Source organism: Actinomadura vinacea (assembly GCF_039532545.1).
Lineage (GTDB): Bacteria > Actinomycetota > Actinomycetes > Streptosporangiales > Streptosporangiaceae > Spirillospora > Spirillospora vinacea.
The window spans coordinates 56515-113312 of record NZ_BAAARW010000023.1 but is presented as its reverse complement, the minus strand read 5'-3'; the positions used below and the strand labels follow the sequence as shown (position 1 = coordinate 113312).

Here is a 56798-nt window from a genome sequence, read left to right as displayed (position 1 = left end):
GCCCGCCGGCCACCGCCGCGGCCGCGCCGCCGCTGGAGCCGCCGGCGGACCGGCCGAGGTCCCAGGGCGTGCGGGCGGGGGGCGCCACGGCGTTTTCGGTGTAACAGGGCAGACCGAATTCGGGGGTCGAGGTCTTACCGAGAAGGACAGAGCCCGCTTCCCTCAGCAGTAGGACGACATTGTCGTCGGCGAAGCCGGACAGGCCGGTGAAGACCTCCGATCCGAGGGTCATCCGGACGCCGCTCACCATGTTGAGATCCTTGATCGGCACCGGCACGCCGAGCAGCGGCGGCAGATCGGCGGGATCGCCGGCCTCCAGCAGCCGTTTCTCCGCCCGCGCCGCGTCCTCCAGGGCACGTTCGGCGGTCACCGTCACATAGGCGCCGAGCCGGGGGTTCAGTCGCTCGATCCGGTCCAGGTAGTGCTCGGTCACCTCGACAGGGGACAGCTCACGGGAGCGTATCGCGGCGGCCAGCCGCATGGCGCTCAGATCGTGGGTATGGGTCTCACCGGTATGGGTCACATCGCGGAACGCTAGACGGCCGATGCCACGCCATCAAAGATGAGAGGAATGAGCACCGCCGTACCCGGGCACGGCAACATCCAACCGCGATGAACCGGCGACAAAAGTATTAACCCGACACGGCTAGTCCCCGAACGCGGAAATGATTACTCTGCGCACGGAGGATCATGTTTGCGGAGCGAAAGGAACACGGAGCGTCACTCATGGCGATCATGGAGCGGGGCAACTCACAGGAGGCGCGCGGGCAGCCTCAGCAGACCCCTGACGACGACGCCGGCGGCGGCCCGCCCGGCCGCGACGTGCTCAAAGACCCCCGGATCAAGCGCTGGCTGGTGCGCGGCGCGGTAGCGGTCGTGCTGTGCCTGGTGCTCGGCCTCGTCTTCACCCTGCGGATCGGGATCACCGTGGCGGTACTGGCCGTCATCGCCGACGTCGTCCGGCTCTCCCGCAAGGACTCCACGGTCCCCGCGTGGCAGAAGTCCTCGGCGGCCGAGCGGCGCACCGAGAAGCAACTGCGCTCGCTGGAGAAGGGCGGCTACCGCGTGCTGCACGCGCGCGCCGTCCCGCGCGACGACGAGGGCGTCAGCGACGGCCGAATCGACCACCTGGTCATCGGCCCGAGCGGCGTGTACGCCATCGACTCGGAGAAATGGGACAAGCGCCTGCCGGTGCGCACCCTCTCCCATCGCAAGCTCTTCCACGGCCCCTTCAACAAGAAGGAGCGGCTGGACGAGGCGCGCTGGGAGGCCGACCAGGCCAGCAAGATCATCGCAGGCCGGGTCGGGTTCGAGGTGCCGGTGCAGGCGTCGGTGGCCATCTACGGGCCGTCCATCCCGTGGAAGGTCATGCGGGTCCGCGACGTGGACGTCTACGCGGGCAACCGGGCGCGGGGCTACCTGCGCCGCCGTCCCAAGATCCTGACCGAGACCGACGTCCAGCGCATCTACCAGGCCGCGCAGAAAGCCCTCCCGCCCAAGTACCCCGACGCGGAATAGGGCCCCGGCTCAACGACGAGCCCCCAGCGACCGGCCCCCGAAGCCGGTGCAGTGAGGGGCACCTCGTCTCCCGGCGAGGTGCCGCTCCACTTCCCACATGAACGCCGGGACGGCGCACGTCCCGGCGTTTCGCGTTGATAGCATCGATCGATGAGCGCCGGCAGCGCCGCGATCCGCCGCTGAGCCCCGCTGAGCACGCCACAGGTTGGAGAAGTCCCAGATGCCCGCCCTCAGGTCACGTACGGTCACCCACGGCAGGAACATGGTGGGCGCGCGCGCCCTCATGCGGGCCAGCGGCGTAGCGGGGGAGGACTTCGGCAAGCCGATCGTGGCGGTCGCCAACAGCTTCACCCAGTTCGTGCCCGGCCACGTCCACCTGCGCGAGGTCGGCGACATGGTCGCGGCCGCCGTGCGCGAGGCCGGCGGCGTCCCCCGCGAGTTCAACACCATCGCCGTGGACGACGGCATCGCCATGGGCCACGGCGGCATGCTCTACTCGCTGCCGTCCCGCGAGCTGATCGCCGACGCCGTCGAGTACATGGTCAACGCGCACTGCGCGGACGCGCTGGTCTGCGTCTCCAATTGCGACAAGATCACTCCGGGGATGCTGATCGCCGCGATGCGGCTGAACATCCCGACCGTGTTCGTCTCCGGCGGCCCGATGGAGGCCGGCAAGCCGATCGAGGGCGTGCGGGACGGCAACAAGCTCGACCTGATCGACCCGATGATCGCCTCCGCGGACGCCTCGGTGTCCGACGAGACCCTGGCCGAGATGGAGGAGGCGGCCTGCCCGACCTGCGGGTCCTGCTCGGGCATGTTCACCGCCAACTCGATGAACTGCCTCACCGAGGCGATCGGCCTGGCCCTGCCGGGCAACGGCACCGTGCTGGCCACCCACGTCGCCCGCAAGAAGCTGTACGCCGACGCCGGCCGCACCGTCGTGGAGATCGCCAAGCGCTACTACGACCAGGACGACGAGTCCGTACTGCCGCTGAACATCGCCACCCGCGACGCGTTCGAGAACGCCATGGCCCTCGACATCGCGATGGGCGGCTCCACCAACACGATCCTGCACCTGCTGGCCGCCGCGCACGAGGGCGGCGTCGACTTCGGGCTCAAGGAGATCGACGAGCTGTCCCGCCGGGTGCCGTGCATCTGCAAACTGGCCCCGGCCACCGGCAAGTACCACGTCGAGGACTGCCACCGCGCCGGCGGCATCCCCGCGCTGCTGGCCGAACTCGACCGGGCCGAGTTGCTCAACCGCTCGGCCCACACGATCCACTCGGCGTCGCTGCCGGAGTTCCTGTCGGCCTGGGACGTGCGCTCCCCGGACGTGCTGCCCGAGGCGGTGGAGATGTACCACGCCGCGCCCGGCGGCGTCCGCACCACCCAGGCGTCCGGCCAGAACGCCCGCTGGGAGGCCCTCGACCTCGACCGCGAGGCCGGCTGCATCCGCGACGCCGAGCACGCCTACACCACCGACGGCGGCCTGGCCGTGCTGTACGGCAACATCGCCCCCGACGGCGCGATCGTGAAGACCGCCGGCGTCGAAGAGGAGCTGTGGACCTTCACCGGCCCGGCCGTGGTCTTCGAGAGCCAGGAAGACGCCGTCGAGGGCATCCTCGGCGACAAGGTCCGCGAGGGCGACGTCGTCGTGATCCGCTACGAGGGCCCCAAGGGCGGCCCCGGCATGCAGGAGATGCTCTACCCGACCAGCTTCCTCAAGGGCCGCGGCCTGGGCAAGGCCTGCGCGCTCATCACCGACGGCCGGTTCTCCGGCGGCACCAGCGGCCTGTCCATCGGCCACGCCTCCCCCGAGGCCGCCTCCGGCGGCGCCATCGCGCTGGTCGAGAACGGCGACCGGGTCGTCATCGACATCCCGCGCCGCACACTGGACCTGGACGTCACGCAGGAGGAACTGGCCGCCCGCCGCGAGAAGCTCCTGGCCGACCTGGGCGACTACCGTCCCCGCGACCGCCACCGCCCCGTCACCGCCGCCCTCCAGGCCTACGCCGCCATGACCACCTCAGCCTCCACAGGCGCCGCCCGCGACGTAACTCAGATTTAATTTGCTCGCGCGAGCTGCGCTCCTCGCCTGGCGGCTCGTCGCTTGTCGCGCAAGCGGCGAGCGCTGCATCGCTCCGCGATCAGCCGGATCTCGCCTTCGGCTTTGATCCGGCTGGCCTTCGGACGCGCTCGCAACGCCTAGGGTCCGTTCCGGCTGAGCAGGCGGGCTGAGGTCGTCGCGGAAGCATCGGCAACCGGCCTCAGCCCCGGAACGGGCTCGATAAGCTGAGGTGACGCCGCTTTATCCAAGGGGAACGCATGAGCCTCGGTGGCTCCGAGCAGCCGCTCATTCCGCAGCCGCCGGCTACCGTGACAGCGCTGCGCCAAGCGATCATGCAGGTCGCCCCGGCGGCGCTGCCCGCTTTTACCCGGGAACTGGACCAGGCTGCGGATGAAGCTCGCTTGGGGTCCGACCTCGGCCCTCTCCGGCGCTTTTCCGGGCAATGGGCGATCTACGTCCATATCCAGCGGCAACCGCACCTGGCGGCCCGGTTCCGTGAGCTCGAAGATCGCGCGCAGCACGGGGATGCAGACCAAGCTCGCGCGGCGGCAACGGAGCTGGGGCGCATCCTCGACGAAGCGCAGGCCGCCCTCTCCGAAGGCACGTCCTCTTGATCGCTCGATTACTCCCCGGATCACGCACATGTTGCAGGAGGCATCCCGGCCGCCGTGACCAAGGAGGTCGAGCGGCTCGCAGACCAGCTCGTCGAGCTCGCCGTGAGCTAGGCGAAGGACCCCGGTCGGTAGGCCTAAGGAGGATGAACGCCGCCAGCGGCTGGTTCTACTTCCTGGTGTCGCCGCACGACCAGCTGATCATCGTTGTGCGGATCATTCCGCCTTTCGGCGACCTGTGAGTCAGGAGCAGCAACCGCCGCCGCAGCAGCCTCCGCCGCCACCGGCGCTTGGCGGGGGTGTTGCGGCGCCGCGGCCGGTCACGGCGACCGTGGACAGCAGCTTGACGGTGTCGTCGTGGCCGTCGGGGCAGGCGGCGGGCGCGGACGCCTCGCTCATCGGACGCGACACCTCGAAGGTCGACCCGCAGGCACGACAGCGATAGTCATAACGTGGCACGCCTCCCAGGATATAGACCTGGCTGCCCGGTCAGCTACGACCTCAGCCCGCCTGCTCAGCCGGAACGGACCCTAGGCGTTGCGAGCGCGTCCGAAGGCCAGCCGGATCAAAGCCGAAGGCGAGATCCGGCTGATCGCGGAGCGATGCAGCGCTCGCCGCGAGCGCGACAAGCGACGAGCCGCCAGGCGAGGAGCGCAGCTCGCGCTTGCCAACTAAGCAGCTTCGGTTACGTAGGGGGCCCATTGGGGGTCGCCGTCGTGGATCACGCCGATGAGTCTCCAGTGCGCGCCGCGCGGGACGCCGGGCGTGATCTTGAGGGTCCAGCCGATCTCCTCGAGCAGGCGGTCGGCCTTGCGGTGGTTGCACGTGGTGCAGGACGCGACGCAGTTCTCCCAGACGTGCTTGCCGCCGCGGCTGCGCGGCTGCACGTGGTCGATCGTCTCTGCGCGGCGGTCGCAGTAGGCGCAGCGGAAGTTGTCGCGGCGCATCAGCGCGGCGCGGGTCAGCGGGACCCGGGTGCGGAATGGAATCCGGACGTACCGGCGGAGCCGGATCACGGAGGGGACTTCGATGGACATGGCGGCCGAGTGGAGCACCGCGCCGGAGACGTCGGTGTGGACGACCTCGGCTTTCTCCCGGAGGACCAGGCACACGGCCCGGCGCAGCGGGAGCGTCGTCAGTGGTTCGTATGTGGCGTTGAGGAGGAGGACCTGTCTCATCAGACGGCCCCCACAGTGTTCTGCTTCGCCTCGGTGGACGCGCTTGAACGCGCCTCGCACCGAGGCCTGAGTATTATCTCCGGCACCTGCGAACCCGCCATGAGGACCTCCCCAGGGGCGAACCGACCCGAAATCAGTGTGGCGCCTAGAGAAGGCCGTCCGCTACCCCAATAATCCCCCCAAGCGTCCCGGATCGAACGCAAAGGGCTGCTGACACCACGGAGCGTAAGTGATTCGTCTCCTGGTGTGACGGGGTGCCCGTGTCAGGGAGTGATCGCCGCGGACGTTTTCGGACGGGGTTCGGGCGCGGTTCCGGTCTCGATGACCTTGGGGCGCGGTTCGGGGCCCTCCTCCCGCTCGGGCGTGGCGCTCCCCGGTGCGGGCGCGGCGGCCGGCCGCCAGGTCACCCGGCCCTCGATCTCCACCAGGCCGGAGACGTTCGACGGCAGGTCGGCGGTCAGCATGCCCTGCTTCCGCTGTCCGGGGCCCAGCCGCTCGTAGGCGCACCTGATCCCGGTGGCGGGCGCCTTGCACGGGGCGCTGATCGAGGTCACCTTGAGCTTGGGCTTGAGGCGGTGGACGAGCGTGACGCCCTCCACGGGGAGGTCGCCGGTGTTGCGGATCGTCCAGCGCCAGACGACCCTGTCGCCGGACGGGGAGAGGACCGGGGCGGAGTAGGCGAAGACGACCCTCCCCTCTGCCTGCGCGAGGGACGGCGGGGCGGTGGCGGCCGTGCCCGCGGCGGCCGTCGCGGCGAGGACGGCGATGCGCACGCTGCTCTTCATGATCAACCCCCGTTGAACGATGTGGACGATCTCCCTTCTACCGGAGATGACCTGCGGGTACGCCGTGCGACACGTGTCCTGGCGCGGCCTTTGCCCGGCCGTACCGCATAAAGTGCAGGTCATGAGCCGACCGCCGTACCCGCCCGCAGAGCGCGCGGAGATCGTCGAGACCCTGCACGGCCACCGGGTCGCCGACCCGTATCGGTGGCTGGAGGAACGGGGCGCGGGGACCGGGGCGTGGCTGGCCGCCCAGGACCGGCTGTTCCACCAGGTGGTGGACGATCTGCCCGGCCGCGACCGGCTCCGCGGGCGGCTGCGCGAGCTGCTCGGCGCCGGCAGCGTCGGTTCCCCGGTGTGGCGGGGCGAGCGGCGCTTCTTCACCCGGCGCACCGCCGAGCAGGAGCATCCTGTGCTCTACACGGTGGATCCGGACGGCACCGAGCGCGCTCTCGTCGACCCCGTGGCGATCGACCCCGGCGGCACCACCACGCTGGACGGCTGGCAGCCCGACAAGGAGGGGCGGCGGCTGGCGTACAAGATCTCGACCGGTGGCGACGAGGAATCGCTGCTGTACGTCATGGACGTCGCGACCGGCGCGCGGATCGAGGGCCCGATCGACCGCGGCCGGTACGGCTCGGTGGCCTGGCTGCCCGGCGGCGAGGCCTACTACTACGTGCGGCGGCTGCCGCCCGAGGCCGTCCCCGAGGGCGAGGACCAGTACCACCGGCGGGTGTACCTGCACCGGGTCGGCGCCGATCCCGACGACGACATCCTGATCTTCGGTGACGGGATGGAGAAGACCAACTACTACGGCGCCGGGGTGAGCCGGGACGGGCGCTGGCTCACGATCTCGGCGTCCCAGGGCACCGCGCCGCGCAACGATCTGTGGATCGCCGACCTGACCGCGCCCGGCGGCGCCGAGCGGCCCCGGCTGCGCGCCGTCCAGGAGGGCGTGGACGCCGGGACGGGCCTGTACGTGGGCCGCGACGGCCGCGCCTATGTCTTCACCGACCGCGACGCGCCGCGCTCGCGGCTGTGTGTCACCGACCCGGCCGACCCCGCGTTCGAGAACTGGCGCGAGCTGATCCCGGAGGACCCGGAGGCGGTGCTGACCGACTTCGCGATCCTGGACGGTCCCGAGCTCGGCGACCGCCCGGTGCTGCTGGCCGGCTGGACCCGGCACGCGATCGGCGAGATCACCGTGCACGACCTGGCGACCGGCGAGCGGACGGGGACGGTGCCGGTGCCCGGGCTCGGCTCGCTCGGCGGCATCGTCGAGCGGCCGGAGGGCGGGCACGAGGCATGGTTCGGGTACACCGACAACGTCACGCCCAGCGGGGTGCTGCGCTACGACGCCCGTACCGGCGAGGTCGGCGTCTGGGCGAGGCCGCCCGGCACGGTCGAGGTGCCCGAGATCGAGTCGCGGCAGGTGACCTACGAGTCCTACGACGGCACCGAGGTGCGGATGCTGGTGCTGTCGCGTCCGGGCGGCACCGGGCCGCGGCCGGCGATCCTGTACGGCTACGGCGGCTTCAACATCTCGCTCACCCCGGCGTACTCGGCGAGCATCCTGGCGTGGGTCGAGGCGGGCGGCGTGTACGCCGTCGCGAACCTGCGCGGCGGCTCGGAGGAGGGCGAGGAGTGGCATCGCGCGGGCATGCGCGACCGCAAGCAGAACGTCTTCGACGACTTCCACGCGGCCGCCGAGAAGCTGATCGCGGACGGGCGGACCGCTCCGGACCGGCTGGCGATCTCCGGCGGGTCCAACGGCGGGCTGCTGATGGGCGCGGCGCTGACCCAGCGTCCCGACCTCTATCGCGCGGTGGTCTGCTCCGCGCCGCTGCTGGACATGGTCCGGTACGAGCGGTTCGGGCTCGGCCGCACCTGGAACGACGAGTACGGCACCGCCGACGACCCGGAGGAGCTGGGCTGGCTGCTGTCCTACTCGCCGTACCACCATGTGGAGAAGGGGGTCTCGTATCCGGCCACGCTGTTCACGATCTTCGACAGCGACACCCGGGTGGATCCGCTGCACGCCCGCAAGATGTGCGCCGCCCTCCAGCACGCGACCGCCGGGGACGGCCCGGTGCTGCTGCGCAACGAGTCGGAGGTCGGGCATGACGCCCGCTCGGTGAGCCGTTCGGTGGGGCTGATGACCGACACGCTGTCGTTCCTGGCGGCGCAGACCGGTCTGGACCTCTGAGCGGTACGTCACAGCCTTGGTAAAATCCGGGCAAATCCAATTGACGGATGGTCGAATAGAGGGATGACAGGTTCGAGGGTGCACGCGAATGGCACGGTCCAGGAACGGATCCTGGACCTGCTCGACCCGGCCGCCGCGCCGACGCCGGCGGAGGGCTACCTCGACCTGATCGGGCCCGAGGACGAGCCGGAGCCGTCCTTCGCCCAGCGGGTCATGGAGTCCACCTTCCTGCCGCACGTCTACGAGCGGTTCTGGCGTCCCGCCGTGTTCAGCCTGGCCAAGGGCTGGCCGATCGGTCCCGACGCCGCCCAGGAGCACGCCCTCGCCCGCACCTGGCTGGGCCTCGGCGCGCGCAAGCCGGACGCGACCGTGCTGGACGTGGCCTGCGGTCCGGGCAACGTGACCCGCGGCCTGGCGGCGGGCGTCGGCGCGGACGGGCTGGTGGTCGGCCTCGATCTCGCCGCCGGCATGCTCGCCCGCGCCGCCGCCGACACCACCGATCCGCACGTCGGCTACGTGCGCGGGAACGCGGTGGACCTGCCGTTCCGGGACGGGTCGTTCGACGCCGTCTGCTGCTTCGGAGCCCTTTACCTCTTCGAGGACCCGTGGGGCGCCCTCGACGGGATGGTGCGCGTGCTGAAGCCCGGCGGGCGCATGGTGATCCTCACCAGCCGGCGGCCGCCGCTCCCGCTGTCGCGGCTCGGCGCCCGGGCGCTCACCGAGATCACCGGGTTCCGCCTGTTCGGCGACGGCGAGGTCACCGGCTTCCTCCGGCGGCGACGGCTCGGGGAGATCAAACAGCGCCGCTACCCCGGCCTGCAGCTCGTGGGCGTCCGCAAGCCGGGACCGGGCTGACCCAGGGGATGGCTCCGAGGTCGCGGTGGCCCCGCACCGGGCCGCGCCGCCGGCGCGCGGCCACCGCGACTCGGGTTCCGCCGTTCCCTCAGCGCAGCGGTTTCTCCAGGTAGATGTTGACGATGCCGCCGATCACCTCGCGCCTGGTCTCCGTCCACCCGAAGCCCAGGTAGAGCGCGAGGGCCGGCCCCTGCAACTCGGTGGTGTCGGCCCGCAGCAGCCGGTAGCCGAACTCGGCGGCCCTTCGCTCCAGCGCCGCGACGATCGCGGAGCCGTAGCCGCACCGCTGCGCGAAGGGACGGACGCGCAGCCGCACCATCTCGGCCACGGCCGGTTCGGGACCGCCCAGGACGTAGCCGCCGAGGGCCCGGTCATGGCCGGCGGGGACCAGATCGGCCCTGCGCAGCCCGCCCATGGCGACGATCCGGCCGTCCCGCTCGCCGACGAGGCACTCCCCGTCGTTGCGGAGATAGATGTCCTCCATCCGGAAGAAGTCGTGGTCGTAGTAGACGCCGTCGCCGGGGCGCAGCCCGACCTGGGCCAGGCCCTCGCGGTGCAGTTCCAGGACGGTGTCGTGGTCGGCGGCGTGGTAGCGCCGCAGCCGAAGGTCGTCGAATCTCCAGACCGGGGGCTCCGCCTGGAGCCGGACGAGGGTCCGGGCCCGGGCGGCGCCGTCCGCGGCGGGCACCGCGGGAGGACGCTCGGCGTCCCCCGCGGCGCCGCCCCGGTCGGAGGCGCCGTCGAACGCCTCCATACCGGTCAGACCTGTTCGGACGGGGGCACGGCGGCCGGCAGGTCGGTGGTCGGGCTCTTCACCCGCGGCCCGGCCAGCGCCTCGTAGAAGTCGTCCAGGCCCTTGATCTGGCCGTGCTTGGCGTTGACCGCGGCGCCGATCTGCCGGGCGCGGTGCACCAGGATGTCGGAACGGTGCTCCGGCGGCAGGTCGAGGATGGCGTCCTTGCCCGCCTGCAGCGCGGCGTCGGGATTGCCCGCGTGCAACTGGCAGGTGGCGCGGTCGAGGCGCACCAGCGTGCGGTCGACCCGGTCGGTCGGCGAGTAGAGGGTGAGGGCCCGGCTCAGCACCTCGTCGCCGTGCCGATGGTCTCCGAGGTTGGTGAAGGTGTCGCCCTCGTAGAAGGCCATCTGCCGGTCGGTGAAACCGAACGCCAGGTCGCCGGTCTGCTCGGCGGAGAGCTGGTCGAACACGGCGCGGCCGCGGACCAGGGCCCGCCGCGCGCTGGGGCCGGCGTCGCCGCGCCCCCGGACCGCCAGCAGCCCGAGCGCGCGCGCCTCCACGGCGGGCGCCATGGCGGCCGCCACCCCGGGGCTGCGGCCGGCGAGGTCCTGCGCCTTGCGGGCCAGGTGCAGTGCCTCGCGCGGATCGCCGTAGTACATCGGCACCAGGGACTCGCGCACCGTCACCCATGCGCGCAGCTGCCGGTCCCCGGTCTCGTCGGCCGCGGTGCGGGCGGTGCGGAAGAACGACCGGGCGAGCCGGTGATCACCCAGATTGATCATGATCAGCCCGGACAGCCCGGACAGCTGGGCGGCGATCCGGCACAGCCGTTCCTGCAGCTCGACCGGCTGCCGCTTGTCGGCCATCCGCCGGACCTCGCTGAAGTCCAGCAGCACATCGCACAGCATCCGGAGCGACGGCGTCGCCTGGTACTGCCGGCCGTATCCGAGGGTGGTCTCCTCCCACTGGTCCAGCATGGTCGGTGACACGGTGGCGCTGACCAGCGTGTCGTCCATCTTGCGTCGTAGATTGTCCACAGCGCCGAGGAACTGGCCGTCAAGCGCCACGCCCGCTCCGGCCAGCAGCTGCAGAAGGGTTCTGCGAAGCACGATGTCCTCCTCTCCCACATCGATGGAGACGGGGCCTCCGGCGCGGTCAGGGCCCCGAGGTTGGTTGACGGAAATCCACTGAGGGTCATCCGGGTTGGGGACGACCATGCCCACCAGGGGCTGATCGGCCATCGGGGCGGCGAAACGCTCGTACGCGCGTTCCGGTGCGCCCCCGTTGGCGCGCTGCGGCGGCGCGGCGGTGGCGCCGGGCACGGTGGCGTGCCCACGTCCGCAAATGCAGGGACTCTGGTAGCCGAGTTCGTCGGGTTCGACCCGATACACGGCGCAGAGATAGTGAAGGTACTCAGGCCCCGGCCGCTTGTAGCCGCTCTCGTACGCCGACAGCAGCGTCTCCCCGAGCTTGGGCAGGGGCTTGCCGTCGACCTCGTAGAGCGCCTTGACCTGGGCGACGATGTCGGACAGGGCGACACCATGGGACAGCCGGTGGGCCTTGATCCGGCTGGTCCCGAAAAGCGGCCCGCATTGATCGTGAATTTCTTCCGCGATCTCCGCGGCACAGCGACCTCGAGCCAGGCCATACGCACGTATTCGGCGCGCTATGTCCGTTTCTTTCCGAGGGGTGTCCGACATCGGTTCCGGCCTCCTCACCGCAGAGCCCGGAAACGGTCGAAAATCACCGTCTCAGGTCACGGCGACCGGTTTTCTAGATGGCAACGACAGATAATGTGGTGCGCACAGAGCGTAACTCTCGCAACGGGGCCGGCCAAGCCATTCCAGGGAATCGCGGGCGGTTCGGGGGAAGCCTCCCGATCCTCGGGTAGAGATTCTTCCTCCGCACAGGGGCAAATCTCCCCCGGCGGAGGTGCTGGCCCAACCGGCTCCTGACGGCCCTCTTGACCGTTCGCGTGAGAGTTGCAATTCTCGCCGCGAGTAACAGAACGGACCCGGAGAGTTCGATCATCACAGGGTCCGGCGGAACGGCCGCTGCGGCCGCGACGGACCCGGTGACACGAACGACGGAGGGGGTGCGCGAGTGGTCATCGACAGGCGCACGGGCTACCTGGAGGAACTGGAGCACGAACTCGACACGCGGGGACTGGTCGCCCGGGTGGTGCGCACCCGTTCGGGCCCGGTCTTCCTGCGGGTGGTCAACCCCGACGCGGCGAGCCTGGCGGAGGACGTCACCTGCGCCCCCGCCCCCGAGTCGCACGATCACTACTACTGGTGGTCGTGGGGAGAGCGCATGCACCGGGTGGACGACCCGCGCGGCGCGGCCGTGAAGCTCGCCCGCGTCCTGCAGCCCCACCACGCCCAGGCGTGCGTCCCGCTCCCCGCCGAGACCCGCCCCCTGAAAGCCCGGCCGCCGGAACCGGCGGCCGTGGAGCGGCCCGTAGGCCTCTCCTGAGAAGCCGGGCGTGTCCCGTGAGGTCGCGGCCGGAACGGCGCGGCAGCCGCCGGCCTCACGGGACACGTTCGCCCGGTGCGAACCGGCCCATCCCCCACCCCGGCAGGCTCGACCCGTCCGGCCGGGCGGGCATCGGCGCGGCAGGCCTCGAGCCGCCGCACCGGCCCTGCCCTCGGCCCGGACCAGGCCCCGGTGGCGGGACGTCCGGGCCGCATCAGGCACCTGCTCGTGCCCCGGTCGGCCACATGGCCGGTCCGCCGCCACGGCCGTCCCTGCCGGGCGGGCGGAACCTCGGGGCCCGGGGCACGAGCAGGCGGATCACCCGGGTTCCGTCGTCCCTACGCCGTCTGACGGTGTCATCAGGGAGAGGAGGCCGTTCAACAAGGTCATGACTTGGTGACCGCCGGCGGCGATGGACGCGCGAAACGGGCCCGGCCCCTCCCTTCGTCCAGGCCGACGGTCCCAGGTCTCCCCAGGTCCGGCCCCTCCCCCGGCCCGACCCGCCACTCGCCGGGCACTGTACGATCCGCTCGTCACGGTCCCCTACCATCGGGCTCGTACAGATACAGGTCAAAGGCGAGTCAATGCGACACCCAAAGCCGGCCTGGGAGGGTCCGCACCATGTCACTCACCCTTGTGCCCCTGCTCGCCTCGGCCGTGCCCTGGGCCACGGAAGGCACGCCCGAGACGGCATGCCGCACCCGCACCCCCAGCGTCGCCTGCCGGGTGGTGTGGAACGTCTCGCACAACGATGACTTCACGCGCTTCTTCCGCAACTGGCTGGACCGGCCGCTGACCGTCCTCATCGGGATCATCGTGACACTGGTGGTCGCGCTGATCGTGCGGGCGCTGGCGCATCGCATGATCACCAGGATCACGCTGCGGATGTCCGAGGGCACCATGTCGGAGAAGGTCCGCGAGCGCAGCCGGACGATCTTCGACGGCAGCCCCGCGCTGCTCAACCAGCGGCGCGCCCAGCGGGCCAGGACGATGGGCTCGGTCCTGCGCAGCATCGCCTCCATCGTGGTCATGGGCACGGCGCTGTTCAGCGTCCTCGGCCAGATGGGGGTGAACCTCGCCCCCGTGCTGGCCAGCGCCACCGTCATCGGCATGGCGGTCGGGTTCGGCGCGCAGAACATCGTCAAGGACTTCCTCGCCGGGCTGTTCATGCTGCTGGAGGACCAGTACGGGGTCGGCGACGTGATCGACGTCGGCAGCGCCAAGGGCACGGTCGAGGCGGTCACGCTGCGGGTCACCCGGATGCGGGACGTCAACGGCGTGGTCTGGTACGTGCCCAACGGCGAGATCAAGAAGGTCGGGAACGAGTCCCAGAACTGGGGCCAGGCCGTGCTGGACATCCCGGTGGACATCGGCGAGGACGTCGAGAAGGTCAAGCAGCTCCTCAAGGACACGGCCGACGAGCTGGCGGTGGCGCCCAAGTGGGACGAGCTGATCCTGGAGGAGCCGTCGGTGTGGGGCGTCCAGGCGCTGGCCGGCGACGCGGTGGTCGTCCGGCTCGTGCTCAAGACCGCCCCGGGCCAGCAGGCCGACGTGTCCCGCGAGCTGCGCGAACGGGTCAAGAAGTCGTTCGACGAGGCGGGCGTCGTGGTGGCCACCCCCGCCGCCGCCCCCTGATCGTCGGCGGAACGGTCACGCTCTCACATAGGGTGTACAACGCTATGGCTGAACAGGTGACCTTCTACGAAGCGGTCGGCGGCGAGGAGACCTTCCGGCGCCTGGTGCACCGCTTCTACCAGGGAGTCGCGGACGATTCCGTGCTCCGCCCCCTCTACCCCGAGGAGGATCTCGGGCCCGCGGAGGAGCGTCTGCTGCTCTTCCTCATCCAATACTGGGGCGGCCCCAACACCTACAGCCGGCAACGCGGGCACCCCCGTTTGCGGATGCGGCACGCCCCCTTCGTGATCGGCCAGGCCGAGCATGACGCGTGGCTGCGGCACATGCGGGACGCCGTCGACGAGCTGGCACTCCCCGAGCAGCTGGAGAAGATGCTCTGGGACTACCTCGTGATGGCCGCCCGGAGCATGGTCAACGCCCCCTCCCTGTAAACGGCTCCGCCGCTCTAGAGCGGCGGGCGCTGCAGCTGGAGCGGGTCGATCGCGTCCGCCGGCGTCCGGGAGAGCACCTTCGCGCGCGGGCTGACGTCGGCCCAGCGGAGCAGGTCGTTGATCGCCTTCTGCCGTTGCGCTGCGGGCAGCTTGTCGATGAGCCTGCCGCTGTGGTTCATGCCGGGCGCCTCGTACACGGCCGAGTCCCTGCTGCCCCGTCCCAGGCGGAACCGCTCCGAGCCCCACGGGTCGTTCTCGCCGTACAGGAACATCAGGCGGCCGCCGTGGTCGCGGACCCAGCGGTCGATGTCGCGCATCGCCTTCCCGCCGTCGAACCGCATCGGGATCTCGCGCGGCACGTACGTCCGCGGCTGGTAGCTGCTCTCGTAGCGCAGCAGCGGGCGCAGGTGGGTGAACTGGGGCGCACCCCAGCCGAGCTGCGTGCCCGCCTGGTAGTAGTACGGGATGTACGGCTCAAGGCCCTGGTCGGTGTAGAAGGAGAGGCCCGCGATCGCGTCCAGGCTCTTGTAGAGCGCGTCGTCGGAGGCGTCCAGCGGAGGCAGGGCCGCGCAGTCGGACTGCAGCTTGTACTGCCAGAAGCCCCACTCGTAGTCCATCACCGAGTTCTCGAACGCGCGGTCGGGGTCGCGCAGGAGCGAGAACGTCCAGCCGTTCGCGGCGGCGTCGGCCTTGAACCTCTCCAGCATCGCCGGACGGCGCTTGAGGAACTCGCGTGCCAGCCCCTTGATGTGCGCGCGGCACTCGGCATCGGTGCCGACGGTGGCGAAGAACCTGTCGTACCGGCTGTCCTCATCGTTCTCGACGTCGTTGGGCGCCACGTACACGACGCTGCCGTCCACGTCGCCCGGGTAGAACCGCTTGTGGTAGACGGCCGTCATCCCGCCCTTGCTGCCGCCGGTGGAGATCCACCGGCCCTGGTAGATCTTCTTCAGCGCGCCGATCAGCCGGTGCTCGTCGGTGGCCGCCTGCCAGATCGTGTCCTTCGTCCAGTCCGCCGGCTCCGGCCTGGACGGGGTGAAGTAGCGGTACTCCACCGAGATCTGGTTGCCGTCCACCAGCGCCGTCGGCTCCGACCGGAACATCGCCTCCGGCGAGTCGTAGCCGCTGGTGTAGAGCACCATCGGCCGGTCCGACGCCTTGTGCTGCAACATCACTCGCTGCTCGAACCACTGCCCCTTGGGACGCTTGTGGTCCACCGGCTGCCGGTAGCTCAGCCAGAACCACCGTTGGCCGGGCAGGGTCGAGGGCTTCTCCTCGACCTTCATGCCGGGAATCGCCTTCAGCCGCACGGCGATGTCCTCCGCCGCCTGGACGGCCTGCCCCGTCGTCCCGGTCATCCCGGCCGCCAGCAGCAGGGCGAGCACCCCTTGTGAGACGCGCCGCATCTTCTCCCTTTCGCGTGGGATCGCCACAATTCGCCAGGTGACACTAAAGGGAGAAGTGCGGCCAAAACGGATTGCTGTTGCGCTTGTTACCCGTCCGTGACCAGAGGGTTGTCCCCACTCCCCGCATCGGCATAGCGTCGAAGTCAGACGCGGTATCTCATCGGGGGAGAGACACCATGTTCATCCAGACCATCCAAGGCAACATCACCGGCGACACCAGCGAGCTGAAGGAGGCCCTGGACCACTGGAAGCGCGACCTCGGCCCAGGCGCGCAGGGCTGGCTCGGCAGCACCGCGGGGGTGACCGACCAGGGCACGTTCATCTGCCTCGCCCGCTTCGAATCGCCCGAGGCGGCCCGGCTCAACAGCGAACGTCACGAGCAGCACCGGTGGTGGATGGAGACCTCGAAGCTGTTCGCCGGCGAGGTCCGGTTCCACGACTGCCGCGAGACCGACGTCTTCCTGGACGGCGGCTCCGACGACGCCGGTTTCGTCCAGATCATGCAGGGCCGCATCAGCGACCTGCCGGGCCTGCGCCGCTACCTGGCGAGCCTGGACGAGTCCGCGATGCGCGAGTTCCGTCCCGATCTGATCGGCAGCGTCGTGGCGATCCAGGACGACGGCGGCTTCACCGAGGCCGCCTACTTCACCTCGGAGGCCGCGGCCCGGGAGGGCGAGCGCAAGGAACCGTCACCCGAGATGCGGGACGAGATGCAGAAGATGATGGCCTACTACGAGGGCGAGTGGACCTACCTCGACCTGAGAGACCCCTGGCTCTACTCACCCTGAGCCGCAGCCCACGGGTCCGGGCACGCGAGTGAACGCCTCGGTCGCGCAGGCCGCCGAGTAGCCCGCGAAACGGCTACGCAGCGGCCTGCGCGCGGGGCGGGACGCGGGCAGCGCTCAAGACGGCGCCAGGTAGCGCCCGATGAACTCGCGTTCCTCCCGGGTGAAGCGACGCAGCCGGTTCGCCTCGACGTCGAACGCGACCAGCATCGACACCGCCTCCGCGTACACGTGGTCGTCGTCACGCACCTCGTAGGCGAGCTTGAATGACGCTGCCCGCGCCTCGGTGACCCACGTCTCCACCCGGAGCGGGTAGACCGTCGGCAGCAGCGGATGCCTGTAGTCGATCTCATGCCGGGCGATCACCATCCCGCGAACCGGCTTCTCCCCCTTGCGGACGGGGTCGCCGTGGAACATCTCCAGCCGCGCGTCCTCCAGGTACCCGAGGAACTTGACGTTGTTGACGTGCCCCTGCGAGTCGATGTCACCGAAGCGGAGGTTGAACTCGTAGACATGCCGGTATTCGGACGGATCGTTGTCGGTCATGTCCTTGCCTGGGCTCGCGAACAGATCGCGCCGATGTTACCCGCCCCGTCCCCACCCCAGGTCACGCCCACCCCGAGGTGAAACCCTTCTCACACCACGCCCAGCACACCTCCGCCCACACCCCGCAGTGTGGTTCCCGCCGACCCGGAGGCAGGGCGGGGCTCACTCTGAGTGAGAGGCGTGGCATGCAGGCCGTCGGCGCTCGCCGCTTCTCGTGGGACGGCCCGGCGGTTTCACCGTGGGTAATGGACGGCCGGGTGAATGATCGGAAATTCTCAGATTCGAGAGTGCGGCGGGCCGAGGAAGCAAGATGGGCGAATTCCGCTCGATGACCGAACCTTGGTTGGGACATCGCATGGATAATTGGGACAAATCGCTCAGCACTCGTGATGGCTGAGGTTCGCGGTACCGGTGGGAATCCGAGCCACCGGAAAACGCGGGACGCCGCGCCCCGAATCGGGGGCGCGGCGTCGTGAGAACGGCAGATCAGTCGCGCTTGAGCTTGCGGTGCGTGACGCGGTGCGGACGGGTGGCGTCGGCGCCCAGGCGCTCGATCTTGTTCTTCTCGTAGTCGGCGAAGTTGCCCTCGAACCAGAACCAGTTCGAGCCCTCCTCCCACGCCAGGATGTGGGTGGCGATGCGGTCCAGGAACCACCGGTCGTGGGAGGTGATGACCGCGCAGCCCGGGAACTCCAGGAGCGCGTTCTCCAGCGAGCTCAGCGTCTCGGTGTCGAGGTCGTTGGTGGGCTCGTCCAGCAGCAGCACGTTGCCCCCCTGCTTGAGGGTCAGCGCCAGGTTCAGCCGGTTGCGCTCGCCGCCGGACAGCACGCCCGACGCCTTCTGCTGGTCGGGGCCCTTGAAGCCGAAGGCCGCGACGTACGCGCGCGACGGCATCTCGACCTGGCCGACCTTGATGTGATCGAGGCCATCCGAGACGACCTGCCACACCGACTTGGACGGGTCGATCCCGCCGCGGCCCTGGTCGACATAGGAGATCTGCACGGTCTCGCCGACCTTCAACGCCCCCTCGTCGGGCTGCTCCTCGCCGACGACCATCCGGAACAGCGTGGTCTTGCCGACGCCGTTGGGGCCGATCACGCCGACGATGCCGTTGGGCGGCAGGTTGAACGACAGGTTCTCCATGAGGAGCCGGTCATCGAAGCCCTTGGTGAGGTCCTCGGCGACGATCACCGTGTTGCCCAGGCGCGGACCCGGCGGGATCTGGATCTCCTCGAAGTCCAGCTTGCGGGTCTTGGCCGCCTCGGCCGCCATCTCCTCGTACCGCTGCAGACGGGCCTTGCTCTTGGTCTGGCGGGCCTTGGGGTTGGACCGGACCCACTCCAACTCTTCGGTGAGGCGCCGCTTGCGCTTGGCGTCCTTGTTGCCCTCGACCTTGAGCCGCTCGGCCTTCTTCTCCAGGTAGGCCGAGTAGTTGCCCTCGTAGCCGAAGAGGCGGCCCCGGTCGACCTCGCAGATCCAGCCGGCCACGTTGTCGAGGAAGTACCGGTCGTGGGTGACGGCCAGGACCGTCCCCTCGTACTTCTCCAGGTACTGCTCCAGCCACTGCACGCTCTCGGCGTCAAGGTGGTTGGTGGGCTCGTCCAGCAGCAGCAGGTCGGGGTGCTCCAGCAGCAGCTTGCACAACGCGACGCGGCGGCGCTCGCCACCCGACAGCGTGGTCACCGGAGCGTCGCCGGGCGGGCAGCGCAACGCGTCCATGGCCTGTTCGAGCTGGCTGTCGAGGTCCCAGGCGTTGCGATGGTCAAGCTGCTCCTGCAGCTTGCCCATCTCCTCCATCAACTCCTCGGAGTAGTCGGTCTCCATCTTCAGGGCGATCTCGTTGAACCGGTCGACCAGCCCCTTGGTCTCGGCGACGCCCTCCTCAACATTGCCGAGGACCGTCTTCTCCTCGTTGAGCGGCGGCTCCTGCTGCAGCATGCCCACCGAGTAACCGGGCATGAGGCGGGCCTCGCCGTTGGAGGGCTGCTCCAGGCCGGCCATCATCCTCAGCAGCGTCGACTTGCCCATCCCGTTGGGGCCCAGGACGCCGATCTTGGCGCCGGGCAGGAAGCTCTGGGTGACATCGTCGAGGATGACCTTGTCACCGTGTGCCTTGCGCGCGCGCTGAAACGTGAAGATGTACTCCGCCATGGGCTCAAGCCTAGGGGGTGTCGGACACCATTCGTTGCAGCCTCCGCGCCCTCACGAGATCGGCTCGTGGCCAGCGAAGATCATCGCCTGAGCACCATCCTCCAACGATCAAGCCCCGGACGCCCTCGGCGCCCCAACCCCAGACGAACAAGCCCGGCCACGTCCGAACCACCTGCCCCACAGAACACAAAAACCGACCCGAGACCGACAGTCATCACCCCCGGACAGCGCCCCGAATGATCAAGCCCCAACGCCCTCGAACCCTCAACAGCGATCAAGCTCCGGAGGCCTTCGGGCCCTCGACCGCGGGTAGGCAGACGCGGTCGCGTCCGGACTGCTTGGCTCGGTAGAGCGCGAGATCGGCCGCGGCCAGCAGTTCGATCAGGTCCTGTCCGTGCATTCGGAAGAGTGCGACCCCAACGGAGATCGTCACCCCGACGGTGCCCTCCTCCGCGGGCACCGCGAGCCGGCGCACGCGGCCCCGCAGTCGCTCGGCGACCCGGCACGCCTCCACCGTGTCGGCGCCGGGGAGCAGCACCACGAACTCCTCGCCGCCGAACCGGCCCACGACGTCGTAGTCGCGGAGCTGGCCGCACAGCGTGTTGGCCACGCCCACCAGCACCTGATCGCCGACCAGGTGACCGTGGGTGTCGTTCACCCGCTTGAAGTGGTCGATGTCGATCAGCAGCAGCGCGAGCGGGTCGTGGGTGCGCTGGGTGCGGGCCAGTTCGGTGTCGGCCTCGCGCTGCCACGCGGCGGCGTTGAGGAGACCGGTCTTGGCGTCGGTACGGGCCGCCGCCTGCAACTGCTGATGCATGAGGCTGCGTTGCAGCAGCACGACCGGCGGCAGTGCCAGCAGCAGCAACGCCAGTGACAGGGTGCTGAGGATCGCGACCGTCACGCCCACGCACAGTTCCACCACGTCCAGGAGCAGGCTCTCGCGGTTCCACAGGACGTCGCGCCAGCGGCCCTCGGGGTTGGCGGCGTGCGCCGCGATCGCCACCAGTACGGTGTTGAGCACGGTGAACAGCACGGCGCAGCCCACGGCGACGAGCAGTTCGGGAAGCCCTCCGATCACCCATAGCGGGCGCCCCGCCAGCGGCGCGGGCACCGCGAGGTGGAAGACGCCGGACGCGCACGCGCCCGCCAGGCCGTGCGTCGCCATGACCAGCACCCGCCGGTACAGCAGCGTGCGCCGCACCCGGAACTGCAGCAGCAGCTGTATCGGAATGGGGATCAACAATGCGAACACCGGCGGCAGCAGCAGCGCGACCGGCAGCCACCAGGCCGACAGCATGTCGCGGGCGACACCGGCGGGCATCCCGAGCCGCCGGGACGCCTCGATGCACACCGCGCCGCAGGCCAGCAAAGCGGCAAAAGTCAGTAGATCGTTGGGCCGCGGAACGGTGCTCAGCAGCCCGGCGACGGTCAGTGCCAGATGCAGGGCCACGACCACCGGCACGTAGACGGCCAGCAGGGATGGACGCATCGCGAACGCCCGCCGCCGGGGCCTCCGGGCCAGCTCTCCGCCGCGATCCTCGGCGGACGACTGCACAGCCGTCATCGTTCCCCCTAAGCCTCACGTTGTGTAACACGATAATTGCAACGTGTGCGGAGCGGGCTGGAAACCGGTACCTTCGATAGCGCACAAGTGGGTATCCGAGACGTGACCCACCGTAGGACCAGCGAAATCGCTGTCCGCCGCACATCCTGAGGGGGAATACACCATGCGCGGCGTCTCCTGGATATAACGCGGCCGCCACCCCGATGGAGCGGGGGCGCCAGCCGGCTCCCCAGCCGGCCACCCGCCGATGCCCCCGCACCCGGCCCCTCCCCCTCACCTCCCGCGACTTCACCACGCCGCCAGAAAGCCCCACTTGTCCCGGACTCACCGACCGATCGCGAAGCCCTCCGGCGCTACCACCACCACAGTCATGCAGCCACTCCCGGGCTTGGGGGTCAGGCGGCTTTGGGGGTGTCTTCGTCTTTGGGGTCGGCGGTCAGGGCCCATTGGTCGGCTACCTCCTGGGCCTCGCGGCGGTCTTCGTCGCTCGGGGCGCCGCCGCGCTGGACAGGGCGGAACGCCGCGGTGCCCCGGGAGAGGTCATGGCCGAGTGTGGTCGCCTCGATCTCGGCGGCGAAGCGCCACTGGCCGTCCTTTTCGTACTGGCGGATGCGCAGGCGGCCGGTCACGACCACCGGATGGCCGCGCCTCAGGTCGGAGGCGTTGACGTTCTCGGCCAGGCCGCGCCAGCAGTTGACGGTCATGAACATCGTGTCCGCGTCCTGCCACTGGCCGGCCTGGCGGTCGTAGCGTCGCGGGGTGCAGCCGACTCGTAACGACAGGAACGGGGTGCCGTTGCCGGTCACGGTGAAGTACGGCTCGCCGGCGATCCAGCCGATCACGGTGATCTGGGCTTCGTTCACATCTGCTCCACTCTCGCTGAGGTGCTCGCCCTCAACGGTGGCGCAGGATCACGGTCGGTGAAAAGGATGTGTGCGAACTGTGGATAACTCAGCGGGCGAGCAGGGTGGTGATCTCCGAGCGGTAGTGGGCGTAACGGTCCAACTCGGCCGCCACGGGCTCCAGTACCTTCTCGTCGGCGATCCGTTCGATGCGCTCCCGCATGTGGGTCTCCATCCGCTGGCCGTGCTTGGCCGAGGAGAGTGCCACCAGGTTGCGGCAGGCCGCCCAGGTGAGGACGCCCATCCCCAGCGTGCAGACGACCAGGACCAGCACGTACGGGATGAGGCCGGTCTCGCCCAGCAGGGAGTTCGAATCGCCGCCGACGACGCCGTACACCAGGAGCAGGGCGATCCACAGCGCGCCCAGGGCGCTGACCAGGACGAGGAAGTACTGCCACGTCTTGACCAGCCACCACCAGCCGGGGATCTGGTTGAACGTGGGCAGCGCGTCCATGAGGGAGGCGCCGAGGGCCTCGGGCAGTTCGCCGGCGTGGGAGCGGGCGGAGGTGCGGACCGAGCGGGCCCAGGGTTCGGGCAGGCCGGCGGTGATGCCGTCGGTGACGGCCAGCAGCGCGGTGTCGATGTCGCCCTGCTGGGCGCCGACGGGGCCGGTGAAGGCGTTGCGGAGCTCCTCGCGCAGTTCGGTGAGGCGCATCCGGCGCAGCGGGTCGCTGCGCAGCCGGGTGACCAGGGCGTTGACGGGCCAGCCGACGAAGTCGGTGGCGCGCAGCTCGTAGGCGCTTTCCATGGCCTCGGCGACGGCGGGCGCGCCGGCGGCGTCGGTGAGGGCCTGGACGAGCTCGGTGCGGCGGTCGGCGCCGACGCCGGACGGCGGCTCGGCGGGGCCGCGCACGGTGGCGAGGCGTTCGGCGACGTGGTCGATGTCGGCCTCCAGGCGGGTGCCGCGGGCGCGCCGGGCGGAGACGGTGTCGACCAGGACGTCGCGGAGCCCGCGCACGCCGCGCTCGCTGATCGCCGAGGTGGTGACGATGTGCGGGTCGGCCAGGCCCTCGGCCTCCAGCAGGCGGCGCAGGTCGTCCACGCAGTCGTCGACCTCGAACGACTGGAGCCGGTCCACCTGGTTCAGCACGATCAGGGTGACCGCTGCGTGCCGGGCGAACGGGACGATGTAGTTGCGGTGCAGGGCGGCGTCGGCGTACTTCTGCGGGTCGACGACCCAGACCAGCAGGTCGGCGATGCCGACGAAGCGGTCGACCTCGGCGCGGTGGACGGCCTGGATGGAGTCGTGGTCGGGCAGGTCGATCAGGACCAGGCCGTGCAGGGAGCTGTCGGCGCGTTCGAGGTCGAGCGCGCTGGCGCGGGCGTAGCGGTGCCGCTTGTCGACGTCGAGCCAGTCGAGCAGGGGGCCGGCGCCGTCGAGACCCCAGACGCAGGCGTGCGCCTTGGACGTCATCGGGCGGCGCATGCCGGTGGGCGACAGTTCCAGCCCGCAGACGGCGTTGAACAGGGAGGACTTTCCGCTGCCGGTGCCCCCGGCGAGGGTGACGACGGTGTGGTCGCCCGACAGGCGCAGCCGTTGCCCGGCGCGGTCGAGCAGGGAGCCGGCCTCGTCGAGGAGGTCCTTGTCGAGCCGGCCGGTGCCGTACTGGATGACGCGTTCGAGGCTGTCGAGCCGGTGGGCGACGCCGCCGGCGGTCTCCGTGGCGGGTATGGCGGGTGTGTCGGCGGGGCCCGGCGCGTTCGCTGGGATGGCCGAGGTGGTCATCGGGCGACCTCGAGGTTGTAGGTGGCCTGGTAGAGCTGGACGGGAACGTTCTCGTCGGGGATGCCGGCGGCGTCGATGGCCTGCCCGTAGCGGATCGATTCCTCGTCGAACAGCATCCCGATGCGGCCGCGCAGGTCGGCGCGGGCCTTGGCGCCCATGCCGCGCAGCGACTCGGCGCCGAACAGGGCCTTGAGGAGGCGCTGCGGGACGGCGCTGGTGCCGCCCTCGACGGCGACCTCGGAGGTGCCGTAGCCGAGCAGCCCGATCATGAGGACGAGGGAGACGGCCTCGGAGTCGAACGACACCACCTTGGCGACCGAGCGTTTGGTGACGCCCTCGGTGCGGATGAGCTCCAGGACGTGGTCCTGCCAGGCGCTGACGGTGCGGGTGACGTGGCGGGACAGTTCGGGGGAGGCGTGGCCGAGGCCGGCGGCGGGGCCGGCGAGCACCTGGCGTCCGGCGGGGTGCTCCCGCCAGCGGACGATGACCTGGTCGGCGGCGTGCTCGGCGGACGACATGATCAGCGATTCGAGCCCGCCGCGCAGCGCGGCCTTGAGCGCCCGGACGCGGGTGGGGCTGTGCCGCTTGCTGCGGCTGGCGCGGCGTCCGGGCCGACCGCGCTGGACGCGCAGGGAGCGCAGCAGGTCGCCGGTGCCGGCGAAGTCCTGCCAGCGGGCGAGGACCTCGCCGCGCAGGAGGGAGCCGTTGCGGGTGGCCTCGTCGAGTTCGGCGAGGGCGGTGCCGTAGGCGGACTCGACCTCGCGGGCGAGTTCGGCGCGCTTCTCGACCTGCGCCTCGACCTGCTTGGCCAGTTCCGGGACGCGGGTGCGGAAGCTGTCGAGCACGCCGACCAGGGTGTCGCCGATGACGACGGTGCGGTCGTCGGCGTTCTCGGCGACGCCGACGAGCCATTCGCGGACGTCCTCGGCGGCCTCTTCGGGGAGCCGGCTGTCCTCGACGCGGGTCTCGGGGACGGTGAAGCGGCGGGCCTCGCCGACGCCGTGCTCGGCCAGCATCTCGCCGAAGTGGTCGACGATGTCCGATCCGGCGCCCTGCGGGACGCGGGAGAGCACGACGCCGATGGTGGCGCCGTTCTCGCGGGCGCGCTGGAGCATCTCCCAGACCTGGGCGTCGGCGTAGCGGGCCGCGGTGGTGACGCACAGCCACAGGTCGGCGGCGGCCATCAGTTTGGTGGCGAACTCGTAGTGGTCTTCGAAGACCGAGTCGAAGTCGGGGCTGTCGAGCAGGGCCAGCCCTGGCGGGAGCGCGTCGCTGCCGATGATGACGAGCTGGTCGCCGGCGATGGCGTCCGGGGCGGGGCCGCGGACCCGGCCCATGCCCGGCAGCATCGGCCCTTGCAGGAACCAGTCGGTGAAGTCGGGGTGGCAGACCAGGATGGGGCTGCTGGTGGTGGGACGGAGCACGCCGGTGGCGCTGACCCGAGCCCCGACCAGCGTGTTGACCAGGGTGGACTTGCCGGCGCCGGTGGAGCCGCCGAGGACCACCAGCATCGGCGTGCCGGCGGCCTGGATGCGCGGCAGGACGTAGTCGTCGAGCTGGTTCTTCAGCTCCAGTTGCGCCTCGCGGGCCTCCTCCACGCCGGGGACCTCCAGCAGGAAGTCGAAGGCGCCGAGCTGGTCGCGCAGCCGGGTGAGGGCGCGGATCAGCTCGCCCTGGCGTACCGAGATGCCGTCTTCGTCGAGCCCGCCCCGGGTGCCGCCCGCGGCGGCCTCCGGACGGCCGGATGCCGCCTTCGCCGTGCCCGCCTCCTCGTCGTGAACCGCGCTCTGCTCTGCGGGGGGTGTCACGGATCCCGTCCCAAGTCCGCTCGAATCATGTCGATCTCTCGTGCCACGTTGACCACGTCACCCACGACCACGATCGCCGGCGGCCTTACCCCGGCGGCGGACATCTCGTCGGCCACCGTGCCCAATGTGGCCGTCAGCGCCCGCTGGCCCGGGAGGGTGCCTTCCTGGACCACGGCGACCGGCGTGTCAGGGGACCGACCATAGCGCATGAGGGCCTCGGCGATGAGTGTCACGCGCTCGACCGCCATCAGCAGGACGAGGGTGCCCTGGGAGCGTCCGAGGCCCGGCCAGTCGACCGTGGAGGCCGGGTCGTCGGGCGCGACGTGCGCGGACACCACGTGGAACTCCTGGCTGACGCCGCGGTGGGTGACCGGGATGCCGGCCGCCGACGGCACGGCGACGGCGCTGGTGATGCCGGGGACGACGGTGACCGGGATGCCGTGCCGGGCGCAGTGCAGCACCTCTTCGGCGCCGCGGCCGAACACGAACGGGTCGCCGCCCTTGAGGCGGACCACGAACCTGCCCTGCCGGACGTGCTCGACCAGGTAGTCGTTGATGCGCTCCTGCGTGACCGTCCGCCCGTAGGGGATCTTGGCCGCGTCGATGACCTCGACGTCGGCGGGGAGCTCGTCGAGCAGTTCGCGGGGGGCGAGCCGGTCGGTGACGACCACGTCGGCCTGGGCGAGCAGCTGCCGGCCGCGCACGGTGATCAGTCCGGGGTCGCCGGGGCCGCCGCCGACCAGCGCCACGCCGACGGGTTTGTGCCGCGAATGCCGGGCTTCAAGGGTGGCGTCGCGCAGCCCGTCGACGACCGCGTCGCGGATCCCGGCGGCGCGGCGCGGGTCGCCGCCCGCCAGCACGCCGACGGTGGTCTCCCCCACGCGTCCGCTCGCGGGCGTCCAGGCGGGGGACGCGTCGGCGTCGTCGGCGCGCACGCACCAGACGCGGGCGGCCTCGGCCTCCGCGGCGACGGCGGCGTTGACCTTGGCATCGTCGCTGACGGCCTGGACCAGCCAGGCGTCCCGGCAGTCGCCCTTCCGGTACGGCCGGCGCTCCCAGGTGAGCGTGCCGGCGGCCGCCTTCCCGGCGGACGGCGCGGACGGCGTGACCAGGTCTTCCAGCGAGGGCGTGATCTCCGGGGCGACCAGCACCACGTCGGCCCCGGCGGCCAGCAGTGCCGGGACCCGGCGCTGCGCGACCCGGCCGCCGCCGACGACGAGCACGCGTCGGCCGCCGAGCCGCAGGCCTAGCAGGTACGGGGGCACGTGGGTGTTCTCTCGGTCGGGGCCATGGGGCCGTTCGCTGACGCCGGTGACGGACAGGCGTCCGTGCGGACCAAAGGTACTCGGGTTGAGGAGTTCATGGAGAGGCCTCCCAACCAGTCGATAGCCGAGCGGTACTCATTCCGTGATCATGCCGTGATGCTGTGTCGTGGCCTTGCCGCTGACCCCGGCCGAGTCGAAGGTCGCGACCTCGTGGAGGACCCGGACCGCGCCCTGCACCAGCGGCAGTGCCAGCAGTGCGCCGGTCCCCTCCCCCAGCCGCAGTTCGAGGTCGATCAGCGGGCGGAGCCCCAGGTGATCCACGGTAGCGGAATGGCCCGGCTCGGCCGAACGGTGCCCCGCCACGCAGGCGCGGACGGCGTCCGGGGCGAGCTCGGCGGCGGCCAGCGCGGCGGCCCCGGCGATCACTCCGTCGAGCACGACGGGCAGGCGCAGCGCGGCCCCGCCGAGGATGAAGCCGGCCAGCGCGGCGTGCTCGAACCCGCCGACCGCGGCGAGCACCCGCAGCGCCGCCTCCCGCCCCTCCCGCGGGCCCGGCGGGCCGGTGAGGCCGTGCCGGACGAGGGCCGCGCGGACGACCTCGATCTTGCGGGCGTGGGTCGCGTCGTCGATGCCGGTCCCGCGGCCGGTGACGCGTTCGGGCGGCAGCCCGGTGAACGCGGCGATCAGGGCGGCGGACGCGGTGGTGTTGGCGATGCCCATGTCGCCGGTGAGCAGGCAGCGGGCGCCCGCCGCGGCCAGGTCGCGGGCGACCTCGATGCCGGCGGCCACGGCCCGCCGGACCTGGTCGCCGGTCATCGCCGGGCCCGCGGTCATGTCGGCCGTGCCGGGGGCGATCTTGCGGCGGAGCAGGCCGGGCGCGTCCGCCAGGTCGGCGGCGACGCCGACGTCCACCACGGTGACGGTGGCGCCGACCTGCGCGGCGAAGGCGTTCACGACCGCGCCGCCGGCCAGGAAGTTGGCCACCATCTGGGCGGTGACCTCCTGGGGCCACGGGCTGACGCCCTGGGCGTGCACGCCGTGGTCGGCGGCGAAGACGGCCACGGCGGCGGGCTCGGGCAGCGGCGGCGGGCACGTCCCGGCGAGGCCGGCGAGCCGCACCGGCAGGCCCTCCAGGAGGCCGAGCGCGCCGGGCGGCTTGGTGAGCCGGGCCTGGTGCTCGCGGGCGGCGCGCATCGCGGCCTCGTCCGGCGGGCCGATCGCGGCGATGGCCTCCTCGATCGTCGGGTCAGATTCCCAGGTCACCCAGCACCTCCAGGAGTGCGTCGTTGTCCGGCCGGTCCCGTACGGCGATCCGCAGCCAGTCGGGGCCGAGTCCGGGGAAGGTGTCGCCGCGCCGTACCGCGTAGCCGCGCTGCCGCAGCAGGGCGCGGATGCCGAGCGCGTCCGGCACCCGCAGGCACAGGAACGACGCCCGCGCCCCGGGGACGACGTACAGCCCTCGCCCGGCGAGTTCGGCGGCCAGGCGGTCGCGTTCGGCGGCCATCCCGGCGGCCCACTCCGCGGCCTCGGCGACGGCGGCGGGCGCCGAGCACGCCTCGATCGCGGCCAGCGCGGGCGCGGACACCGCCCACAGCGGCTGCGCCCCGGCCAGTGCGGCGATCAGCCCGGGCTCGGCCAGGACGTATCCGGCGCGGAGCCCGGCCAGGCCCCAGGTCTTGGTGAGGCTGCGCACGACGATCATGCCGCCGGGCAGCCGTCCGGCCAGGCTCTCCGGCTCGCCCGGCGCGCAGTCCATGAACGCCTCGTCGACCACGACGGTGCGGCCGGGACGGGCGAGAGCGGCGACCGCGGCGGCGGGATGCAGGACGGAGGTCGGGTTGGTCGGGTTGCCGATCATGACCAGGTCGGCGCCGGCGGGGACGGCGTCCGGGTCGAGCGTGAAGTCCTTGCCCAGCACGACCCGTTCGACGGCGTGGCCCGCCGCGCGCAGGGCCGCCTCCGGCTCGGTGAACTGCGGGTGGACGACGACGGCGCGGCGCGGCCGCAGGGCGCGGGCGATCAGCACGAACGCCTCGGCGGCACCCGCGGTGAGCAGCACCTCCTCGGTGGCCCGCCGGTGCCGCCGGGCCACCGCCCGCCGGGCCGCCGCCGGGTCGGGGTAGGCGGCCAGGTCGGCCATCGAGGCCCGCAGGCGTTCGGCGAGCCATTCCGGCGGCATGCCCGTGCGGACGTTGACGGCGAAGTCGCGGAGCCCGTCCCCGACCTCGGCGTCGCCGTGGTGCCGCAGGTCCACGTCCTGGTCCGATCCGGCCGCGGTGCTCACCGTCGGCTCCCTTCTTCAGCGGGCGTGCGCATGGGCGTGCCCGTGACCGTGCCCGTGCCCGTGCCCGTCGGCGGGGTCGTCGGGGTGGTGGTGGGGCGTCTGGGGGGCGCCGACGCGGTCGGCGAATCCGGGGAGGGCGATCCGGTAGACGCAGGTGTCGCAGTTCATCCGGATGTCCCCGGCGAGGGCCTCCTCGTACCGTTCGGCCACCACGTCGGCCAGGCCTTCGCAGTCGCCGATCACCTCGGCGCAGACGACCTCCAGGGCGGGATGGCCGGCCCCGTACGCCCGTGCCTCCTCCGCCACGCGGTCCGGCAGCACGCCCCTGAACAGGAAGTACGGCAGCACCACGACGCGCCGCGCGCCCAGCCTGCGCAGCCGTTCGAGCCCTTCGGGGACGCTCGGCCGGGCCAGCGAGACGAACGCCGGCTCCACGGCCGTCAGCCCGTGCCCCTGCTCCGGCCCGCCCGCTCCGCGGCCCTCCCAGAAGAGCCGGGCGACCTTGTGGACCTCGGCGTTGGCGTCGGGGTCGGTCGAGCCGCGTCCCACCAGGAGCACGGCCGTGGGCTCGTCCCGTGAAGCCCCGGGGAGGGGCGCCAGGGCCGCCGCCATCCGTTCCTCCAGGAGGGCGAGCAGCGTCGGGTGCGGGCCCAGCGGGCGGCCGTAGGTGTACGACAGCCCCGGGTGGCGGACCATCTCGCGGGCCATCGCGCCCGGGATGTCGCCCTTGCCGTGGCCCGCGGCGACCAGCACCAGTGGCACGGCCGCGACCCGCCGGTGCCCGTCCCCGTACAGGCCGGCGACGGCCTCGGTCAGCGGGGGCGGCGACAGCTCGATGAAGCCGCCGGCCACGGGCGGCCGCATCCGGGCGCGCAGCCGCTCGACGAACCGGCCGAAGTCGGCGGCGCCGTTCTCGTCGCGCGTGCCGTGCCCGACCACCAGCAGCGGCGGCGCGTCCTCGGGCTCGATCATCCTCGCTCCCCCTCTTGGTCGAGCTCGTGGTAGAGCAGGGCGTTGGCGGCGGCCGCGGCGACCGCCGAACCGCCCTTCTCGGAGACGTTGCTGACCTGCGGGAGCCCGCTGGCGCGCAGCGCCTCCTTGGCCTCGGCGGCGCCGACGAAGCCCACCGGAAGCCCGATGACCAGGGCGGGCGCGACCCGGCGGTCGATGATCTCGAACAGCGCGGTGGGGGCGCAGCCGACCACCCAGACGGCGCCGGGGCCGACCTCGGCGAAGGCGAGCCGGACCGCGGCGGCCGAGCGGGTGATGTCCGCCGCGCGGGCCGTCTTCGCCGCCGCCGGATCGTTGACGTGGCAGCGCGTCTCGCGGGCGGTGATCCCGGCGGCGACCATGGCGACGTCGGTGACGATCGGCGCGCCGGAGCGCAGCGCGGACCAGCCCCGTTCCAGGTCCTCCTCGCTGGTCCGCAGGTCGACGGCGTACTCCAGGTCGGCGCTGGCGTGGATCACGCGCTCGGCCACGGCCCGCCACAGCGGCGGCATCGGGGACAGGTCGACGCGCGACCGCAGGATCTCGAACGAGCGGACCTCGATCGGATGGGGCAGGCGAGCGGTCACGGGCACTCCTCGCGGCGGGGCGGTGGGGAACAGCGGGAAGTCATGCCCATCGATACCCCCTGGGGGTCACAAATCGCCCGGCCACCGTGCGGCTGCGGCTCGAACCGACGAGCACCACCGTGACCATGTCGACCGCCGCCGGGTCGACCTCGGCGAGCGTGCAGACCGTGACGGTCTCGTCCGGACGGGAGGCGTTGCGGACGAGCCCGACCGGCGTCTCCGGCGGCCGGTGCCCGGCCAGGATCTCCAGCGCGGCGGGCAGCTGCCAGTCGCGCGCCCGGCTGCGCGGGTTGTAGAAGCAGACGGCGAAGTCGCCCTCCGCGGCGGCCCGCACCCGGCGCTCGATGACCTCCCACGGGGTGTGCAGGTCGGACAGCGAGATGTAGGCGTGGTCGTGCCCAAGGGGCGCGCCGAGCAGGTTCGAGGCGGCGACCGCGGCGGTGATCCCCGGGACGCCCTCCACCTCGATGTCGTCCGAGGCGAACTCCAGCGCCGGGCTCGCCATCGCGTACACGCCCGCGTCGCCCGACCCGACGAGCGCCACCGCGCGTCCGGCCGCGGCCTCCTCGACGGCGGTGCGGGCCCGTTCCTCCTCCTGGCCCAGGCCGCTCGACACGATCCTCGTCCCGGGACGGATCAGGTCGCGCACCTGGTCGAGGTACTGGTCCAGGCCAACGACCACCGACGCGCGCCGCAGCACCTCGTGCGCGCGGGGGGTGAGCAGGTCGCGCGCCCCTGGGCCGAGCCCGACGATGCTCAGCCGTCCCTTGGGCACGAGCCTGGCGACGGCCGCGGTGGCGCCGGCCGACTTCTGCTTCTCGGCGACGAGTTCGGCGCTCCGGCCGTACGAGCGGGCGGCGTACAGGGCGGCGGCCTCGGCGACGCTCGGCGTGCCCACCTCGGCCCGGACGACGTCCGACGGGTTGGGCACCTCGACCCCGGCCAGCGCCTCCGCCGGAAAGGTGACGACCTCCCAGCCGCGCTCCTCGGCGGCCTTGAGGATGCCCTGCTCATCGGCCTTGAGGTCCACGGTGGCCAGGCACCGCACGGACTCGGGCGCGAGGCCGGCGTCCGCCAGCGTGCGGTCGACCAGCCCGCCGACCTCGGCGGCCGGGACGCCGCGCGCCGACCCGACCCCGACCACCAGCGACGGGGGCCGGTACACCAGCCGGTTGCCGAACCAGCCCTCGTGGCACATGCAGGAGATCTCGGCCTGGTCGGTCACCACGATCCCCACCGAGGGCTCGTCCCCGGAGTCGCTCGACCGGACGACGTTGGGCGGAAGGGCGGGCAGCGGCCAGCCGTCCGCGCCCTCCAGCAGGACCGGCTCGCCCGACAGCACCGCCGCGCCGGCATGCGCGAGGAGATCGGGGTTGTGGACGGTGAAGCCGAGGTCGGCGCCGTAGGAGTCGAGCGGGGCGGTCCCGGTGCGGTCGCTGGCGGTCGTGACGACCGGCTCGCAGCCCAGCACCCCGGTGAGCCGCCTGGCCAGCAGGTTCGCGCCGTGGTGCCCGCCCAGGACGGCCACCGCGAACCGCATGCCCTCGTCCACGCACACCACGGCCGGGTCGGTGGTCTTGTGCTCCAGCAGCGGGGCCAGGACGCGCACGGTCGCGCCGACCGCGAGGAAGCTGACGATCGCGTCGCAGGTCCGCCACGCCTCGCGCAGCGCGTCCGCGGCCCGCCGGTCGGTGAACGAGCGCACCTCGCCGGGCCAGGCCGCCTCCAGCGCCTCGGCGGCGGAACGGCCCCCGGCCGTCGCCGCGACGACTCCGATCACCGCGCGCTCCCGCTCGTCGGCTCGCCGGCGTCCGTGCCGGGCAGCTCCGCGATCGTCACCCGCACCTGCCGCGACGACGCCTCCCGCTTCCGCGCGTCGGCAGGGGGCGCGGGCTCAGGGCGCTCCCCCCACACGAGGTAGACGGCACCCGACGGCGTCTGCGTCTGTGTCGACGTCGGGGCGCCGAACGGGGCCGCGGTAAGGCCGACCGCGTGCGCGCTGAGCGACTCGCCTTCGAGCGCGTCGACGGCCCCCTGCACCCGGCCGGGTTCGGAGACGACGACCACCACGCTGCGCAGGGCCTTGGCGGCGCAGGCCCGCGCCACCTCCGGTCCGCCGCCGCCGACGAACACCGCGTCGGGCCGGGGCAGGTGCTCCAGGACGGCCGGGGCGGTGCCGCGCGACACCGCCACCTTGACGCGGTGGGCGCGGACGTTGGCGCGGATGCGGTCGCAGGCGGCCTCGTCCCGTTCGACGGCGACGGCCGCCGCGCCGAACCGGGCGCACTCGATCGCGATCTCGCCGCGGCCCGCGCCGACGTCCCAGACCAGGTCGCCGACCCTGGGGCCCAGCCTGGCCAGCGCGAACGCCTTGACCTCGGGCGGCAGCGCGGACGCGCCGTGCGCGAACTCGTCCGCCGGGAGCGCCCACCGCGCCGGTCCGGGACGCGCCCCCGCGATCCAGCCGCGCCCGCCGGAGCCGGGCCCGGTCGCCGGTCCGCGCGGGTCGAGGACGAGCACCACGTTCGGTTCGCGCCAGGGCCGGGTGGTGGCCTCGGCCGGGCGGACGTGCACGACCCGTTCGCGCGGGCCGCCGAGGTCCTCGCACACCACGAAGGCGCGGGGCGTCTGCGGGAACAGCTCGCGCGCCAGTTCGGCCGGGCCCGCGCCCGGCGCCGTCAGCACCGCGACCTTGGGGTGGGCCCGGCACGCGTTCACGGCCCGGCGCAGCTCGCGCCCGTGCGCCGAGACGACGAGCGCGTCGTCCCATGGCAGCCCGGCCCGCGCGAACGCCTGCGCCACCGACGACAGCGCCGGCAGCACCCGGGGCCGGTGCCCGCGCTCGCGCAGCGCCCGGACGATCCCGAAGAACCCCGGGTCGCCGCTCGCCACGACCACGACATCGCCTCCGCCGCCGGCCTGGCCGAGTTCGGCGTCGATCGCGTCGAGGGCCGCGCCGACATCGCCCATGACGACCGTCCGGGCGCCCTCCGGGACGGGCAGGGCGGCCAGGTTGCGCTCGCCGCCGGCCACGAGCGCGGCGCGTTCCAGCAGTTCGCGGGCCTCTTCGGGGAGGGGCGAGCCGTCGTGCCCGAGCACGGTGAGGGACGGCTCGGGGGGCGGGGAGGTCATCGGCCCAGCCGCCCGTACATGCCGACCATGCGCTCACCGCCGGGATCCATCAGCACCACCTGCGCCGCGATCGGGCTCCGGTCCGCACCGGTGGACGCGGCGGCGGCGAGTTCGAGGCCGTCGGCGACGCGGCGGCACAGTTCCCGTCCGCACTGGCCGAGCAGCCCTGCGCCCTCCCATAGCTCGTAGGCGCGCCGCGCGGAACCGGCGGCGGCCACATCGGCGGCCAGCGCCGGGGTGCCGCCCATGTCGGCGGTGATGCCGCCGAGTCCGTCCGCCGGGTCGAGTGCGGCGAGATCTTCGACGGTGGCGAGGAGGACCAGCCGGTCGAGAGCGTGCCCGGCCGCCTCCAGCGCCGCCTCCCGCACGCCCCCCGCCGCGTCCGCCTGGACGAAGCAGACTTCGGGCAGGCGGGGCAGCATTCGCGCGGCCACGTGCCCGGCGAGCCCCTCCCCCAGAAGCACGAGGGTCTTCTCCCCGGACGCGGCGATCGTCGCGACCGCGGTATCTGATCGTGTCATGGCCGACGAGCCTCCCTGAGCCGCCGCCGCGCCGACGGCTCGGCGCGCCGATGTCCGTGGAAGTGGCCCGGGTGGTACAGGTGCGAGCGGGTGCCGCCCGCCGCCAGCGCCGGTCCGACCAGCACCAGGGTGTGCTTCCACAGCTTGTGCTCCTTGACCGTCTCGGCCAGCTCGCCCAGCGTGCACCGGACGATCAGCTCGTCCGGCCAGGTGGCCTGGTAGGCGACCACGCACGGAGTGTCCGCGGGGTAGCCGCCCTCCAGCAGTTCCTCCTGCAACTGGCCGGAGCGGGCGGCGGACAGGAACAGCGCCATCGTCGTGCCGTGCCGGGCGAACTCGCGCACCTCCTCGCCCGGCGGCATCGGGGTCTTGCCGCCGCCGAGCCTGGTCAGCACGACCGACTGCGCGACCTCGGGGATGGTCAGCTCGCGCTCCACCGCCGCCGCGACCGCGCTGAAGCTGGAGACCCCGGGGACGACCTCCGTCTCCAGCCCCAGCTCCTTGCACCGGTCGAGCTGCTCCTGCAACGCGCCCCACAGCGCGGGGTCGCCGGAGTGGATCCGGGCGACGGTGAGCCCTTCGGCGGCGGCGCGCTCGTAGTACGGCAGCACGCCCTCCATCGGGAGCCGCGCCGAGTCGACGATCTCCGCTCCGTCGCGGGCGTGCTCCAGGACGTCCGGATGGACCAGGCTGGCCGCCCAGACCACCACGTCGGCGGCGGCGATCGCGCGGGCGGCGCGGAAGGTGAGCAGGTCGGCGGCGCCGGGACCGGCGCCCACGAACAGCACCCGGCCGCGCGGGCCGGACGGCGGGGTCATCGGAGCCTTCCTCCCCGGCCGCCCTCGCGGCGGCCCGGCACGATCAGCGTGGACAGGTAGGGGACGGGACCGGACAGCTCGCGCGCGGGCCCGATCTCCTCGCCGGGCAGGCCGAGCCGGGCGCCGTAGCGGGCCCCGTCCAGCCGTCCGGCGTCCTTGAGCGCCTCGACGACCTGCTCGGCGACGGCGCCGAACTTGTACGCCACGACGGTGTCGCCGGTCTCCAGCGCGGCCCGGAAGGCGCGCAGCGCGTCCGGGCCGCCGGCCAGCGGCAGCAGGCCGATCGACTCCGCCCCTTCGGCGAGCACGGTCCCGGAACGGGCGGCCAGGTCCTGCATGGCGGTGATGCCGGGCACGGTCGCGATCCCGGTGCCCGGCCGCAGCCGCCGCACGGTCTGGGCCAGGTAGGTGAAGGTCGAGTAGACGTTGGGGTCGCCGATGGTCGCGAACGCGACGGTCGCGGCGCCCTCCTCGAAAGCCCGGACGACCCGTTCGGCCGCGGCGTCCCAGGCGGCGGCGCGGCGCTCGGTGACGCCGCCGCGGTCGTTGAGGGCGAACACGACCCGTTCGGCCTTGCCCGTGTACGCGCGGACGACCGACTCGGCGCGGCCCGCCTCGTCCAGCGCCATGACCGGGACCAGCACCACGTCGGACTCCCGCAGCACCCGCACGCCCTTGGCCGTCACCAGCTCGGGGTCGCCCGGCCCCACCCCGACGCCGATGAGCGTCCCCGGCCCCGGCGCGCTCCGCCCCGTGCCCTCCAGAACCGTGCCCTCCAGAACCGTGCCCTCCAGAACCGCGCCTTCCAGGTCGGCGGCGATCAGGCCGAAGACGTGCTGGTCGACCGGGCCGCCGGGACCGGTCTCGACGGCGCGGAGCACGCCCTCGTGCCGGAATCCCGCCTTCTCCGCGACCCGGACCGAGGCCCGGTTGGCGACGTCGATGCGCAACTCGACCCGGTTGAGGCCGCCGCCGCCGGCGTCCAGCGCCCAGCCGGCCAGCGCGCGGAGCGCGTCGGTGGCCAGCCCGCGCCCGCGCGCCGCCGGACGGATCCCGTAGCCGGCCTCGGCGGAGCGGGCCGGCCAGTCGACCCGGAAGAGCCCGACCGTGCCGCTCAGCGCGCCGGTCTCGCGGTCCGCCACGACCAGGTGCAGGCCCCAGCCCGAACGCGGGATGTCGTGCACCCCCTCGGCCAGCCACCAGGCCAGGCCGTCGCCGCCCGGCGGGACGTTGGGCGGCAGGAAGTCCTCGCCCGCGGCCATCGCCTCGGTCAGCACATCGGCGTCGTCCGGTCCGTAGGGCCGCAGCCGCACGCGCCCGCCCTCCAGGACGGGCACCGCGTCGAAGGTCGTCACGCGTCCCCTCCTCCTTCGCCGCGGCCCGTCCCGCTCCGGGAGGCCGCCCGCACCAGCCGCTCGGCGAACAGCGGTTCCCCCGCCCAGTGCAGATGCAGATACGACGCGACGCAATCCCCCTGGACGAAACCGTCGGGGCCCGCGGTCGTCCACTGCCACGCGGCCGTCTTCCCGTGGCGGGGGTCGGTGACGGTGCGGTGGAACTCGTGGCCCCGCACGCGTTCCCCGGTACGGGCCACCACCGAGTCGGAGACCGCGACGGCCGACCGGTAGCCGAGCGTCAGCCGCGGCGCCATGGTCGCGGTCACCTCGTCCAGGACGCCGCACATGGGCCTTCCGTCCAGCTCGCGGCCGAGATAGAGGAGCCCGGCGCATTCGGCGTACACCGGGCCGCCGCCCGCCGAGAAGGCGGCGAGGGCGCGGCGCAGCGGCTCGTTCTCCGACAGTTCGGACGCGTACATCTCGGGGAAGCCGCCGCCGATCACGACGCCGCGGGTGCCGCCGGGCAGCCGCTCGTCGCGCAGCGGGTCGAACCGCACGACCTCGGCGCCCGCCGCCTCCAGCAACTCCTCGTTCTCCGCGTACCCGAAGGTGAACGCCGGACCGCCCGCCACCGCGATCCGGGGACGGGCGCTCGCCGGAGCGCCGGCGGACACCTGCCCGCCCGGTTCCCACGGCTCGGCCCGCAGCGCCGGAGCGCTCCGGGCGAGGGCCAGCACGGCGTCCAGATCGCAAGACGAGGCGACCAGGTCGCCGAGCCGCCGGACCGTCTCGACCGCCTCCGCGCTCCGCTCCGCCGCCGGGACGAGTCCCAGATGGCGGGACGGCGTCGCCACGTCCTCGCGGCGGCGCAGCGCGCCCAGCACCGGGACGCCCAGCTCCTCGACGGCGTCGCGGCACATCCGCTCGTGCCCGTCCGAGCCGATCCGGTTGAGGATCACCCCGCCCAGCCGCACGCCTTCGTCATAGGTCCGGAAGCCGTGCACGGTCGCCGCCACCGAACGGCCCGCCGCCGCCGCGTCCACCACCAGCACCACCGGCGCGTCCAGCAGCCCGGCGACATGGGCGGTCGAGGCGAACCCGCCCTGCTCGGCGGCGCCGTCGTACAGGCCCATCACGCCCTCGACCACCGACACCTCGGCGCCCGCCGCGCCGTGCAGGAACAGCGGGACGACCAGCTCCTCCGACGTCAGCCACGGGTCGAGGTTGCGGCCCGGACGCCCGGTGGCCAGCGCGTGGTACCCCGGGTCGATGTAGTCGGGGCCGACCTTGTGCGGCGACACGGCCGTCCCGCGCGCGGCCAGCGCCGCCATCAGCCCGGTGGCCACGGTCGTCTTGCCGCAGCCCGACGCGGGCGCGGCCACCACGATCCGGGGAGCGCGAATCACCACTCGATGCCCTTCTGGCCCTTCTGGCCGCGGTCCATCGGGTGCTTGACCTTGCCCATCTCGGTGACCAGGTCGGCGACCTCCAGCAGCCGCGGGTCGGCGTCCCGGCCCGTGATCACCACGTGCTGGGAGCCCGGCCGGTCCCGCAGCGCGGCGATGACGTCCTCGACGTCGATCCAGCCCCACTTCATCGGGTAGGTGAACTCGTCCAGCACGTAGAAGCGGTACGTCTCGGCCGCCAGATCGCGCTTGATCTGCGCCCAGCCCTCCCTGGCGTCGGCCTCGTGGTCGGCCTCGGTGCCCGGACGCTGGATCCACGACCAGCCCTCGCCCATCTTGTGCCAGGTCACCGGGCCGCCCTCGCCGCCGTCGCCGAGGACGCGCAGCGCCCGCTCCTCGCCGATCCGCCACTTGGCCGACTTCACGAACTGGAACACCCCGATCGGCCAGCCCTGGTTCCAGGCGCGCAGCGCCAGCCCGAACGCCGCGGTCGACTTGCCCTTCCCCGGGCCGGTGTGCACGATCACCAGCGGCCGGTTGCGCCGTTCCCTGGTGGTCAGCCCGTCCTCGGGCACGTACTCCGGTTTGCCCTGCGGCATCGCTCGCTCACGCCACCTTCCCGGCCGTGTTCCTTCTGGACGCGCGGACGACCCCGGCCAGGTCGTCGGAGCCGAGCTCCTCCAGCCGCACCGTCTCGGCGCCCAGCCGCTCGCCGAGCCCGGCCGCCAGGCCGAGCCGTACCGGGCCGGACTCGCAGTCGACCACCACCGACGCCACCCCGGACGCGGCCAGCAGCCCGGCGGCGGCGGACGGGTCGGGGCCGTGCGTGGCACGGCCGTCGGTCACCAGCACCAGCAGCGCGCGGCGGGACGGGTCGCGGACCTGCTCGACCCGCAGCGTCTCGGCGGCCCGCAGCAGCCCGGCCGCCAGCGGCGTCCGGCCCCCGGTGGGGAGCCGCTCCAGCCGCCGCGCCCCGGCCTCGACCGACGACGTCGGCGGCAGCGCCAGCTCGGCTCCGGTGCCCCGGAAGGTGATGAGCCCGATCTTGTCGCGGCGCTGGTAGGCGTCCAGGAGCAGGCTGAGCACGGCGCCCTTGACCGCCCGCATCCGCCGCCGCGCGGCCATCGAGCCGCTGGCGTCGACCACGAACAGCACCAGATTGCCCTCGCGGCCGTCGCGGACGGCCTCCCGCAGGTCGTCCGCGGCGATCACGATCCCGGGACCGGTACGGCCGCGGGCGTGCTGGTGCGGCGCGGCGGCGTGCAGCGTGGCGCTCAGGTGCAGGCCGCGGGCGCCCGGCCGGGCCCCGGAGACCCGCCCGAACGGGGTGCGCGCCTTGGAGCGGCGGCCGGGCGCGCCGACGCCGGTGCCGGGCACGGTGAACAGCCGCGGCCGGAACGTGGCACCGGCCTGGGCGGGCTCGCCCTCGCCGGCGTCCGGGTCCTCGGCGGGGACGCGCTCGTCGGCCGGGCGCTCGCCGTCGTTCACGGACTGGCCGTTCAGCAGCGCGTCCAGGGCGCTCAGCACGTCGCTTCCGCCGTCCAGGCCGCCGGGACCGCCGCGCGGCCCGTCGCCGGGACCGTCGTCGTCGGGCCCCTCGTCGGGACCGTCGTCCTCCGGCCCGTCGTCGGCCCGCGACGGCTCCGGCTCCGGGGCGGCCTCGGGTTCCGGCTCGGGCTCCGGCGGCGCGGTCTCCGGAGGCCCGGCGGGATCGGCGTGCTCCTCCAGGATCCGGTCGAGCTTCTCCTCGTCCAGGCCGGGCGCGTCGAACGGGTCGCGGCGGCGCCGGTGCGGCAGCGCCAGCCGGGCCGCGGTGCGCACGTCCTCGGCGGTGACCACGGTGCGCCGGTGCCAGGCGGCCAGCGCCATCGCGGCGCGGGCCGTGACCAGGTCGGCGCGCAGCCCGTCCACCTCGAACGCGGCGCAGACCGCGGTGATCTGGCGGAGCGCGGCGTCGGTGAGCTCCACCCGGGGCAGCCGCGACTGCGCCGAGGCGATCCGCGCGGCCAGCTCCGCCTCGGCCAGCCGCCAGCGGGCGGCGAACCGGACCGGGTCGTGCTCGTAGTCCAGGCGCCGCCGCACCACCTCGGCGCGCTCCTCGGGGGCGCGGCTCGCGGCGACCTCCACGGTCAGCCCGAACCGGTCGAGCAGCTGCGGGCGCAGCTCGCCCTCCTCCGGGTTCATGGTGCCGACCAGCAGGAAGCGCGCGGCGTGCCGGACCGACACGCCCTCCCGCTCGACGTACGACTCGCCCATGGCGGCGGCGTCCAGCAGCAGGTCGACCAGGTGGTCGTGCAGCAGGTTGACCTCGTCGACGTACAGGACGCCGCGGTGCGCGGCCGCGAGCAGGCCGGGCTCATAGGCCTTCACGCCCTCGGTCAGCGCGCGCTCGATGTCCAGGGAGCCGGTGAGCCGGTCCTCCGACGCGCCTACCGGCAGCTCGACCAGCTGGGCGGGCCGGTGGGGCATCCCGGCCGGCTCGCCGGCGGGCCGGGCAGGGTCGGCGGGGGCCGGTTCGGCCCGGACGGTGATCGCGGGCTCGCCGTCCTCGCCGCCCTCGCCGAGCTCGTCGAGCCCGTCGTCCTCGTCCGCCTCGGCGTCGAAGGCGGCGTGCGGGCCGTCCGGGCAGCCGGGGTCGGGGTCGCGGGGGTCGCAGGAGAAGCGGCAGCCCGCCACCACCGGCACCGATGGCAGCAGGTCGGCCAGCGCCCGCACGATCGTCGACTTGGCGGTGCCCTTCTCGCCCCGGACCAGGACGCCGCCCACGCCCGGCGAGACCGCGTTGACGAGCAGGGCCAGCTTGAGATCGTCCATGCCGACGACGGCGGAAAAGGGGTAGCGCGCCCGGTGGGTCCGCCGGTCGGCGCCCGCGCGGCTCATCGGCCCATCAGATAGGGCATGCCTCATCGTCCTTCCCTCGGGTGTCCACGCCCGTGGCTGTCCTTCCAAGGGACGCCCCCCAAGGCTTGGCGGTGCCCGCGTCCCTTCGACGGCCGGAGTCTCCTGGCTCCCGGATCGCCACTCCTCCTCAGCCTTCCAGCGTCGCCGCCGTGGCTGTACGTGAGGGGAGCTCCCCATGGTCACAGTTGCGGGACAGCCCCGGATTCGCACCGGGTTCCTCCGCTTCCGTCGCCTGCACAGGATGACATACAGGCATAAACGACCCAAGCCGCGGAGGGGTGAGAGTGCTCCGGCGCCCTTCCCGGACCCCACGTCAAGAACGTGTTCTACAAAGGCCTGTCTCGACGTGGCCCCAGGTACCGCGCGAGCGCGCTACCTGGCCGGTGCGGCGACGCCGGAGGCGAGCTGCACCGGCCAGATCGCGAAGCGATGTCGCGCTCGCACCAAGCACGGTCAGGGTGCGAGCCGCCAGGCGAGCGTCCTGGGCCGGGATTGCATGAACACAGCGCGTCAGCCGAGCGGCGGCACCGCAGTGGCCGGGAGGGGCACGATCTTCCCGTTCGGCGGGTGGAGCAGTTCGGCCGGGAGGTGGACGACCGCGGGGATCGCGAACCAGACGGCCTTGCCGCGCACCCGCGGCACGCACCGCGACAGCGTGCGGAGTATGCCCCAGCGGCCGTCCGACAGCTCCCGGACGATGCTCAGCCCGCGGCCGTGGTCGCCGGAGGTCCACGAGTAGGCGGGCAGGCGGCCGGCGGCCTGGCGGTCGAAGACCGCGCACCGCACCTGGCCGGGGACGGCGCCGGTGCGCTCGCCGGGCGCACCGGCGTAGAGCCACAGCTCGTGCGGGCCGTGGCCGGGCGCGTGCTGGAAGGCGTTGGTGGCCAGCTCGCTGGCCATCAGCCGCGCGTCGGCGATGGCGGCACGGGGCGCGCCCGCCGCGGCCAGCGCCTCCCCCAGCACGGCACGGGCATAGCCCGCGCACTCCGGGCCCTCAGGGAGCACCCAGACGCACCCGAGCGGCGGCCCGCAGTACACCGGGACGACCGGTGCCGCCGCCTCCCCTGGGGCTCCCTCCCGGGCGCGCGCGCCGGTGGAACGGGGCGTCGGGGGCCCACCTTCGGGATCGTCGGCACCGGCGATGCCCCGGACGGCGCCGACCGTCTCTGGCGAGGTCTTCACAGGACCCTCCTGCCACCGTTACGTTCCGCTCACATGCGGTCACATTTCCTCAGCTTTGCGTGAGAATCTCAGTCACGCAACATCCTTCGGCAGATTGCCGTTACCGGCATGGTCATTTGTGTTGTACGGAACGGACCGAATCGGGAGACTCTCGGCTCATGACCTATCGGCCCACGGTGCGCGGTCGCCGGCTGGCGCGGGAGCTTCGCAGGCTGCGAGAGGAGCAGGGGCTCACCCTGCAGGAGGTGGCGGACCGGCTGGACTGGTCGCGGGCCACCGTCTCGCGGCTGGAGACGGGGCAGACCCGGCCCAAGCCCAACGACATCGCGGACATACTCAACCTGTACGGCGTGCCCAGCCCCGGGCGGGACGCCCTCATCAACCTGGCGCGGGAGGCGGGCCAGCGCGGCTGGTGGACCGCCTACGCGGACGTGTTCACCGGCAGTTACGTGGCCCTGGAGGACGAGGCGTCCCAGATCCGCACCTGGGACCCGCAGCTGATCCATGGGCTGCTCCAGACGGAGGATTACGCCCGTGCCGTGATCACCGCGGGCCGGCTGCTGCCCACCCCCGAGGACATCGAGCGCCGGATCGACGCCCGCAAGGCCCGGCAGGCGCTGCTGGACCGCGAGCAGGCGCCGCGGGTGCACCTGATCTTCGACGAGAGCGTGCTGCGCCGTCCGATCGGCGGGCACGAGGTCATGGCGGCGCAGCTGGCCGCGCTGGCGGAGGCGGCGGACCGGCCCGAGATCACCCTCCAGGTGCTGCCGTTCGACATAAGGGAGCATGCCGGACTTGACGGACGTTTCACGATCCTTTCGTTTCCCGACCCCGCCGACCCCGATATCGCCTACGTAGAGGGGACGATGGGCGACGTTTATCTTGAAAGCGCCGAGGCAATAGCATCACATGGGGATCGTTTCGCCCGGATCGCGGCGGCGGCCCTCGCCCCCGAGGAATCCGCGCACCTCATCGCCGAGGCAGCAAGGAGCAGCCCGTGAACCACCCGTCCGACGATCTCACCCGAGCCCGATGGCGCAAGTCCTCCCACAGCGGGAGCGGCGATCAGTGCGTCGAGGTCGCCGCCCTGAACGGCGACCGCCGGGCGGTGCGCGATTCGCAGGATCCGCACGGCCCGGCCCTGAAGTTCTCGCGGGCCGAGTGGGACCGGTTCCTCACCGCCGTCCGGAACGTCTGACCGGCGATCCGGACCGCGTCACGCGGTGTCTCCCCGAGGGGTCGCGGCGATCACGCGCGGCCCCTCGGGCCGTCCACGGGCGGCCCGGCCCGGCCCCGCCCCTGCACACGAAGTAGAACGTGTTCTAGTATCGCGGTGCGTCGATGAGCGGAGGGCGACCGATGACCGCGGAACTCAAGCTCGGCATCCACGTCGGGTACTGGCAGCGCGACCCCGAGGACCACACCGAGACGGTGCTGGCCGCCGAACGGCTCGGCTACGACTCGGTGTTCACCGCCGAGGCCTACGGCTCGGACGCCTTCACCCCGCTCACCTGGTACGCCGCCCGCACGTCCAGGATCGGGCTGGGCACCGCCGTGGTGCAGATGTCGGCCCGCACCCCGGCCGCCACCGCCATGCACGCCCTCACCCTCGACGCGCTGTCGGGCGGACGGGTCGCCCTCGGCCTCGGCGCGTCCGGGCCGCAGGTGGTCGAGGGCTGGTACGGCGTGCCCTTCCCCAAGCCGCTCGCCCGCACCCGCGAGTACTTCGACATCCTCCGCAAGGTCTGGCGGCGCGCGGAGCCGGTCACCAACGACGGCCCGCACCACCCGCTGCCGTACCCGGGCGGCACGGGCCTCGGCAAGCCGCTGAAGTCGATCGTCCATCCCGTGCGTCCGGAGATCCCGCTCTACCTGGGCGCGGAAGGGCCGAAGAACGTGGCGCTGGCGGCGGAGATCGCGCAGGGCTGGCTGCCGATGTTCATCGACCCGGCGCAGGTGGACACCGTCTACGGCGAGTCGCTCGCGGGCCGCCCGGACGGCTTCGAGATCGCCGCCACCGTCACCACGATCGTCACCGACGACCTGCCCGCCGCGCTGGAGTTCGCCAAGATCCCGCTGGCGTTCTACATCGGGGGGATGGGCGCCAAGGACCGCAACTTCCATCTCGACCTCATCGGCCGGCTCGGGTACGGCGAGCAGGCCGCGCGGGTCCAGGAGCTGTTCCTGTCCGGACGGCGGGACGAGGCGATCCGCGCGGTGCCGGACGAGCTGGCCGACTCGATCTCGCTGCTCGGCCCGATCGGCCGGATCAAGGAGCGGCTGCAGCTGTGGCGCGACAGCCCGGTCACCACGCTGCTCCTCGGCGGTGTCAAGGACGAGCCGACGCTGCGCGCCCTCCGGGACCTGGTCCGCGGCTGACCCGCGCCGCGGGTCGATCCCCCTGGACCGGGCATGGGGAGCGAGGGAATGAGCGGTCCCCCGCCGGTGCTGTAGCCGATGCCCACGAGGTCGAGGAAACGGGAGGGGACGACGATGTCCGCGCAGGCAGGCGCCGCCCGGCTGCTGGTCCGCACGCTGGAGGCCGAGGGCGTCGAGTACGTCTTCGGACTGCCCGGCGAGGAGAACATCCACTTCGTCGACGCGCTGCGCGACTCGCCGATCCGCTACGTCCTGGTCCGGCACGAGCAGGGCGCGGCGTTCATGGCCGAGATCTACGGCAGGCTGACCGGCAAGGCCGGGGTGGCCTCGGCGACGCTCGGCCCCGGCGCGATCAACCTGCAGCTCGGGGTGGCCGACGCCACCACCAACAGCACCCCGGTCGTGGCGATCTCCGCGCAGGTCGGGCTGGACCGCATCTACAAGGAGTCGCACCAGGTCGTCGACCTGGTCTCGCTGTTCCGCCCGATCACCAAGTGGGCGGAGCTGGCGCCCACCGCCGAGGCGCTGCCGGAGATGGTCCGCAAGGCGTTCAAGACCGCGCAGACCGAACGGCCCGGCGCGGTCTACCTCGCCATCCCCGAGGACGTCGAGAAGGCCGCGGTGCCGTCCGGGCTGGGCCCGCTGCCGGTCAACGTGGTGCGGCCGCAGGAGCCGTCCCCGGCGCAGATCGCCCGCGCCGCCGACGTCATCGCGCTGGCCCGGCGGCCGATCGTGCTGGCCGGGCACGGCGCCGCCCGCGACGGCGCGTCCCAGGCGCTGGTCGGGTTCGCCGAGCAGCTCGGGGTGCCGGTGGCGACCACCTTCAACGGCAAGGGCGTCTTCCCCGACGACCACCCGCACGCGCTCGGCGCGGTCGGGTTCATGCGCCACGACTACGTCAACTACGGCTTCGACGAGGCGGACGTGCTGATCGCGGTCGGGTACGAGCTGCAGGAGTTCGACCCGGTCAAGGTCAACCCGGACGCCGACAAGAAGATCATCCACATTCACCGGTCCGCCGCCGAGGTGGACGACCACTACCCGGTCGAGGTCGGCATCCAGGGCGACATCTCGCGGTCGCTGCGCGCGCTCGCCGAGTCGGTGCACCGCCGGTTCGACGTCAACGGCACCGGCCGGAAGATCCGCCGGATGCTGCGGGAGGAGCTGGAGCGGGGCCGCGCCGACGACGGCTTCCCGCTGTCGCCGCTGCGGGTGGTCTCCGACATCCGGGAGGCGATGGGCCGCCACGACATCGTGCTGGCCGACACCGGCGCGGTGAAGATGTGGATGGCCCGCACGTACCCGACCTACGAGCCGAACACGCTGCTGGTCTCCAACGGGCTGTCGTCGATGGGGTTCGCGGTACCGGGCGCGATCGCCGCCAAGCTGGCCCGTCCCGACCGCAGGGTGCTGGCCGCCACCGGCGACGGCGCGTTCCTGATGAACTCCCAGGAGCTGGAGACCGCGGTCCGGGAGAACGTCCCGATCACCGTGCTGATCTGGGAGGACGGCGCGTACGGCCTGATCGAGTGGAAGATGGACCTGGAGCTGGGCCGCAGCACCGCGATCAAGTTCGCCAACCCCGACTTCGTCAAGTACGCCGAGAGCTTCGGGGCCAAGGGGCACCGGATCGGCGCCGCCGGCGAGCTGCTGCCCACGCTGCGCAAGGCGCTCGCCGGCGACGGCGTCTCGGTCATCACGGTCCCGGTGAACTATTCGCACAACTTGAAGCTCACCGACGCGCTCGGCGAGCTGACCGGCCCGTTCTAAGCGGCGACGACGGCCGCGTCCAGGAACGGCAGCACCGCCCCCAGGAACCGCGCCGGCGCCTCGGCGAACGGCGCGTGGCCGGTCGGCATCGTCCGCCAGGTCGCGCCGGGTATCGCCCTGCGCACGCCGGGGGCGTCCATGCCGACCATCGGATCGAGGGCGCCCCAGACCAGCAGGGTCGGCGCGGTGATCGTCTCGGCGCCCGCCCGCAGGTCGTGCTCGGGCGCGGCGAAGCTCCGCCAGAGCGCGGCCGCCACTTCGTTCGCGCCCGGGTCGCGGCGGCGGGCGACGTCCCGGGCGATCATCTCGCGCACCACCGGGGTGCGGCGGCGCAGGTAGAAGCGGGGCAGCCGGCCCGACAGCAGCCGCATCGACACGGTGGTGCCCATCAGCCGGATGAAGCCGCGGGTGGCGGGGTTGAGCGTGGTGAACCCGCCGCTGCCGACCAGCACCAGCGCCGACACCCGGTCCGGGTGCTCGATCGCGAACCGGGCCGCCGCGTAGCCGCCCACGCTGCTGCCGATCAGCGCGACCGGGTCCGGGCCGAGCGCGTCGACGATCTCCGGGACGATCTCCGCGAACGCCATCGCCGACGGCGTCCTCTCGGGGCGGGCCGAATCGCCGTACCCGGGCCAGTCGACGCCGTAGGTGGTGTACCGCTGCGACAGCGCGGGGACGACCGCGTCGAAGTCGCGGTGGCAGCCCGGATTGGCGTGCAGCAGCAACAGGGGCGGCCCCTGGCCCGCCACGGTCACCGCCACCGCCCCCAGCGCGGTCTCGACCCGTCTGATCATGTCGTTCCCCTCCCCAGATAGCGCCGTAGCGCGGCACGCAGCCCGTCCAGCGCGGCTCCTGACTCTGATTCGGCGACCGCGACCTCGCGGACCATCACAACCCAGAGCCGGGCGGACTCGGGCGGGTGCGGGCACCCCATCGCGGCGAAGTCCGGCTCGGCGATCCGCGCGAACATGCGGCCGCGGCGGGCCGCCTCCACCACGATCGCGGGCTCGGCCTGGGCCTCGACGAGCAGCGCCCGGGTGGCCCGCTCGCGCAGGCAGCCGTCCAGATAGGCCCGGGTGCCGGTGAGAAGCCGTCCCGCCCCCGGCTCGGCGCCCGCGATGGCCGCGGCGGTGCGGGCCGCCAGCCGGTCGTGGAAGCCGCGGTGCAGCTCGATCAGGTAGGACGCGCGGTCGCCGAAGAGGTGGAAGAAACTGCCCTTGGCGATGCCCGCGGCCGTGACCACCCGGTTGACGCTGAGCCCGCTGAGCCCGTCCCGTTCGGCCAGCGCCAGCCCCGCCGCCACCAGCGCCCGCCGCTTGCCCGCCGGGTCCCTGGTGCGCATGGGGCCGACCGTAGGCCGCTATCGACCGTGCGGTCAATAAAACGGGCGTTCCGGTCATTCTGGACCGTCATTTCCGGCAGAGGATCTCGCCGTGGACGACCGCGAACCAGCCGTCGTCGGCGGCCGCCCACTCCTTCCAGCCCGCGCGGATCCGCTCCAGCTCGTCCCGGGTGGCGTGGCCGCCCGCCACGGCCCGCTCCGCCACGTCCGAACTGACCATGCGGCCGCCCCACGATCCGCTCCACCACTCGCGCTCCTCCGGCGTGGAGTAGCACCAGGCGGAGGCGCTCGCGGTGACGTCGGTGAAGCCGGCGGCGCGCGCCCACGCCACCAGCCGGCGGCCCCCCTCGGGCTCCCCTCCGCTCGCGCGCGCCACCTCGCAGTAGACGGGGAGCCAGTCGTCCATGCCGGGCGGACGGGGGTACCAGACCATGCCGCCGAAGTCGGCGTCGCGCACCGCCACCACGCCCCCGGGACGGCACACCCTGCGCATCTCGCCCAGCGCGCGTACCGGGTCGGGCACGTGCTGCAGGACCTGGTGGGCATGGACGACGTCGAACGCGCCATCGGGAAAGTCCAGCGCGTGCACATCGGCGACCGCGAACTCGACGTTCTGAACACCCCGCTCCGCGGCGGTACGCCGCGCCTCCTCCAGGATTTCGGCGGCGGCGTCGACGGCGGTGACCGTGCCGGGCGCGACGCGCTCGGCGAGCCCCGCGGTGATCGTGCCGGGGCCGCACCCCACGTCCAGGACCTCGAGCCCGGCACGCAGGTGCTCGATCAGGTAGCCCGCCGAGTTCTCCACCGTGCGCCACTGATGGGAGCTCAGGACCGTCGCGTGGTGGCCGTGGACGTAGGCCATCGGGATCACCCCTCACATCTCGCCGATGCCCCGACATTAGACCGGCCGCCCACTATTCGAGAAACATGTCTTGCCATATGAGACGGCCAGGCAACGAAAAGGGGAGGGGCGGAATCTCCACCCCTCCCCACTGCAAGCGGGTCGGACTCCGGGCGGGTGCGGCGTCTAGGCGGCCTCTGCCAGCACGGTGCGGTGCGCGGGCCGCGGAGTGCGCAACCTCTCGACCACGGCCAGCAGCGCGGCGGCGTCCTCCGCGGTGACGACCTCCGCCTGCGCCACCTCGGCGTAGGCGTTCATCGTCTGATGGGCCGGCTGGGTGAGCCACGGCTCGATGACGGTCCGCTCGGCGGGCCCGTACAGCCGCGGGTGAGAGAGGTGGAAGGTGCCGGTCGCTGCGCTCACTGCCACTACCCCTTTCTGCGACCCGGCGGACGCGCCCTCCCCCTGAGGGCCCGCTCCGCCGGAACGGGATGTACCCGGAGGTACGCATCGAACAAGCTCACCGGTTCGACGCTTATTCCGGTGTGTACCCCGAATCACGCTGCTAACTTACGCCCCGCCACCGACATTTTTTCGAACGCATGTTCCCCCACCCCGCCCGTCACCCTCGGTCACCCAGAGACTGATCGGCGATGACAGAGCGCAGCACCGGGCAACTCGGCACCCCCACCCCGAGCGCCCCCGACGGCCGTGACCGCGAGCAAGGCCGGCGCACCGGCCCAGGGCACGGCGCCGGTCGTCACACAATCAACACTTCGCGGACTCAAAGTCACCAAACAAAACGACATTTTTGCACTTTTGTACACACCCTTGAGATTCTTCGGATGACATACCCCAATCCGTCGAGTAATGCTAGAAAGGGAGCGGCTCACCAAAAGACAAAAAGAGAGGAAGGGTCTACATAAAGGGGAACGAATGAATATCAGGCGAACCATGACCTCAGCTACCCCCGACAGGCGTGGTCAACGCCAAGCCCTTCCACGGGATGGTCAAATCCAGGACCAAGTACCCCTACGCCAAGAAGCAACCCCGGCAAGGGACGGTTCACCACCGGTCGGATGGGGTGCATGATCCGAGCCGGCGCCCCGAGGCTCGACATAAAGGGGGGTAAATGAAAATCAGGCGGGTCACGACCACGGGACTGGCCGCCGCTGGGATCGTCACAGCGAGTACGGCGGTGGCCTTGCCGACCTCGGCCGACACACAGGCATACTATGAGGGCTACGGCCCTCATACGGTGCGGAAGGAGGGGGCCAAGGGCAAGGAGGTCCTCGCCCTGCAATTGATGCTCAACTGTAGCGGCTACCGCATTCCAGGGAACCCGCAGCTGAACGGGAACTTCGGATCCAACACCGCGAAACAGGTCGTGAAGTACCAGACGAACCAGGTGGCAGGGCACGCGGAGCACGCAGCGAAGGCGGACGGCAAGGTGGGCGCGGTCACCTGGCACAGCCTGTACATCGACAACGCGAGCAAAATTCGCTACGGCCAGACGAACAACTGCGTCAAGGCTGTGCAGGTTCTGCTCAGCAAGCGGTACGCCCAGCAGACCACCGGCGCTTTCGGCAAAGAGACCAAGAACAACGTGATGAGCTTCCAGAAGAAGACTTCCGGCCTGAAGTCGACGGGGACGGTCGACGCCAAGACCTTCCACAAGCTCGTCGTCGCCAAGGCCACGCGGCGCTAGGGGGCAAAGTCGAAGCCGCATCGGGGCGGCCAGGGTAATGGCGGTGCCGCAAGGCGTGCTGGTTCTGCACCATCCAATACCCGTCCCCGGAGCCCGCGACATCGGGCGCGGGGGCCGGAAGGCTCGGTGATCGGCCGAATGGCCGATCCGCGCGTCGGCGCCGGGTCGTAGCCTGCCTGCCATGGACGAGCGGGGATCCCGCCTGGAGAGGGTCGGGTCGGTCGGCGGGTGCCTGCTGCGCGCCGCCGCGGGCGTCTGCACGGCTCTGTACCTGTTGCTGTGCGCGATCGCCATCGGGACGGACCAGCCGGGCGAGGGCGCGTTGATCGTCTTCTCCGGGTTCGCGGGCGCGGGGGCGCTGGCGGCGCGCTGGACGGAGCACTGGACGGCGACCGCCGCCGCGCTGTCGCTGGCGGTGACCCTGCTGATCAAGGCAGCCGACGCCCCGATGGGCAATGCGAGCGTCGTGATCGAGCTCTTGGCGCTGCTGGTGCTGACCGCCCGGGTGGTGTGGCGGTCCCCGCCGCGGCGGCTGGTCCCGCTGGTCGCGCTGTCCGCGCTGGCGGTCGTGGCGCTGCCGCTGCGCATCACCGTGAAGGCGTTCATACTGTTCTCGGCCCCGCTGGCCGTGCTGGTGGGGGTCGCCCTGGGCGTCGGGCTCTACCTGCGGGCGGTGGACGCGCGCCGGACCCGGACGCTGGCGGACGCGCGCCGCGACGAGCGCCTGGAACTGGCCCGCGACCTGCACGACTTCGTGGCCCACCACGTGACCGGGATCGTGGTGCAGGCGCAGGCCGCGCGGTTCACCGCCGGGACGGACGCGGCGCACGACCCCGAGCGGCTCGTCCGGATGCTCGGCGATATCGAGGCGGCCGGCACCGAGGCGCTGACCTCCATGCGCCGGATGGTGGGGCTGCTGCGCGAGGCCCAGCGGGACCCGGGCTCCCCCGCCGGCGCGGGGACCCGTCCCGTCGCCGGGCTGGCGCAGGTGGAGGAGCTGGTCGCGCGGTTCTCCGATCCGCCGGCCAAGCTGACGCTGGACCCCGGCCTCGGGGACCTGCCCCCGGAGGCGGCCACGTCGGTGCACCGGGTGGTGCAGGAGGCGTTGACCAACGCGCGCAAGCACGCCTCCGACGCCACCGCCGTGCAGGTGAGCGTGACCCGGCCGTCCCCTGCGGACGGCGCGGTGGAGGTCGCGGTGCGCGACGACGGCCGGGGCGGGGGCCGCCGTCTGCCGTCCGGCGGGTTCGGGCTGGCGGGCCTGTCCGAACGGGTCGAGGCGATCGGCGGGCGGCTGCGCGCCGGGCCGCGTCCCGAGGGCGGCTGGGAGGTCGTGGCGGTCATCCCCGCCCGCGGCGGCCCGGGCCCCTGAGAGAATCGGTGCCGTGACCATCCGCGTGCTGATCGCCGACGACCAGGAGATGGTCCGGACCGGATTCCGGATGATCATCGATTCGCAGCCGGACATGGAGGTGGTCGGGGAGGCCGCCGACGGGGACCGGGCGGTGCGGCTGGCCCGGCGGCTGCGCCCGGAGGTGTGCCTGTTCGACATCCGGATGCCGCGGATGGACGGGCTGGAGGCGACCCGGCTGGTGGCCGGCCCGGAGGTGCCCGATCCGCTGCGGGTGGTGATCGTCACCACCTTCGAAATGGACGAGTACGTCTACGGCGCGCTGCGCGGCGGCGCGACCGGCTTCCTGCTCAAGGACGCCGGTCCGGCGCTGCTGGTCGAGGCCGTTCGGGCCGCGGCCGGCGGCGGCTCGCTGGTCTCCCCGTCGATCACCGTCCGGCTGCTGGAGCGGCTGGCCGTCCCCGCGCGGCCGGCGCCGCCCCGGGACGCGCTCACCGGCCGCGAGCTGGACGTGGTGCGGCTGGTCGCGCGGGGCCGCACCAACGACGAGATCGCCGCGGAGCTGTTCGTCTCGCTCTCCACGGTGAAGACGCACCTGGGCAGTGTCCAGCGCAAGCTCGGCGCGCGGAACCGGGTCGAGATCGCCGCCTGGGCCTGGGAGTCGGGCCTCATGCGCTGACGCCCGCTCATCGAACGTACGAACCGGATACGGGGAGGGGTCGGCGCCGGTGCCGGAGTCGTTCAACGGCGTGCCCGTGGCGGTCCTGGTCCTCTGGCTGCTCGCCGCCGCCGGCTGGTGCGCGGTCGCGGCGGGCCTGCGCCGCGGCCTGTCCGGGTTCGTCCGCCGGACGGCGCTGCTCGCCCACGCGCTCACCGCACCCGGGGTCCTGCTGTACTGCTCGGTCCTCGGCTACGGCTCGCTGCACGGCACGATCGCCCTCGCCGCCGAGTGGTGGGCGCTGGTCGCGGTCACCGGGCTGCGCCCGGAACGGCTGCTCCGGGCCGGTTCGCTGCCCCGCCTGACCGCCTGGTCGCTGCTCGCCGCGATCGGCGTGGCGGCCGCCACGGGCGCGGTGACGCACGGCTGAACCTTGAACCGTCGGTGGGCGGCGCGGGTCAAAGGTACGTAGGATTTCGAACATCGGGCGGCAAAGACCGCTCGTCCTCGGAGGTGTCGATCATGCCGTGTGCGCTGTGCGGCGACATCATCCCGACCGAGGTCGCCAGGTGCCCGGCCTGCGGGGCGTGGGCGCGGCGCCGGGACTTCCGGTCGGTCGGCGTCGCCGTCTTCATGCTGCTCGGCTTCAACGCCTTCGTCGCGCTCGGCTCGGGGTTCAGCCTGATCCGGCTGCTCGAGCCGCTGCACGAGGCCACCCACGACACCTACGATCCGGTGGTCGCCGAGCACGCGCTGGCGCCCTACACCGACGTCTTCCTGATCTGCGCGATCATGGCCGGGGTGACCGGGCTGCTGTACCTGGGCTGGCTGTGGCGCGCGTACGGCCAGTCCCCCGGCCCGCACCGGCACGGCCGCGGGTGGGTGCTGTTCGGGTGGATCACCCCGGCGGCCAACCTGTGGGTGCCGCCCCGGCTGGTGTACGACGTGTGGGTCAACAGCGGCCGGTTCCGGACGGCGCAGCGGCATCTGGTCGCGACGGTCGTGGCCGGGTGGTGGGCGTTCGTCCTGTTCGGCGTGGGCCTGGCCCGGCTCTTCGCGGTCAGCGGCGTGCAGACGCTGGCGGAGGCGCGGTTCTCGGTGCATCTGGGGGTGGCCGCGGCGGCCTGCGACGCGCTGGCCGCCGCGCTGTGCATGGCGTCGGTCTTCGAGATCACCCGCCTGCAGATCGGCCGGGACGCGTAAGCCCCGCCCCCCGGCTCAGGGCGGGACGGGCCCGGAGCTGCCGCCGCTGGCGTGCCAGAGCCGGCCCGGCGGCCGCTTGACGGCCTCGCCGGCGTGGCCGATGTCGGAGTAGGGGGACATCGCGAAGCCGTTGGCGTACAGGACGCGGCGGACGGCCGGCCGCGCCGGGCCCTCCCCCTGCCGCGCGGGCGCCATCGCCCGGCGCAGTTCCTCGTCGCCGCCCTGCCGCCACGCCTCGTACAGGGCCGCCAGGTCCCAGCAGTCGGCGCCGGTCAGCGACACCGCCCGTCCGCCCGGACGGCGCAGCCTGCCCCGCACGACCAGCAGCCACGACCCGAAGACGGTGGCGGCGCACCGGTCCTGCACCGACTCGAAGAAGGCCAGGTCGACCGGGCCGGTGGAGTCGTCGAGGGTGGCGAAGATGACCCGCTGCCCGGACCGTACCGCCGGGGTCTGGGTGGCGACCTTGACGCCCGCGACCAGCAGTTCCTCGCCGGCGCGGCGGCCGGGCAGGTCGCGGGCGCGGACGACGCCGAGCCGGTCGAGCAGCCCGGCGTAGAAGCTCAGCACGTGCCGGCTGACGTCCATGCCGAGGATCTCCAGCTCCGCCTCGACCATCTCGCCGGGGGTCATCGGCGGCAGTTCGCCGATCGGGAGCGGTTCGAACGTGCCGGCCCCGTCCCCTTCCGCCATGGTGTCCTCCAGGGGCAGCTGCCCCTCGACCGCTCCGCCGCCGGGCCGCGCCGATGAACGGTCGAGCGCCCCGACCCGGACGAGCAGGTCGCGGCGGGACGGCACGCCGTCCACCGGGGCGGGAGAGGCGCCGATGCCGTAGCGGGCGTCGAAGGCGCCGGCCAGCACGAGGCGTTCGGTGACGGGCCGGGAGACGTGGGCGCGCCGCCAGAAGTCGGTCAGCGAGCGGTAGGGGCGCCCGGCGAGGATGCGTTCCGTCTCGGCGCCGCTGATGCCGCGCACCTCGCTCAGCGCGACCCGGATGCCGAAGCCGTCCGGGGAGCCGGGGGCGGGTTCGATCCGCCAGGCGGCGGCGGAGTGGTCGACGTCCAGCGGCAGGATCGGGACGCCGAAGTGCCGGGCGTCGTCGAGGATGACCCGCTTGGGGTACATGCCGGGGTCGTGGGTGAGGACGCCCGCGTAGAACGCCGCGGGATGGTGCCGTTTCAGCCAGGCCGACTGGTAGGTGGGGAGGGCGAACGAGGCGGCGTGCGCCTTGCAGAACCCGAACGCGCCGAACGCGGTGAGCGTCTTCCACACCTTCGCGACCGTCGTCTCGTCGTAGCCGCGGTCCAGGGCGCGTTCGCGGAACCATGCGCCGACCTCGGCCTGGCCCCGCTCGTCGGCCAGGGCGCGGCGGGCCGCCTCGGCGTCGGACAGGCCGCAGCCGGTCATGGTGTCGAGGACGCGCAGCACCTGCTCGTGGAACACCACCACCCCGAGGCTCTCCCGCAGCGGCCCGACCAGGTCGGGGTGCGGGTAGACGGGGTCGCGGCGGCCGTGCCGGGCCTCCAGGAACGGCGAGACCATGTCGGAGTTGACCGGCCCGGGGCGGAACAGCGAGATGTCGATGACCAGGTCGCCCATGGTGCGCGGGCGCAGCTTGCCGACCAGCTCGCGCTGCCCGGGCGACTCGATCTGGAAGCAGCCGAGCGTGCGGGACGTGCAGATCATCTCGTAGGTGGCGGCGTCGTCGTGCGGGACGGCCTCCAGGTCGACCCGGCCGCCGCCGGTCCGGTCGATCTCGGCCACCGCGTGCGCCATCGCCGACTGCATCCGCACCCCGAGGACGTCCAGTTTGAGCAGCCCCATGGCCTCGACGTCGTCCTTGTCGAACTGGCTCATCGGGAAGTCGATCATGCTGCGCTCCAGCGGCGTGCGGTCGCGCAGCGTGCTGTTGGACAGCAGGACGCCGCAGGGGTGCATCGCGATGTGGCGAGGCAGGCCGTCGAGCCGCTCGGCGATCCGGAACAGCACCTCCAGCCGCCCGTGCGCCAGGCCGCTCTGCCGCAGCTCGGGCAGGTCGTGCAGGGCGGTGCGGATCTGCCGGGCCCGGACCTGCGGGAACGCCTTGGCGATCGCGTCGATCTCGGCGGGCGGCAGCCCGACCGCGCCGCCCACGTCGCGGATGGCGCTGCGCGCCCGGTAGGTCTCCATCATCGACACGCAGGCGACGTCGTCGGCGCCGAACCGGTCGAACAGCGCCCGGTAGGCGTCCAGCCGCCGCGCCGACTCCACGTCGAGGTCGATGTCGGGCAGGCCGGGCCGGCTGTCGGCCAGGAACCGCTCCATCACCAGGTCGTGCGCGAGCGGGTCGAGGTCGCCGATGCCGAGCAGGTAGTTGACCAGGCTGCCGGCGCCGGAGCCGCGGATGGCGCAGCGGATGCCGAGCGAGCGGATCAGCCGGGCCGCCTCGGCGACGGTGAGGAAGTAGGACGCCAGGCCCTTGCGGGCGATGATGCCCAGCTCGTGCGCCAGCCGCCGGGCCGCCTCCGCGGAGCGCTCCAGCCCGCGCCGCGCCAGCCCCTCCCCGCACCGCGCCACCAGCCGGCCGTGCGGGTCGTCGCCGGTGTCGGGCAGGTGGACGCGGTCCATGCCGAGGTCGCGGCCGGGGTCGAGGGCGCAGCGCTCCGACAGCCGCCGGGTCTCCGCCAGCAGCTCGGGCGCGGCGTCGGCCCCGCAGACCAGCTCCGCGACGCGGCGCATCTGCGGGATCGACTTGAGGTAGGCGTGGCCGGTCTGGTCGTCCAGGTGCCGGCGGTGCAGCGGGGCGAGCCGGCGCGCCACGTCGAGCACCTGCGCGACCGGGTAGTCGGCCGGGTCGAGGTAGCGGACCGCGTTGGCCAGCACCGCCGGGACGCCCGACTCCCGGGCCAGGGCGAGCATCCGCGCCGCGCGGTGGCCCTCCCCCTTGCCGTGGTGGTCGACGATCTCGAGCACCGTCTCGGCGGTCTCCCGCCAGGCCGCCAGCCGTGCGGCGGCCAGGTCGGGACGGCGCATGGCGATGGCGCGTCCCACGTCCGACCGGGGCCCGAGCAGGACCACCAGCCCGTCGGCGTGCGCGCCGACCAGCTCCCTGGTCGTGACGGGCCGGCCGCGCTCCCCCGCCAGGTGCGCCGCGGTGACCAGGCGGCACAGCGAGGCCCATCCGCGCTTGCCGGTGGCGAGCACCACGATCCGCTCCTCGCCCTCCGGCGCGCCGGCCCCGGTGTCGGGCGCGACAGTGAGGTCGGCGCCCAGGACGGGCCGCAGCCCCGCGTCCCGGCACGCCCGCACGTGCTTGACCGCGCCGTACAGGCCGTCGCGGTCGGTGAGGGCGAGGGTCTCCATGCCCAGCTCGGCGGCGCGCGCGGCGAGCGCGCGCGGCGGTGCGACACCGAAGCGCAGCGAGTAGGAGGAGGCGACATGCAGGTGCACGGCGCCTCAATCCCACACCCGGGACAGCATCCACCCTTCGGTGGCCGCGTCGTAGCGCAGCTCGTACACGCCGATCTCCCGGTCGGGCGTCGCCTCGACCCGCCAGAACTCCCGCTCGCCCGTCACCTCCGCCTCCGGCTGCTGTTCGCGCCACCAGTCCCGGGTGGTGACCCAGTGCTCCAGCACCCGCCGGACGCTGTAGAGCCGCCCTCGCCAGACGAACCGGACCGGACGGCCGTCGGTCGTCCAGACCTCGACCGGGTCGCCGAACACGCGCGTCATCTGCCTCCCCCGCCCTCTGCGTCGTGTCG

Annotated in this window: 51 protein-coding genes and 1 riboswitch (1 of these 52 running past the window's edge); of the genes, 18 read left to right on the top strand and 33 right to left on the bottom strand. The window is 72.7% G+C overall.

Annotation, left to right across the window (positions count from 1 at the left end):
• A protein-coding gene (locus ABD340_RS31225) for an amidase (protein WP_344593882.1) crosses the window boundary here: on the bottom strand, positions 1-481 show its 5' end (the start). 917 nt of this gene lie to the left of the window's left edge; the window shows 481 of its 1398 coding nt (coding positions 1-481); it begins with the start codon at positions 479-481; the stop codon falls past the left edge of the window.
• 245 nt (positions 482-726) lie between these two features.
• On the opposite strand from ABD340_RS31225, the gene ABD340_RS31220 reads away from it, so the two are divergent.
• The 3 genes from ABD340_RS31220 to ABD340_RS31210 all read left to right on the top strand — a co-directional run bounded on the left by ABD340_RS31220 (position 727) and on the right by ABD340_RS31210 (position 4200).
• A complete protein-coding gene (locus tag ABD340_RS31220; RefSeq protein ID WP_344593826.1) occupies positions 727-1518 on the top strand; it encodes a nuclease-related domain-containing protein in 792 nt (263 codons plus the stop codon).
• A gap of 220 nt (positions 1519-1738) precedes the next feature.
• Entirely contained in the window at positions 1739-3586 is a 1848-nt protein-coding gene (ilvD, locus tag ABD340_RS31215; protein ID WP_344593824.1) for a dihydroxy-acid dehydratase, read from the top strand.
• A gap of 257 nt (positions 3587-3843) precedes the next feature.
• The gene (locus ABD340_RS31210; protein ID WP_344593823.1) at positions 3844-4200 is read left to right on the top strand and encodes a hypothetical protein; all 357 of its coding nucleotides are present in this window, start codon (positions 3844-3846) and stop codon (positions 4198-4200) included.
• Positions 4201-4440: 240 nt separating this feature from the next.
• On the opposite strand, the gene ABD340_RS31205 is transcribed toward ABD340_RS31210, so the two are convergent.
• The 3 genes from ABD340_RS31205 to ABD340_RS31195 all read right to left on the bottom strand — a co-directional run bounded on the left by ABD340_RS31205 (position 4441) and on the right by ABD340_RS31195 (position 6160).
• Positions 4441-4656, bottom strand: coding sequence for an FmdB family zinc ribbon protein (locus ABD340_RS31205; protein WP_344593821.1), 216 nt, complete (start codon positions 4654-4656; stop codon positions 4441-4443).
• 212 nt (positions 4657-4868) lie between these two features.
• Positions 4869-5375, bottom strand: coding sequence for an HNH endonuclease (locus ABD340_RS31200; protein ID WP_344593819.1), 507 nt, complete (start codon positions 5373-5375; stop codon positions 4869-4871).
• A gap of 263 nt (positions 5376-5638) precedes the next feature.
• Entirely contained in the window at positions 5639-6160 is a 522-nt protein-coding gene (locus tag ABD340_RS31195) for a hypothetical protein (RefSeq protein ID WP_344593817.1), read from the bottom strand.
• Between the two features lie 121 nt (positions 6161-6281).
• On the opposite strand from ABD340_RS31195, the gene ABD340_RS31190 reads away from it, so the two are divergent.
• Together ABD340_RS31190 and ABD340_RS31185 are read left to right on the top strand one after the other, a co-directional pair.
• Entirely contained in the window at positions 6282-8363 is a 2082-nt protein-coding gene (locus ABD340_RS31190; protein WP_344593815.1) for a prolyl oligopeptidase family serine peptidase, read from the top strand.
• A 63-nt stretch (positions 8364-8426) separates the two neighbouring features.
• A complete protein-coding gene (locus ABD340_RS31185) occupies positions 8427-9218 on the top strand; it encodes a class I SAM-dependent methyltransferase (RefSeq protein WP_344593813.1) in 792 nt (263 codons plus the stop codon).
• An 88-nt stretch (positions 9219-9306) separates the two neighbouring features.
• On the opposite strand, the gene ABD340_RS31180 is transcribed toward ABD340_RS31185, so the two are convergent.
• Together ABD340_RS31180 and ABD340_RS31175 are read right to left on the bottom strand one after the other, a co-directional pair.
• On the bottom strand, positions 9307-9972 hold the full coding sequence (locus ABD340_RS31180; RefSeq protein WP_344593811.1) for a GNAT family N-acetyltransferase: 666 nt from the start codon (positions 9970-9972) through the stop codon (positions 9307-9309).
• A gap of 5 nt (positions 9973-9977) precedes the next feature.
• The gene (locus ABD340_RS31175) at positions 9978-11654 is read right to left on the bottom strand and encodes an NsdA family TPR-like regulatory protein (RefSeq protein ID WP_344593809.1); all 1677 of its coding nucleotides are present in this window, start codon (positions 11652-11654) and stop codon (positions 9978-9980) included.
• A 403-nt stretch (positions 11655-12057) separates the two neighbouring features.
• Here ABD340_RS31175 and ABD340_RS31170 point away from each other — a divergent pair, with 403 nt between their 5' ends.
• The 3 genes from ABD340_RS31170 (at position 12058) to ABD340_RS31160 (ending at position 14495) form a co-directional block, all read left to right on the top strand.
• Positions 12058-12429: a hypothetical protein gene (locus ABD340_RS31170; protein ID WP_344593807.1), complete on the top strand. Its 372-nt coding sequence runs from the start codon at positions 12058-12060 to the stop codon at positions 12427-12429.
• A 621-nt stretch (positions 12430-13050) separates the two neighbouring features.
• On the top strand, positions 13051-14064 hold the full coding sequence (locus ABD340_RS31165) for a mechanosensitive ion channel family protein (RefSeq protein ID WP_344593806.1): 1014 nt from the start codon (positions 13051-13053) through the stop codon (positions 14062-14064).
• Between the two features lie 44 nt (positions 14065-14108).
• Positions 14109-14495 (top strand): globin, encoded by a 387-nt coding sequence (locus ABD340_RS31160; RefSeq protein WP_344593804.1) that lies wholly within the window; start codon positions 14109-14111, stop codon positions 14493-14495.
• Positions 14496-14509: 14 nt separating this feature from the next.
• Here ABD340_RS31160 and ABD340_RS31155 read toward each other — a convergent pair whose 3' ends face one another.
• A complete protein-coding gene (locus ABD340_RS31155) occupies positions 14510-15901 on the bottom strand; it encodes a S28 family serine protease (RefSeq protein ID WP_344593802.1) in 1392 nt (463 codons plus the stop codon).
• A 176-nt stretch (positions 15902-16077) separates the two neighbouring features.
• Here ABD340_RS31155 and ABD340_RS31150 point away from each other — a divergent pair, with 176 nt between their 5' ends.
• A complete protein-coding gene (locus tag ABD340_RS31150) occupies positions 16078-16689 on the top strand; it encodes a hypothetical protein (protein ID WP_344593801.1) in 612 nt (203 codons plus the stop codon).
• Positions 16690-16803: 114 nt separating this feature from the next.
• Here the strand turns inward: ABD340_RS31150 and ABD340_RS31145 are convergent, their stop codons facing one another.
• The 20 genes from ABD340_RS31145 to ABD340_RS31050 form a co-directional block, all read right to left on the bottom strand.
• The gene (locus ABD340_RS31145) at positions 16804-17232 is read right to left on the bottom strand and encodes an acyl-CoA thioesterase (RefSeq protein WP_344593800.1); all 429 of its coding nucleotides are present in this window, start codon (positions 17230-17232) and stop codon (positions 16804-16806) included.
• Positions 17233-17718: 486 nt separating this feature from the next.
• Positions 17719-19383, bottom strand: a complete 1665-nt coding sequence (gene ettA / locus ABD340_RS31140; protein ID WP_344593799.1) for an energy-dependent translational throttle protein EttA — start codon at positions 19381-19383, stop codon at positions 17719-17721.
• A gap of 274 nt (positions 19384-19657) precedes the next feature.
• Positions 19658-20947 (bottom strand): GGDEF domain-containing protein, encoded by a 1290-nt coding sequence (locus ABD340_RS31135; protein ID WP_344593797.1) that lies wholly within the window; start codon positions 20945-20947, stop codon positions 19658-19660.
• A 395-nt stretch (positions 20948-21342) separates the two neighbouring features.
• Positions 21343-21810, bottom strand: coding sequence for a single-stranded DNA-binding protein (locus tag ABD340_RS31130; RefSeq protein WP_344593795.1), 468 nt, complete (start codon positions 21808-21810; stop codon positions 21343-21345).
• A gap of 88 nt (positions 21811-21898) precedes the next feature.
• Positions 21899-23575 (bottom strand): P-loop NTPase family protein, encoded by a 1677-nt coding sequence (locus tag ABD340_RS31125; RefSeq protein ID WP_344593794.1) that lies wholly within the window; start codon positions 23573-23575, stop codon positions 21899-21901.
• Complete coding sequence (locus tag ABD340_RS31120; RefSeq protein WP_344593793.1) at positions 23572-25383, bottom strand: GTPase family protein; 1812 nt, start codon at positions 25381-25383, stop codon at positions 23572-23574. The genes ABD340_RS31125 and ABD340_RS31120 overlap by 4 nt, the downstream gene beginning before the upstream one ends.
• The gene (cobA, locus tag ABD340_RS31115) at positions 25380-26648 is read right to left on the bottom strand and encodes a uroporphyrinogen-III C-methyltransferase (RefSeq protein WP_344593792.1); all 1269 of its coding nucleotides are present in this window, start codon (positions 26646-26648) and stop codon (positions 25380-25382) included. Before cobA ends, ABD340_RS31120 begins: the two co-directional genes overlap by 4 nt.
• 135 nt (positions 26649-26783) lie before the next feature.
• The gene (cobT, locus tag ABD340_RS31110) at positions 26784-27911 is read right to left on the bottom strand and encodes a nicotinate-nucleotide--dimethylbenzimidazole phosphoribosyltransferase (RefSeq protein WP_425547481.1); all 1128 of its coding nucleotides are present in this window, start codon (positions 27909-27911) and stop codon (positions 26784-26786) included.
• Positions 27895-28932: an Rv2231c family histidinol phosphate aminotransferase CobC gene (cobC, locus tag ABD340_RS31105; RefSeq protein ID WP_344593790.1), complete on the bottom strand. Its 1038-nt coding sequence runs from the start codon at positions 28930-28932 to the stop codon at positions 27895-27897. Before cobC ends, cobT begins: the two co-directional genes overlap by 17 nt.
• A 15-nt stretch (positions 28933-28947) precedes the next feature.
• The gene (locus tag ABD340_RS31100) at positions 28948-29904 is read right to left on the bottom strand and encodes a sirohydrochlorin chelatase (RefSeq protein WP_344593788.1); all 957 of its coding nucleotides are present in this window, start codon (positions 29902-29904) and stop codon (positions 28948-28950) included.
• A complete protein-coding gene (locus ABD340_RS31095; protein ID WP_344593787.1) occupies positions 29901-30509 on the bottom strand; it encodes a precorrin-8X methylmutase in 609 nt (202 codons plus the stop codon). Before ABD340_RS31095 ends, ABD340_RS31100 begins: the two co-directional genes overlap by 4 nt.
• Positions 30510-30549: 40 nt before the next feature.
• Positions 30550-32289 (bottom strand): precorrin-3B C(17)-methyltransferase, encoded by a 1740-nt coding sequence (gene cobJ, locus ABD340_RS31090; protein ID WP_344593786.1) that lies wholly within the window; start codon positions 32287-32289, stop codon positions 30550-30552.
• Positions 32286-33641 (bottom strand): precorrin-6y C5,15-methyltransferase (decarboxylating) subunit CbiE, encoded by a 1356-nt coding sequence (gene cbiE, locus ABD340_RS31085; RefSeq protein ID WP_344593784.1) that lies wholly within the window; start codon positions 33639-33641, stop codon positions 32286-32288. The genes cobJ and cbiE overlap by 4 nt, the downstream gene beginning before the upstream one ends.
• A complete protein-coding gene (locus ABD340_RS31080) occupies positions 33638-34162 on the bottom strand; it encodes a hypothetical protein (RefSeq protein ID WP_344593783.1) in 525 nt (174 codons plus the stop codon). The genes cbiE and ABD340_RS31080 overlap by 4 nt, the downstream gene beginning before the upstream one ends.
• Positions 34159-34980: a precorrin-4 C(11)-methyltransferase gene (cobM, locus tag ABD340_RS31075; protein WP_344593781.1), complete on the bottom strand. Its 822-nt coding sequence runs from the start codon at positions 34978-34980 to the stop codon at positions 34159-34161. The genes ABD340_RS31080 and cobM overlap by 4 nt, the downstream gene beginning before the upstream one ends.
• On the bottom strand, positions 34977-36335 hold the full coding sequence (cobI, locus tag ABD340_RS31070; protein WP_344593780.1) for a precorrin-2 C(20)-methyltransferase: 1359 nt from the start codon (positions 36333-36335) through the stop codon (positions 34977-34979). Before cobI ends, cobM begins: the two co-directional genes overlap by 4 nt.
• Positions 36332-37723, bottom strand: a complete 1392-nt coding sequence (locus ABD340_RS31065; RefSeq protein ID WP_344593779.1) for a cobyrinic acid a,c-diamide synthase CobB — start codon at positions 37721-37723, stop codon at positions 36332-36334. The genes cobI and ABD340_RS31065 overlap by 4 nt, the downstream gene beginning before the upstream one ends.
• Complete coding sequence (cobO, locus tag ABD340_RS31060) at positions 37720-38322, bottom strand: cob(I)yrinic acid a,c-diamide adenosyltransferase (RefSeq protein WP_344593778.1); 603 nt, start codon at positions 38320-38322, stop codon at positions 37720-37722. The genes ABD340_RS31065 and cobO overlap by 4 nt, the downstream gene beginning before the upstream one ends.
• 7 nt (positions 38323-38329) lie before the next feature.
• Positions 38330-40603: a VWA domain-containing protein gene (locus tag ABD340_RS31055; RefSeq protein WP_344593777.1), complete on the bottom strand. Its 2274-nt coding sequence runs from the start codon at positions 40601-40603 to the stop codon at positions 38330-38332.
• A gap of 116 nt (positions 40604-40719) precedes the next feature.
• A riboswitch (cobalamin riboswitch) is annotated at positions 40720-40844 on the bottom strand.
• A 290-nt stretch (positions 40845-41134) separates the two neighbouring features.
• Entirely contained in the window at positions 41135-41806 is a 672-nt protein-coding gene (locus ABD340_RS31050; protein ID WP_344593775.1) for an ATP-binding protein, read from the bottom strand.
• 158 nt (positions 41807-41964) lie between these two features.
• On the opposite strand from ABD340_RS31050, the gene ABD340_RS31045 reads away from it, so the two are divergent.
• From ABD340_RS31045 to ABD340_RS31030, 4 genes are all read left to right on the top strand, one after another.
• On the top strand, positions 41965-42807 hold the full coding sequence (locus tag ABD340_RS31045; RefSeq protein WP_344593774.1) for a helix-turn-helix domain-containing protein: 843 nt from the start codon (positions 41965-41967) through the stop codon (positions 42805-42807).
• A complete protein-coding gene (locus tag ABD340_RS31040) occupies positions 42804-43004 on the top strand; it encodes a DUF397 domain-containing protein (RefSeq protein ID WP_344593773.1) in 201 nt (66 codons plus the stop codon). The genes ABD340_RS31045 and ABD340_RS31040 overlap by 4 nt, the downstream gene beginning before the upstream one ends.
• Positions 43005-43165: 161 nt before the next feature.
• A complete protein-coding gene (locus ABD340_RS31035; protein WP_344593772.1) occupies positions 43166-44185 on the top strand; it encodes an LLM class F420-dependent oxidoreductase in 1020 nt (339 codons plus the stop codon).
• A 114-nt stretch (positions 44186-44299) separates the two neighbouring features.
• Positions 44300-45955, top strand: a complete 1656-nt coding sequence (locus ABD340_RS31030) for an acetolactate synthase large subunit (protein ID WP_344593770.1) — start codon at positions 44300-44302, stop codon at positions 45953-45955.
• On the opposite strand, the gene ABD340_RS31025 is transcribed toward ABD340_RS31030, so the two are convergent.
• The 4 genes from ABD340_RS31025 to ABD340_RS31010 all read right to left on the bottom strand — a co-directional run bounded on the left by ABD340_RS31025 (position 45952) and on the right by ABD340_RS31010 (position 48561).
• On the bottom strand, positions 45952-46749 hold the full coding sequence (locus ABD340_RS31025) for an alpha/beta fold hydrolase (RefSeq protein WP_344593768.1): 798 nt from the start codon (positions 46747-46749) through the stop codon (positions 45952-45954). The two genes, ABD340_RS31030 and ABD340_RS31025, sit on opposite strands and share 4 nt — an antisense overlap.
• On the bottom strand, positions 46746-47297 hold the full coding sequence (locus tag ABD340_RS31020) for a TetR family transcriptional regulator (protein ID WP_344593766.1): 552 nt from the start codon (positions 47295-47297) through the stop codon (positions 46746-46748). Before ABD340_RS31020 ends, ABD340_RS31025 begins: the two co-directional genes overlap by 4 nt.
• Before the next feature lie 67 nt (positions 47298-47364).
• Positions 47365-48159 carry a methyltransferase domain-containing protein gene (locus tag ABD340_RS31015; RefSeq protein ID WP_344593765.1) on the bottom strand — a complete coding sequence of 265 codons (795 nt, stop codon included), beginning with the start codon at positions 48157-48159 and terminating at the stop codon, positions 47365-47367.
• Between the two features lie 165 nt (positions 48160-48324).
• Positions 48325-48561 (bottom strand): hypothetical protein, encoded by a 237-nt coding sequence (locus ABD340_RS31010; protein ID WP_344593763.1) that lies wholly within the window; start codon positions 48559-48561, stop codon positions 48325-48327.
• A 709-nt stretch (positions 48562-49270) separates the two neighbouring features.
• On the opposite strand from ABD340_RS31010, the gene ABD340_RS31005 reads away from it, so the two are divergent.
• From ABD340_RS31005 to ABD340_RS30985, 5 genes are all read left to right on the top strand, one after another.
• On the top strand, positions 49271-49846 hold the full coding sequence (locus ABD340_RS31005) for a peptidoglycan-binding domain-containing protein (RefSeq protein ID WP_344593761.1): 576 nt from the start codon (positions 49271-49273) through the stop codon (positions 49844-49846).
• Between the two features lie 181 nt (positions 49847-50027).
• Positions 50028-51218 carry a sensor histidine kinase gene (locus ABD340_RS31000; protein WP_344593759.1) on the top strand — a complete coding sequence of 397 codons (1191 nt, stop codon included), beginning with the start codon at positions 50028-50030 and terminating at the stop codon, positions 51216-51218.
• 13 nt (positions 51219-51231) lie between these two features.
• Positions 51232-51876 (top strand): response regulator, encoded by a 645-nt coding sequence (locus ABD340_RS30995; RefSeq protein WP_344593758.1) that lies wholly within the window; start codon positions 51232-51234, stop codon positions 51874-51876.
• 49 nt (positions 51877-51925) lie between these two features.
• Positions 51926-52285, top strand: a complete 360-nt coding sequence (locus ABD340_RS30990; protein WP_344593756.1) for a hypothetical protein — start codon at positions 51926-51928, stop codon at positions 52283-52285.
• 92 nt (positions 52286-52377) lie between these two features.
• Positions 52378-53058: a DUF4328 domain-containing protein gene (locus tag ABD340_RS30985; protein ID WP_344593755.1), complete on the top strand. Its 681-nt coding sequence runs from the start codon at positions 52378-52380 to the stop codon at positions 53056-53058.
• Between the two features lie 15 nt (positions 53059-53073).
• Here the strand turns inward: ABD340_RS30985 and ABD340_RS30980 are convergent, their stop codons facing one another.
• Positions 53074-56487 (bottom strand): DNA polymerase III subunit alpha, encoded by a 3414-nt coding sequence (locus ABD340_RS30980; RefSeq protein WP_344593753.1) that lies wholly within the window; start codon positions 56485-56487, stop codon positions 53074-53076.
• 6 nt (positions 56488-56493) lie between these two features.
• Positions 56494-56769 (bottom strand): DUF6504 family protein, encoded by a 276-nt coding sequence (locus tag ABD340_RS30975; protein WP_344593751.1) that lies wholly within the window; start codon positions 56767-56769, stop codon positions 56494-56496.
• Positions 56770-56798: the final 29 nt, after the last annotated feature.

What these genes read in the sequence shown, in the direction of transcription:
- ABD340_RS31220 (WP_344593826.1), top strand. Translation starts at nt 727, where the DNA reads ATGGCGATCATGGAGCGGGGCAACTCACAGGAGGCGCGCGGGCAGCCT.
- ilvD (WP_344593824.1), top strand. Translation starts at nt 1,739, where the DNA reads ATGCCCGCCCTCAGGTCACGTACGGTCACCCACGGCAGGAACATGGTG.
- ABD340_RS31210 (WP_344593823.1), top strand. Translation starts at nt 3,844, where the DNA reads ATGAGCCTCGGTGGCTCCGAGCAGCCGCTCATTCCGCAGCCGCCGGCT.
- ABD340_RS31200 (WP_344593819.1), bottom strand. Translation starts at nt 5,375, where the DNA reads ATGAGACAGGTCCTCCTCCTCAACGCCACATACGAACCACTGACGACG.
- ABD340_RS31195 (WP_344593817.1), bottom strand. Translation starts at nt 6,160, where the DNA reads ATGAAGAGCAGCGTGCGCATCGCCGTCCTCGCCGCGACGGCCGCCGCG.
- ABD340_RS31190 (WP_344593815.1), top strand. Translation starts at nt 6,282, where the DNA reads ATGAGCCGACCGCCGTACCCGCCCGCAGAGCGCGCGGAGATCGTCGAG.
- ABD340_RS31185 (WP_344593813.1), top strand. Translation starts at nt 8,427, where the DNA reads ATGACAGGTTCGAGGGTGCACGCGAATGGCACGGTCCAGGAACGGATC.
- ABD340_RS31180 (WP_344593811.1), bottom strand. Translation starts at nt 9,972, where the DNA reads ATGGAGGCGTTCGACGGCGCCTCCGACCGGGGCGGCGCCGCGGGGGAC.
- ABD340_RS31175 (WP_344593809.1), bottom strand. Translation starts at nt 11,654, where the DNA reads ATGTCGGACACCCCTCGGAAAGAAACGGACATAGCGCGCCGAATACGT.
- ABD340_RS31165 (WP_344593806.1), top strand. Translation starts at nt 13,051, where the DNA reads ATGTCACTCACCCTTGTGCCCCTGCTCGCCTCGGCCGTGCCCTGGGCC.
- ABD340_RS31160 (WP_344593804.1), top strand. Translation starts at nt 14,109, where the DNA reads ATGGCTGAACAGGTGACCTTCTACGAAGCGGTCGGCGGCGAGGAGACC.
- ABD340_RS31155 (WP_344593802.1), bottom strand. Translation starts at nt 15,901, where the DNA reads ATGCGGCGCGTCTCACAAGGGGTGCTCGCCCTGCTGCTGGCGGCCGGG.
- ABD340_RS31150 (WP_344593801.1), top strand. Translation starts at nt 16,078, where the DNA reads ATGTTCATCCAGACCATCCAAGGCAACATCACCGGCGACACCAGCGAG.
- ABD340_RS31145 (WP_344593800.1), bottom strand. Translation starts at nt 17,232, where the DNA reads ATGACCGACAACGATCCGTCCGAATACCGGCATGTCTACGAGTTCAAC.
- ettA (WP_344593799.1), bottom strand. Translation starts at nt 19,383, where the DNA reads ATGGCGGAGTACATCTTCACGTTTCAGCGCGCGCGCAAGGCACACGGT.
- ABD340_RS31135 (WP_344593797.1), bottom strand. Translation starts at nt 20,947, where the DNA reads ATGACGGCTGTGCAGTCGTCCGCCGAGGATCGCGGCGGAGAGCTGGCC.
- ABD340_RS31125 (WP_344593794.1), bottom strand. Translation starts at nt 23,575, where the DNA reads ATGACCACCTCGGCCATCCCAGCGAACGCGCCGGGCCCCGCCGACACA.
- ABD340_RS31100 (WP_344593788.1), bottom strand. Translation starts at nt 29,904, where the DNA reads ATGATCGAGCCCGAGGACGCGCCGCCGCTGCTGGTGGTCGGGCACGGC.
- cbiE (WP_344593784.1), bottom strand. Translation starts at nt 33,641, where the DNA reads ATGACCTCCCCGCCCCCCGAGCCGTCCCTCACCGTGCTCGGGCACGAC.
- ABD340_RS31080 (WP_344593783.1), bottom strand. Translation starts at nt 34,162, where the DNA reads ATGACACGATCAGATACCGCGGTCGCGACGATCGCCGCGTCCGGGGAG.
- cobM (WP_344593781.1), bottom strand. Translation starts at nt 34,980, where the DNA reads ATGACCCCGCCGTCCGGCCCGCGCGGCCGGGTGCTGTTCGTGGGCGCC.
- cobO (WP_344593778.1), bottom strand. Translation starts at nt 38,322, where the DNA reads ATGCCGCAGGGCAAACCGGAGTACGTGCCCGAGGACGGGCTGACCACC.
- ABD340_RS31055 (WP_344593777.1), bottom strand. Translation starts at nt 40,603, where the DNA reads ATGAGCCGCGCGGGCGCCGACCGGCGGACCCACCGGGCGCGCTACCCC.
- ABD340_RS31045 (WP_344593774.1), top strand. Translation starts at nt 41,965, where the DNA reads ATGACCTATCGGCCCACGGTGCGCGGTCGCCGGCTGGCGCGGGAGCTT.
- ABD340_RS31035 (WP_344593772.1), top strand. Translation starts at nt 43,166, where the DNA reads ATGACCGCGGAACTCAAGCTCGGCATCCACGTCGGGTACTGGCAGCGC.
- ABD340_RS31030 (WP_344593770.1), top strand. Translation starts at nt 44,300, where the DNA reads ATGTCCGCGCAGGCAGGCGCCGCCCGGCTGCTGGTCCGCACGCTGGAG.
- ABD340_RS31025 (WP_344593768.1), bottom strand. Translation starts at nt 46,749, where the DNA reads ATGATCAGACGGGTCGAGACCGCGCTGGGGGCGGTGGCGGTGACCGTG.
- ABD340_RS31020 (WP_344593766.1), bottom strand. Translation starts at nt 47,297, where the DNA reads ATGCGCACCAGGGACCCGGCGGGCAAGCGGCGGGCGCTGGTGGCGGCG.
- ABD340_RS31015 (WP_344593765.1), bottom strand. Translation starts at nt 48,159, where the DNA reads ATGGCCTACGTCCACGGCCACCACGCGACGGTCCTGAGCTCCCATCAG.
- ABD340_RS31005 (WP_344593761.1), top strand. Translation starts at nt 49,271, where the DNA reads ATGAAAATCAGGCGGGTCACGACCACGGGACTGGCCGCCGCTGGGATC.
- ABD340_RS31000 (WP_344593759.1), top strand. Translation starts at nt 50,028, where the DNA reads ATGGACGAGCGGGGATCCCGCCTGGAGAGGGTCGGGTCGGTCGGCGGG.
- ABD340_RS30985 (WP_344593755.1), top strand. Translation starts at nt 52,378, where the DNA reads ATGCCGTGTGCGCTGTGCGGCGACATCATCCCGACCGAGGTCGCCAGG.
- ABD340_RS30975 (WP_344593751.1), bottom strand. Translation starts at nt 56,769, where the DNA reads ATGACGCGCGTGTTCGGCGACCCGGTCGAGGTCTGGACGACCGACGGC.